Source organism: Streptomyces sp. NBC_00094, from assembly GCF_026343125.1.
In the GTDB taxonomy this organism is placed as follows: Bacteria; Actinomycetota; Actinomycetes; order Streptomycetales; family Streptomycetaceae; genus Streptomyces.
Window position 1 is genome coordinate 3899348 of the sequence record NZ_JAPEMB010000001.1, and the last position, 55836, is coordinate 3955183.

Sequence of the window (55836 nt, forward strand, 5' to 3'; positions counted from 1 at the left end):
GGCCAGCAGTGGGGGCTCGACGCACTGAAGATGCAGGACGCGTGGTCCGTCTCCAAGGGCGAGGACACCGTCATCGCCGTCGTCGACACCGGCGTGGACCTCGACCACCCGGACCTCAAGGGGCGGCTCGTCGACGGCTACGACTTCGTCGACAACGACGACGAGCCCAAGGACCTCAACGGCCACGGCACCCATGTCTCCGGCATCGCCGCCGCCCACACCGACAACGGCATCGGAGTCGCGGGCGGCGCCCCCGGCCCCAAGATCATGCCGGTCCGGGTCCTCGGCGCCGACGGCAGCGGCGCCGACGCGAACATCGCCAAGGGCATCGTCTGGGCAGCCGACCACGGCGCCCACGTCATCAACCTCTCCCTCGGCGAGTCCGGCCTGATGGCCCGCCTGCTCAAGGGCGGCATCCTCAACCAGGCCATCACCCACGCCAACGGCAAGGGCGCGGTCGTGGTGGCCGCCGCGGGCAACGACTCCACGGCGCTCCAGCCGTACAAGATCGACACCCCGGTCCTCGTCGTCAACGCGGCCGACCGGACCGGACTGCCCGCCTCCTTCACGAACTTCGGCGCCCAGAACGCGGTGACGGCCCCCGGCGTCGACATCCTCTCCACCCTCCCCACGTACACGACGAAGGAGACCCTGAAGAACCTCTCGGGGTACGGGAAGCTCTCCGGCACGTCGATGGCCTCGCCGTACGTCTCCGCCGTGGCCGCCCTCCTGCACCACCAGGGCCTGGACCCGGCCGCGATCATGCAGACCATCCGCGACACGGCGGCCAACCCGCAGCAGATCGTCAAGCTGGGTCTCGGGAACGTCGACGCGGCGGCGGCCGTGAAGGTCGCGAAGGACAAGTAGGCCCCCGTGACGGCGACCATTCCCTGTGGGACGGTGAAGACATGCCCGTACCCGTGATCCTCGACTGCGATCCCGGTCACGACGACGCCTTCGCCATCCTGCTGGCCGCCGCCCACCCCTCCGTCGACCTGCTCGCGATCACCACCGTCGCGGGCAACCAGTCGGTGGAGAAGACCACCCTGAACGCCCGCCGCGTGTGCGAGGCCGCCGGAATCCGGGGCGTGCCGATCGCGGCGGGCGCGGCGGGCCCGCTGCACGGCCGGCCGGAGGGCGTACAGCTGCTCGCCGAGAACATCCACGGCGGCTCCGGGCTCGACGGCCCCGACTGGAGGCCCACCTTCGGCGCGGGCGAACCGGCCGTGCCGCAGGACCCGCGCGACGCGCTCGCGCTCCTCGTGGACACCCTGACCGGTCACCCGGCTCCCGTGACGCTCGTCCCGACGGGCCCGCTGACCAACATCGCGACGCTGCTCCTCGCGTACCCCCGGCTGACCGCCCGGATCGAGCGGATCGTCCTGATGGGCGGGTCCGCCGAGCGCGGAAACACCACCCCCGCCGCCGAGTTCAACATCCTCTGCGACCCGGAGGCGGCGGACATCGTCTTCGGCTGCGGGGTGCCGGTGACGATGTTCGGCCTCAACGCCACCCACCAGGTGCGGGCCACCCCGGAGGTCGTCGCGCGGCTCGCGGCGCTCGGCACCCCGCTGAGCCGGCTCTGCGTCGAGCTGCTCACCTACTTCGCGTCGACCTACCGCGAGGTGTACGGCTTCGACGCGCCCCCGCTGCACGACCCGCTGACGGTGGCCCACCTCATCGACCCGTCGCTCGTCAGCCTGGTCCGGGCGGCGGTGCGGGTGGAGCTGACGGGGACGTGGACGCGCGGCGCGACCGTCGTCGACCTGGACGGGGTGACGGGCCTCGCTCCCAACGCGGAGATCGGGATGGAGGTCGACGCGGGCGGTTTCTGGGACCTGATCGTCGAGGCGGTACGGGTGCTGGGCGGCGCCCCGGAGAGGACGTGAGTCGCCCTCGCCGTGAGCCATGAGCCGCTAGCCGTCAGCCCCTAGCACCCTCGGCCCTCGGCCCTCAGCCCTCGGCCCTCAGCCCTCGGCCCTCAGCCCTCAGCCCTCAGCCCTCAGCCCTCAGCCCTCAGCCGCAGTCGTGGTCGGCCGGGTCCACGACCACGCGGTCCAACAGGCCGCGCAGGAGCGTCTGTTCGGCCTCGGTCAGGTCGCCGAAGAGCTCGCGCTCGGCCGCGCTCACGGCCGTGTCGACCCGCTGGAGCACCTCCGCGCCCGCCGCCGTGATCTCCACGATGTGCCGCCGCCTGTCGGCCGGGTCCCGTCGCCTTTCGGCGAGCCCGTCGGACTCCAACTCATTCAGGATCGCGACCAGTTGGCTGGGGTCGACCTCCATCGCTGCAGCCAGCTCGCGCTGGCTCATCGCGCCCGGGGCGAGCCGCATCAGCGTCATCGCGTTCCGCGGGTGCAGCCCCACGACCCCCAGGGCAGCACGGATCCGCGCGCCGGTGAGCTCCCCCCGGAAGGAGAGGAGGAAGCCGAGGCGGTCGGTCGGGAGAGCTGCCATGACACCCACCGTAACAGCGGCCCTATTGTGGAGCGAGATAAATCGTTGATACCGTTCAACGATTGTCATCGCCATACCGTTGGAGCCCACCCATGTTCATCGCCTACACCGTCGTCGCCGCGCTGCTCGCCTTCGCGCTCTCCGCCTCCGCCTTCCTGACCGTCACCCGCCATCCGCAGATCGCCGCCACCATGGTCAAACTGAGCGTCCCCGACTCCTGGATGCCATGGCTCGCGACCGCGAAGGCGGCGGGCGCGATCGGCCTGCTCGCGGGCCTCGCCGTCCCCCTGCTCGGCGAGGCGGCGGCGATCGGCGTGGTCCTCTTCTTCGCCGGCGCGGCCGTCGTCCATCTGCGAGCCAAGGACCGCGACGTGGCGCCGGTCGTCCTCCTCGGCCTGCTCGCGGCGGCCGCGCTGGTCCTGCGCATAGCCTCGAACTAACGCGACGAGACGTCTCGTCTTGCCAAGCTCCCTCCCGTGCCGTACTGTCGATGAAACGAGACGGACCGTCTCGCGTAATCGACAGAGGAGAGTGCCCTTGTTCCGTGCCCGACTCACCGAGGTCAGCAAGCGCTACGACGACCGGTACGTCCACCACCGCACCGTCCTCGACCGCGTCTCCCTCACCGTCCGCCCCGGTGAGCGGCTCGGCGTCGTCGGCGACAACGGCTCCGGAAAATCGACCCTCCTCCGGCTCCTCGCCGGCCTGGAGACCCCTGACAACGGCACCGTCGAGGTCGACGCCCCCGGCGGCCTCGGCCACCTCGCCCAGACCCTGGACCTCCCCGCGACCGCCACCGTCGGCGACGCCGTCGACCACGCGCTCGCCGAGGTACGGGAGCTGGAGCGGGCGATCCGTACGGCCGAGGCGACCCTCGCCGACACCGGCGACCTCGCCGGGTACGCGGAGCTGCTCACCGCCTACGAGGCCCGCGGCGGCGCCGGGGCCGACCGGCGCGTCGAGACCACCCTGCGCCGGCTCGGCGAGCCCGGTCCGCTCGACCGCGCCCGCACCCTCGGCACCCTCTCCGGCGGGCAGCGCTCCCGGCTCGCCCTCGCGGCCGTCCTCGCCGCCGAGCCCGAGCTGCTCCTGCTCGACGAGCCGACGAACGACCTCGACGACGAGGCCGTCGCCTGGCTGGAGGAGTGGCTGCGCGCCCACCGGGGGACGATCGTCGCCGTCTCCCACGACCGGGTCTTCCTCGACCGGGTCGCCACCGCCGTCCTGGAGGTCGACGAGGACCGCCACACCGTCCGGCGGTACGGCGACGGCTACTCCGGCTACCTCGTCGGACGCGCCGCCGAACGGGCCCGCAGGCACCGGGAGTACGAGGAGTGGAAGGAGGAGCTCGCCCGCTATCGGGTCCTCGCGGACACCGCCGTCGACCGGTTCTCCGCGATCCCCCGCAAGGCCCCGGCGGCGTTCAGCGGGGCGGGCGCCTTCCGCGCCCGGTCACGGGCGCACGGCGCGATGAGCCGCATCCGGGCCGCCCGCGAGAAGCTCGCCCGGCTCACGGCCCATCCGGTCCCGGCGCCCCCGGAACCGCTCCGGTTCCGCGCCGACCTCGTGGGCGAGGGCGCGCGCGTCGACCTCACCGGCGTACGCGTCGACGGCCGGCTCCACCTGGACGCCCTGCACCTGGAACCGGGCGAGCGGCTCCTGGTCACCGGTCCGAACGGCGCCGGGAAGTCGACCCTGCTGAAGGTCCTCGCGGGCGAACTCGCCCCGGACGCGGGCGCGGTACGGGCTCCGGCCCGGGTCGGGCTGCTCCGCCAGGAGACGGCCCCGCCCACCGACCCCCGTACGGTGAGCGAGGCCTTCGGAGAAGACCGCGCGGACGAACTGCTCGCCCTCGGGCTCTTCTCCGCCCCGGACCTGACCACCCCCGTCCGATATCTGTCGACCGGACAGCGGCGGAAGCTGGAACTGGCGCGGCTCGTGACCGGCCCCGCCGACCTGCTCCTCCTCGACGAGCCGACGAACCATCTGGCTCCCGGACTGGTGGAGGAGATCGAGGCCGCGCTCGCGGAGTACCGGGGCACGCTGATCGTGGTCAGCCACGACCGGCGCCTCCGGGCGGGCTTCCGGGGCCGGCGCCTCGAACTGGCCCCGGCCCGGAAGCCGGTGCCGAGCCGGGACCTGTTCGTCGGGTCCCGGGGCCAGGCGCCGCACCCCGGGCGGGACTTCGACGACAGGCCCTAGGGGCGCGTCTTGCCGATCAGACCGGGCTCGCCTGATCGACAAGACACCCCTAGCCCTCGTCGCCCTCGTCGTCCGAGGAGCCTTCGAGGTCGCCCTCCGTCTCCAGGAACACCTGACGCAGGGCGGCCAGGGTCTCCGGGTCCGGCTTCTCCCACATGCCCCGCGACTCGGCTTCGAGGAGCCGCTCCGCGATGCCGTGCAGGGCCCACGGGTTGGCCTCCTTCAGGAAGGCCTGGTTCTCCGCGTCGAGCACGTACTCCTGGGTCAGCTTGTCGTACATCCAGTCGGCCACGACGCCCGTGGTGGCGTCGTACCCGAAGAGGTAGTCGACCGTCGCCGCCAGCTCGAACGCGCCCTTGTAGCCGTGGCGGCGCATCGCCTCGATCCAGCGCGGGTTGACCACGCGGGCCCGGAAGACCCGGGAGGTCTCCTCGACCAGCGTGCGGGTGCGGACCGTCTCCGGGCGGGTCGAGTCGCCGATGTACGCCTCGGGGGCCGTGCCCTTCAGCGCGCGGACGGTCGCCACCATGCCGCCGTGGTACTGGAAGTAGTCGTCGGAGTCCGCGATGTCGTGCTCACGGGTGTCCGTGTTCTTCGCGGCGACGGCGATGCGCTTGTACGCGGTCTCCATCTCCTCGCGCGCCGGACGGCCTTCGAGCCCGCGCCCGTACGCGTACCCGCCCCACACCGTGTACACCTCGGCGAGGTCCGCGTCCGTACGCCAGTCGCGGGAGTCGATCAGCTGGAGGATGCCCGCGCCGTACGTCCCCGGCCGCGAGCCGAAGATGCGGGTCGTCGCGCGCCGCTCGTCGCCGTGCTCGGCCAGGTCGGCCTGGGTGTGCGCCCGGACGTAGTTCTCCGAGGCGGGCTCGTCGAGCCCGGCCACCAGGCGTACGGCGTCGTCGAGGAGGCCGATGACGTGCGGGAACGCGTCCCGGAAGAAGCCGGAGATGCGGAGGGTCACGTCCACGCGGGGACGGCCGAGCTCCGCCAGCGGGATCGGCTCCAGGCCGTTCACCCGGCGGGAGGCGTCGTCCCAGAGCGGGCGGACGCCGAGCAGGGCCAGCGCCTCGGCCACGTCGTCGCCGGCGGTCCGCATCGCGCTCGTCCCCCACAGGGAGAGGCCCACGGAGGTCGGCCACTCGCCGTTGTCGGTGCGGTAGCGCTCCAGGAGCGAGTCGGCGAGCGCCTGGCCCGTCTCCCAGGCGAGCCGGGACGGCACGGCCTTCGGGTCGACCGAGTAGAAGTTCCGGCCCGTCGGAAGGACGTTGACCAGGCCGCGGAGCGGGGAGCCGGACGGGCCCGCCGGGACGAAGCCGCCGTTCAGGGCGTGCACGGCGTGGGTCAGCTCGTCGGTGGTGCCGGCGAGCCGCGGCACGACCTGCTCGCAGGCGAAGCGGAGGACCGTCTTCACGGACTCCAGCTGGATCCCGTACGCCGTGCCGCCCATCGGCGGGGCGCCCAGGCCCAGTACGGCGGCGTCCGTGATCGCGTCCACGGACCAGCCGACGGCCTCCATGGCCTCGACCACCCGGCGGGCGCGCTCCTCGATGTCGTCGGTCCTGGCCCGGTCCATGGCCGACTCGTCCAGGCCCAGCGCCTCGCGCAGGCCCGGCAGCGCCTGCGTACCGCCCCAGATCTGCCGGGCGCGCAGGATGGAGAGGACCAGGTTGACCCGGGCCTCGCCCTCCGGCGCCCCGCCGAGGACGTGCAGGCCGTCCCTGATCTGCGCGTCCTTGATCTCGCACAGCCAGCCGTCGACGTGCAGCAGGAAGTCGTCGAAGCCGTCGTCCTCCGGACGGTCCTCGAGTCCCAGGTCGTGGTCGAGCTTGGCGGCCTGGATCAGCGTCCAGATCTGGGCACGGATCGCGGGCAGCTTGCCCGGGTCCATGGACGAGATCTGCGCGTACTCGTCGAGGAGCTGCTCCAGGCGCGCGATGTCGCCGTACGACTCGGCGCGCGCCATCGGCGGCACCAGGTGGTCGACGAGGGTCGCGTGGACGCGCCGCTTGGCCTGCGTGCCCTCGCCCGGGTCGTTGACGAGGAAGGGGTAGATCAGGGGGATGTCACCGAGGGCCGCGTCCGGGCCGCAGGCCGCGGACAGACCGGCGTTCTTGCCGGGCAGCCACTCCAGGTTGCCGTGCTTGCCCAGGTGGACCATGGCGTCGGCGCCGAAGCCGCCGTCCTCGGAGCGGGCGGCGATCCAGCGGTAGGCGGCCAGGTAGTGGTGGGACGGCGGCAGATCGGGGTCGTGGTAGATCGCGATCGGGTTCTCGCCGAAGCCGCGCGGCGGCTGGATGAGGACCAACAGGTTCCCGCGGCGCAGGGCGGCGAGCACGATGTCGCCCTCCGGGTTGCGCGACCGGTCCAGGAACATCTCGCCGGGCGCCGGGCCCCAGTGCTCCTCGACGGACTCACGCAGCTCGGCGGGGAGTTCGGCGTACCAGCGCTTGTAGTCGGCGGCCGGGATGCGGACCGGGTTGCGGGCCAGCTGCTCCTCGGTCAGCCAGTCCTGGTCGTGGCCGCCGGCCTCGATGAGGGCGTAGATCAGCTCGTCGCCGTCGCCGGAGACCAGACCGGGCAGCTCCTCGGCGGGACCGAAGTCGTATCCCTCCGCGATCAGTCGCCGCAGGAGGGAGACGGCGGAGGCGGGCGTGTCCAGACCGACGGCGTTGCCGATGCGGGAGTGCTTCGTCGGGTACGCGGAGAGGACGAGCGCCAGCTTCTTCTCGGCGTTCGGGATGTGACGCAGGCGCGCGTGGCGCACGGCGATCCCGGCGACGCGGGCCGCGCGCTCGGCGTCCGCGACGTACGCGGGCAGGCCGTCCGCGTCGATCTCCTTGAAGGAGAAGGGGACGGTGATGAGCCGGCCGTCGAACTCGGGCACGGCGACCTGGCTCGCCGCGTCCAGCGGCGACAGGCCCTCGTCGTTCTCCTCCCAGTTCGCGCGCGAACCGGTCAGGCACAGCGCCTGCAGGATCGGCACGTCGAGCCCGGCGAGCGCGCCCGCGTCCCAGGCCTCCTCGTCGCCGCCGGCCTGCGCCTCGGCGGGCTTGGTGCCGCCCGCGGCGAGGACGGTCGTGACGATCGCGTCGGCGGTACGGAGCCGGTCGAGCAGCTCGGGCTCGGGGGCCCGCAGGGACGCCACGTACAGCGGGAGCGCCTGCGCGCCGGCGTTCTCGATCGCCGCGCAGAGGGTGTCCACGAAGGCGGTGTTCCCGCTCATGTGGTGGGCGCGGTAGTAGAGCACCGCGATGGTCGGGCCGTCCGTGCGTCCCGGGGTGCGCTCCAGCGGGCCCCAGGTGGGGGCGGCGGCCGGGGCCTCGAAGCCGTGGCCGGTGAGGAGGACCGTGTCGGAGAGGAAGCGGGCCAGCTGCGCCAGGTTGGCGGGGCCGCCGTGCGCGAGGTAGGCGTGCGCCTCGGTGGCGACGCCGACGGGGACGGTCGAGGTCTCCATCAGCTGGGCGTCGGGGGCCTGTTCGCCGCTGAGCACGACGACCGGCTTCCCGGCGGCGCGGATCGCGTCCAGGCCCTCCTCCCAGGAGCGGAGGCCGCCGAGGAGGCGGACGACGACGAGCTCGACGCCGTCGAGGAGGCCGGGCAGTTCGGCGAGGGGCAGCCGGGAGGGGTTGGCGAAGCGGTACTCGACCGGTCCGCCGGCCGAGGCGGCGTTCGCCGCACGGGCGCTGAGCAGGTCGGTGTCGGAGTGCGACAGCAGCAGAAGCATGGCGTGCGCAGGCCCTTCCTCGGGGTTGTCCGCGCCCCGGGTGGTCGTGTGGGTTGGGGCCTCCCCTGCTCGAGCGAAGCCGAGAGCTTGGGGAAGGGAGTTCCTGACTCACCGGTCCCGGGATCGTGCTTGCGCACAGCCCGGGGCGGCTCACAGTGGCGGGACCGCGCCGGATTCTCACCGGGCTTCCTCCCCGGGGTCCTGGGACCCCATGCCGATCTGCATCCTAGATCGTGCCGTCGCGGGGCGGGGCGGGCCGTCGAGTCGGCCGGATCACACCCGGTGGTGGGCCGGTTCCCCGTGGGTATGCTCGCCGCCATGCCGCCCACCCCACCCACGACGCCCGAACGGGACGAAGCTCGCATTCGGGACCGTGGCGACGCCTGCCCCGGGGCGCTGCGCCTGCACGCCGCCGACGACGGCCGACTGGCCCGACTCCGGCTGCCCGCAGGGCGCCTGACGGCTCGCCAGGTCGAGACGCTGGCGTACGCGGCGGAGTCCCTCGGCGACGGGCGGATCAGCCTCACCTCCCGGGGGAACGCCGAGCTGCGCGGCCTCACCGAGGGCTGCGGCACGGAGCTCGCCGCGCTCCTCACGGAAGCGGGCCTGCTGCCCTCCCCCACGCACGAACGCGTCCGCAACATCGTGGTCTCGCCCGCCGCCGGCCTCGACGGACTCGGCGGCCCCGAGGTCCAGTTGTGGGCCCGTGACCTGGACGGCCTGCTGTGCGCCGAGCCCTGGGCGGCGGCGCTTTCCGGCCGATTCCTCTTCGTCCTCGACGACGGGCGCGGAGACGTGGCGGGACTCGGCGGAGATGTGACCTTGGTCGCAGTGGAGCCGGGTTCCGCGCTCCTGCACGTCGGCGGGCAGGCCTTCCGGGTCGGCGGGGACGACGCGCCCCCGGCCGCGCTCGCCGCCGCCGGAGCCTTCCTGGCCGCCGCCGGCGAGGCCGGGAACGGGGCCTGGCGGATGCGGGAACTGCCGGAGGGGTGCGCCCCGGACGTGGCGGGCGCGCTCGCCCGCGCGGGGATCGCGGCGGAGCCCGTACCGGACCGGGAACTTCCCGAGGGCACGCCCCTCACTCCCGGGCCCCTCGCCCCCGGGCCCCTCACTCCCACGCCCCCCGGCCCGATCGGCCCCGCCTCCCTCACCCCCGGCCCGATCGGCCCCGCCTCCCTCTACGTTCTGGCCCCCCTCGGCCGTCTCACCGCCGCCCAACTGCGCGCGCTGCTGCCCGCCGAGGAGGTACGGCTCACGCCGTGGCGCGGAGCGGTGGTCGTCGGGGCGACGGGCGAGGACCGGCTCGCCGCCCTCGCCTCGTACGGGCTGATCACCCGCCCCGACTCCCCCTGGGCGGGCGTCAGCGCCTGCACGGGGCGGCCCGGCTGCGCCAAGTCCCTCGCGGACGTCCGCGCCGACGCGACCCCGGGGCGGCCCGGCCCCACCGGGCACCCCGCCGCCCCCGCGCACCCCGCCCCCGCAGGCCTCCCCGTCCACTACTCCGGGTGCGAACGCCGCTGCGGCCATCCGCACGGCACCTGGGTCGACGTCGTCGCCACCGCCGACGACGCCTACCTGGTGGACGGCGCCCCCACCCCCCGTACCGCCCTGCCCGACGCAGTGACCACGGCCCGCACCACGACGACGAGATGAGCGAGAGCACCAGGATGTTCGACTACGAGAAGGACGGGGCGGAGATCTACCGCCGGTCCTTTGCCACGATCCGCGCCGAGGCGGAGCTCGCGGGCCTGCCCGCCGACGTCGCCCAGGTGGCGGTCCGGATGATCCACGCCTGCGGCATGACCGACCTCGTCCAGGACATCGCGTACTCCCCCCAGGTCGTCGCGAAAGCCCGCGAGGCCCTGAACGCCGGAGCCCCGATCCTCTGCGACGCCCAGATGGTCGCCAGCGGCGTCACCCGCAAGCGGCTGCCCGCCGACAACGAGGTGATCTGCATGCTCTCCGACCCGGCCGTGCCGGGCCTCGCCGCCGAGCTGGGCACCACCCGCTCCGCCGCCGCGCTCGAACTGTGGCGGGACCGCCTCGAAGGCTCCGTCGTCGCCATCGGCAACGCGCCCACCGCCCTCTTCCACCTCCTGGAGATGATCGCGAAGGGCGCTCCCCGACCGGCCGCCGTCCTCGGCATCCCCGTCGGCTTCATCGGCGCCGCCGAGTCCAAGGACGCGCTCGCCGAGCAGACGCTCGGCCTCGACTACCTCGTCGTACGGGGCCGTCGCGGCGGCAGCGCGATGACCGCCGCCGCGATCAACGCCCTCGCCCACGAAGCGGAGATCCAGCAGTGACCGGAAAGCTGTACGGGGTCGGCCTCGGCCCCGGAGACCCGAACCTCATGACGGTCGCGGCCGTGAAGGCCATCGCCGGCGCCGACGTCATCGCCTACCACTCGGCCCGCCACGGCCGCTCGATAGCGCGCTCCATCGCGGCCGAGCACATCCGCGAGGACCACGTCGAGGAGCGGCTCATGTACCCGCTCACCGTCGAGACCACGGACCACCCCGGCGGCTACCGCGGCGCCCTGAACGACTTCTACGAGGAGGCCGCGGCCCGCCTCGCCGCCCACCTCGACGCCGGCCGCACGGTCGCCGTCCTCGCCGAGGGCGACCCGCTCTTCTACGGCTCGTACCAGCACATGCACAAGCGGCTCGCGGACCGCTACGACACGACCGTCATCCCCGGCGTCACCTCGGTGAGCGCCGCCGCCGCCCGGCTCGGCGAGCCGCTGTGCGAGGCGGAGGAGGTCCTCACGATCATCCCCGGCACGCTGCCGGAGGACGAGCTGACGGCCCGCCTCGCGGGCACCGACTCGGCGGTCGTGATGAAGCTCGGCCGCACCTTCCCCACCGTGAAGCGGGCCCTGGAGCGGGCCGGTCGCCTCGACGACGCCCGGTACGTGGAGCGCGCGTTCATGGCGGGCGAGCGGACCGGCGCCCTCGCCGACATCGACCCGGAGACCGTCCCCTACTTCTCGGTCGCCGTCCTCCCCTCCCGCGTCGACCAGGAACTTCCCGTACGGGAACAGGGCGAGGTCGTCGTCGTCGGCACCGGCCCGGCCGGCGCGCCCTGGCTGACGCCCGAGTCGCGCGGCGCGCTCGTCAACGCCGACGTCCTCGTCGGCTACACCACCTACCTGGACCGGGTGCCGGTGCTGCGCCCCGGCCAGATCCGGCACGGCTCCGACAACAAGGTCGAGTCGGAGCGGGCCGAGTTCGCGCTCGACCTGGCCCGGCGCGGTCACAAGGTCGCGGTCGTCTCCGGCGGCGACCCGGGCGTCTTCGCGATGGCCACCGCCGTCCTGGAGGTCGCCTGCGAACCGGCGTACACGGACGTCCCCGTACGGGTCCTCCCCGGCGTGACCGCAGCCAACGCGGCCGCCGCGGCGGCGGGCGCCCCGCTCGGCCACGACTACGCCACGATCTCGCTCTCCGACCGGCTCAAGCCCTGGGACGTCATCGAGGCCCGGCTGCGTGCCGCCGCCGGCGCCGACCTGGTCATCGCCCTCTACAACCCGGGCTCCAGGTCCCGTACCCACCAGGTGGCGGCGGCCCGCGACCTCCTCCTGGAGCTCCGTTCCCCGGAGACCCCGGTGGTCGTCGCCCGCGATGTCGGCGGCCCGGAGCAGTCGGTCCGCGTCCTCACCCTGAAGACCCTGGACCCGTCCGAGGTCGACATGCGGACGCTGCTCCTCGTCGGCTCCTCGCAGACCCGCGCGGTCGAACGCGCCGACGGCCGGACGATCACCTGGACGCCGCGCCGGTACGGCTGACCGGCTCGCTACGAGCCGGTCCGCGTGAAGGTGCCGAGACCTTCCTGGTCCAGGTACTCGACGCGGACGGTCTTCCCGTCCGGGGAGAACGTGACGCCGGTCGGGCCGACGGCGTTCTCCCCGCGCGTCGCGAAGCTGAACGTGTCGCCGTCGTAGTGCGTGAGGCGGTACGTCTGGGGCTCCGGCCCCAGCTTCAGCACCAGGCCGCCGCCCTCCTCGGTCACCGTCAGCCTGCCGAAGTAGTCGTTGGCGTACGTGCCGGCGTAGGCGTCGGCGGCCTTCGCGGGGGTGGCGTCGGCGGGCACCTTCGCGTAGTCCGTCTCCGAACGGCCCGCGTCCTCCTGCTGCTGGTAGAGGCCGTCGACCAGCGGCAGCCAGTCCCGGCTCGGCTCGCCGTCCTGCGCGGTGTCGAAGAAGTCGAGGGCGACGGTGTCCGCGACGCCGGCCGGCGCCCCGTTGGTGAGGACGACGATCCCGAGCTGCTCGCCCGGCAGCATCGTGACGTTGGTGTGCGCGCCGAGCGCGAACGCGCCGGTGTGCGAGAGACGCAGCCGGCCCTCGTCGTCGTACGACACGTTCCAGCCGAGGCCGTAGAAGCCGGTCCGGCCGGCCGGTGCGCGGGGCGGCGAGGCGACGGCCTCGGGGTGGTGGGTGAGGGTCAGGGCGTCCTCGTCGACGATCCGGCGGCCGTCGAGCTCGCCGTTCGCCAGCTGGAGCCGCAGCCAGGTCGCCATGTCGCCGGCCGAGGAGCTGACGCCGCCGGCCGGTGACTGGGCGTCCGGGTCCCGCACGTACCGCGGCTTCCAGCTGCCGTCGGACTCCTGGACGTGGCCGACGGCCCGGTCGGGGTTGGTGGCGAAGTCCTCGAAGCGGGAGCTGGTGTCGTCCATCCCGGCGGGCTTGTACAGCGTGTCCTCGGCGAGCTTCTCCCACGGCACGCCCTCCCGCCCGGCGACGGCCTCGGCCGCCGCCGTGAGGCCGAAGTTGGTGTACGCGTAGCTCGCGCGGAACGGCGCCAGCGGCTCGTACCGCAGGTGGGACAGGATGTACGCCTGGTCGTAGCCGAGGTCCTCCAGGAGGTCTCCGGCGTGGTCGGGCAGGCCGCTGCGGTGCGAGAACAGGTCGGCGACCGTCACATGGGAGCTCACCCACGGGTCCTTCAGCCGGAACTCCGGCAGGTCGGGGGCGACGGGCCGCTGCCAGCCCTCGACGCCGACGGCCCCGGCGACGACGGTCGACGCGATCGGCTTCGACACCGAGGCCAGCTGGAAGACGGTGTCGGCGTCGACCTTGGCCGCCTTGCCCACCTCACGGACCCCGTACCCCTTCACGACGAGGACCCGGTCCTCGTACACGACGGCGACGGAGACGCCGGGGACGCCGGTGCGCTTCATCAGCTCCGTGACCGTGGCGTCGAGCCGGCCGACCGCCCGGTCCACGTCCGCCCGGTCGAGCACGGGAGGCGGCTGCGGCGGGGGCGGATCCGGGGTGGGCGAGGGGCTCGGCGCGGCACCCAACAGCGCCACGAGCCCCGCCGTGACCAACCAGCGGACGGTACTCACCCCTCCATTGAACGCCGGGAGGAATCCCCTGTCGCGCCAAGGCTTCTAGGACAGCGCCCAGGCGGCGGCCTCCTCCGGGGTCGCCGCCACCGGAACGCCCTCCGGGACCGGGGGGCGGCGGACGACCACGACCGGGACGCCCGCCTCCCGGGCCGCGGTCAGTTTCGGGGCGGTCGCCGCGCCGCCGCTGTCCTTCGTCACCAGGACGTCGACGCGGTGGCGGTGCAGCAGCTCCCGTTCTCCTTCGAGCGTGAAGGGGCCGCGGTCGAGGAGGACTTCGGTGCGGGCCGGCATCGGGGCGTCCGGGGCGTCGACCGAGCGGACCAGGAACCACTCGGGGCGGTCCGCGAAGGCCGCGAGGCCCAGGCGGCCCGTCGTCAGGAACACCCGGTCACCGAGGCCGTCCAGAGCCCCGGCGGCCTCCTGCAGGGAGGCCACGGAACGCCAGTCGTCGCCCGCTACCGGGACCCAGCCGGGACGGCGGAGCGCCAGCAGGGGAACATGGGCGGTGGCGGCCGCCCGGGCCGCGTTGAAGCTGATCCGCTCCGCGAAGGGATGGGTGGCGTCGATGACCGCGTCCACGCCGTGCTCGCGCACCCAGTCGACGAGCCCGTCGACACCGCCGAAGCCACCGATCCGCACCCCGCCCTCGGGCAGCCGCGGCGAGGCCACCCGCCCGGCGAGCGAACTCGTCACCCGCACGTCGGTGCCCGTGTGGAGCAGGCCGGCGAGGGTGCGGGCCTCGGTGGTCCCCCCGAGAATGAGTACGTGCACAGGAGCCTCTTCGTGATGTCGGGCGGCGGGCGCGAGGCCCAACTCAAGCACACCGGTCTGCGCCCCGGATGGACGACCGGTGCCTGTGCGACGGCGGCGACGACCGCCGCGTACACGGCCCTGCTCACCGGCGAGTTCCCGGACCCGGTGACGGTCACGCTGCCGAAGGGGCAGACGCCGGCGTTCGCGCTCACCGCCGAGTCCCTCGGCTCCGGTACGGCCATGGCGGCCGTCGTGAAGGACGCGGGCGACGACCCCGACGTGACGCACGGCGCGGTGATCCGCTCGACCGTACGGCTCCTGCCGGCCGGCTCCGGCGTCGTCTTCCGGGCGGGCGAGGGCGTCGGCACGGTCACCCTGCCCGGCCTCCCCCTGGACGTCGGCGAACCGGCGATCAACCCGGTGCCCCGGCAGCTGATGCGCGAGCACGTCGCCGCGGTCGCGGCCCGGCACGAGGCGCCGGGCGACGTGGAGATCACCGTCTCCATCGACAACGGCGCCGAGATCGCCCGCTCCACCTGGAACCCGCGCATCGGCATCCTCGGCGGTCTGTCGGTCCTCGGCACGACCGGCGTCGTCGTCCCGTACTCCTGCTCCGCCTGGATCGAATCCATCCGCCGGGGCGTGGACGTGGCCCGCGCGGGCGACCTCACGCACGTCGCGGGCTGCACCGGCTCGACCTCCGAGCGCACGGTCACCGAGCTCTACGACCTGCCGGAGATCGCCCTCCTCGACATGGGCGACTTCGCGGGCGCGGTCCTCAAGTACATCCGCCGCCACCCCGTGGACCGCCTCACCGTCTGCGGCGGCTTCGCCAAGCTCTCCAAGCTGGCCGCCGGACATCTGGACCTCCACTCGGCCCGCTCCCAGGTCGACAAGGCCTTCCTCGCCGACCTGGCCCGCACCGGCGGCGCCTCCGAGGCCCTCGCCGCCGAGATCGCCGACGCCAACACGGGCCTCGCCGCGCTCCGCCTCTGCGAGGCCGCCGGCGTCCCCCTCGGCGACCTCGTCGCCGCCCGCGCCCGCGACGAGTCCCTCGCGGTCCTGCGCGGCGCGCCGGTCGCGGTGGACGTGATCTGCATCGACCGCGCGGGCATCGTCGTGGGCCGTTCGACGGTACGGGGCCCGGGCGGCGCGTAAATCGCCGCGACAGCGCGCGGCCCCGCCATCGAGAATCCGACCATGACCGACTTCTCGCACAAGCCCACGCTCACCGGTGGCCTGGTGGTCCTCCGCCCCGTCACGGAGGACGACGTCCCCGCGCTGCTGCCGCTGTTCGAGGACGCGGAGGTGACCAGGCTGACCGGCTGCCACACGCGCTTCGACGAGCCGGCACTGCGGAAGTGGTACGCCTCCCGGGGCGCACAGGACGACCGCCTCGACCTCGCCGTCGTGGAGCGCGCGACGGGCCGGGTCGTCGGCGAGGCCGTCCTCAACGAATGGGACGAGGACAACGAGAGCTGTTCCTTCCGCATCGGCTTCGTCCCGGACGCGGTCGGGCGGGGCCTCGGCACGGAGGCGACCCGGCTGATCGTCGGCCACGGCTTCGAGGCCCTCGGCCTCTACCGCATCCATCTGGAGGTCTACGCCTTCAACCCCCGCGCCCGCCGCGCCTACGAGAAGGCGGGCTTCCGGGCGGAGGGCGTGCTGCGGGGCGCGCTGCTGTGGGAGGGCGAACGGGTCGACGCGACGGTGATGTCGATCCTGGCGCCGGAGTACCGGGCGGGCCGGACCCGGCGGGAATTGTCGGACACCCCCTAGCGGACCCGCCCGCCGCCCCACCCGCTCAGGCGGCCGGGTAGCCGATCTCCCGTACGTCCTCCGCGAGGCCGTCGAGGTCCGTCTCCGGGTCGAGGGCCGGGTTGAGGGCCGCCACGATCTCCGGGGTCAGGGGGCGCAGGGCGAGGACGTGCCGTACGGCTTCGAGACCGACGGGGCGTTCGTAGTAGTCCGAGGCCCACTCCGCGTACGCCTCCGCCGAGCGGTCCGTGAGCAGGTGGAGGAGGCGGCCGGAGCCGTCCGGGTCCGGGTGACCGTCGAGGTCCGGGAAGGCGACCGGTCCCGTCCGCCAGGCCGTGTCCGCGGTCTCCCGCCAGAGGCAGGCGGTGGTCACGTGCACCCCGTCCTCGTCCGTGAACGCGGGCTCCGTCAGGTACTCCCGGAAGGCCTCCGGGACACCGTCGAGGACCCCGGGCCAGGTCCGGCCGTCCGCGAGCGGCCCGAAGGGGCTCAGCGGCGACTCGTGGTCGAAGACGCGCGCGTACGCCCCCGCCGGAGAGAGCACGATCGTGTACTCGCCGCCGGAGCCGTCCCGCATCGACGCCAGCTGCTCGGTCTCCGACCAGTGCGCGTCGAAGGAGTAGTACCGGCCCTCCCAGTCCGGGCTGAGGACGGCGTCCAGCATCGCGAGCCCCCGGGAGTGGTCGCGCAGTTCCTCGATACCCGGCAGCGCCCGGGCCACGTCGTCAACGGTCATAGGTCCATGACACCGCACGGTGCCGACAGCCGACATGCGGCCCCCCTGCCGCGAATCTACGCTTACCGGGACATACCCCACGAGCGAGAGGGAGTCCCATGGCGAAGCGAGGCAACAAGCGTCGGGCCCGCAAGAAGAAGAACGCGAACCACGGCAAGCGGCCGAACGCCTGAGGCGGGACCACGCGCCGGGGCCCCGGGGATCGGACTCCCCGGGGCCCCGGCGCGTGGTCCCGGGTTCCGGGCCCGGGGTTCAGAGGGAGTCGAGGTCGACGGCCTCCGCCATCGCCCGGTAGCCGGCCGCGTTCGGGTGGAGACCGTCGCCGCTGTCGTACTCCGGACGCAGATGGTCGCCGTCCGCGACGGCGCGGTCGAAGTCGGCGACCGCGTCGTACTCGCCGCTCGTGCGGATCCAGTGGTTGACCTCGTCCCGGACCCGTTCGGGGTCGTACGTCCCCACGACGAAGGGCGGCGAGGGGAAGGGCGGGATCGTGGCGCCGACGATCCGCAGCCCGGCCCCGTGCGCCGTGCGGATCAGGATCCGGTACCCCTCGATGAGTTCGGCGGCCGTGACCCGCCGGTTCGGCCGGGTGCAGCGGGTCTCCTGGGTGGTGCCCATCAGGATGTCGTTGGTGCCTTCGAGGACGATGACCGTGCCGGCCCGGGGCTGGCCGAGGACGTCGCGCGCGAACCGGTCGACGGCCTTCTCCCCGTAGCAGGCGGAGTCGCTCAGGACCCGGTTGCCGCCGATGCCGAGGTTGAGGACCGGGCGGGGGTCGCCGGACGCGGCGAGGCGGTCGGCGAGCCGGTCGGGGTAGCGGTCGTCGGCCCCGGGCGTGGCCCCGAAGCCGTCCGTGAGGGAGTCGCCGAACGTGACGACCCCCCTGGGTCCGGGCCGCGCGGCCACCTCGACGCCCTCCAGGACGTACCAGGGCGGAGTCCGCTCCGTGTACGCGCCGGGGTCCTCGTCGGCGCGGTGGTCGCCGCTCGCGCGGTACGAGTCGCCGAGCGCGTACTGGTGGAAGGTGACCGGGCCCGTGGGGCCCTCGAAGTACAGGGTGACGGCGACCCGCCGCTGGATCCGCACGGCCATCGGGACCGGGTCGCTGACGACCTTCCCGCCGGCCGGGACGGTGACCGAGCGGGCACCGCCGAAGGTCACGTGGCGGACCGTGCCGGGCACGAGCGCGGCACCGTCGCCGGCGCGGGCGACGGTGGCGCCGGTGAGCCGCAGCGGCGTGCTCCCGTACGCGTGGGAGAGCCGGATCCGCAGCTCGGGGCCGGTGGCGGTGACCCGGACGACCTGGCGCACGGAGTGGCCGTCGAAGCCCTTCTCCGACCAGGTCGGATAGAACTTCGAGGTGGGCCGCTGGACGGCGGCCGTCCACGCGCCGGTCCAGGGACCGCCGACCGGCCCGGCGTCCCCGACGGCGGAGGCGGGGACGGCCAGCAGGACGAGGGCGAGGGCGGCGACCGGGAGCCTGCGCGAGGACGGCATGCGGATCATTCTCGGCGGCTCGTCAGCAGACGTGCCGGTCCCGCGCCGGGTCGTAGAGGTGGCTGTCGCGGAACTCCGAGGCCGCGAGGGTGCGGCCGACCAGGATCACCGCCGTCTTGGTGATGCCGGCCGTCTTCATCTGGTCCGCGATGTCCTCCAGCGTGCCCCGCAGGACGATCTCGTCGGGGCGGCTGGCCATCGCCACGACGGCGGCCGGGCAGTCGACGCCGTAGTGCGGGACGAGCTCGCCGACGACCCGGTCGACGTACCGGGCGGCGAGGTGGAGGACGAGCAGGGCGCCGCTGCGGCCGAGCGTCGCGAGGTCCTCGCCCTCGGGCATCGGGGTGGCCTGCTGGGCGATCCGGGTGAGGATCACCGTCTGGCCGACGGTGGGAACGGTCAGCTCCCGCTTGAGCGCGGCCGCCGCAGCCGCGAACGCGGGGACGCCCGGCACGACCTCGTACGGGATCTCCAGGGCGTCGAGCCGCCGCATCTGCTCCGCCACCGCGCTGAAGACCGACGGGTCCCCGGAGTGCAGCCGCGCCACGTCGTGGCCGGCCTCGTGCGCGCGGGCGATCTCGTCGACGATCCGGTCCAGGTCGAGCTGGGCGGTGTCGACGAGCGTGGCGTCCGGCGGGCACTCGGCGAGCAGCTCGGTGGGGACGAGGGAGCCGGCGTAGAGGCAGACCCCGCACTTCGCGAGGGTCCGCGCGCCGCGCACGGTGATGAGGTCGGCCGCGCCGGGGCCCGCGCCGATGAAGTAGACGGTCATGCGGATCGATCTCCTGGATCTGCTGTTTTCGTTACGGACCACTGCGTGACCGGCATCGCCTGGCGCCAGCCCGTGAACCCGCCCACCGGGACGGCCGCGGCGACGGCGAGCCGGACGAGTTCGCCGCCGTGCCGGCGGTAGCGGTCGGCGAGCAGCGCCTCGGACTCCAGCGTCACGGTGTTGGCGACGAGCCGGCCGCCGGCCGGGAGCGCGTCCCAGCAGGCGTCGAGCAGGCCGGGGACGGTGAGCCCGCCGCCGATGAAGACGGCGTCGGGGGTGGGGAGGCCGGTGAGCGCCGCGGGGGCCGGTCCGGTGACGACGCGCAGGGCGGGGACGCCGAGGGTGTCCGCGTTGCGGGTGATGCGCGCGGCCCTCTCCGGGGACTTCTCCACCGCGATCGCCCGGCACGCGCGGTGGGTCCGCATCCATTCGATGCCGATGGAGCCGGAGCCGCCGCCGATGTCCCAGAGCAGTTCGCCGGGGGCGGGCGCCAGCGCGGCGAGCGTGGCGGCGCGGACGTACCGCTTCGTGAGCTGCCCGTCGTGCTCGTACGCCTCGTCGGGCAGTCCGGGCGTGGCACCGAGCCGGAGCGTGCCCGGGTCGCGTACGCAGTCGAGCGCGAGGACGTGGAGGGCGTCGGTCCGCTCGTACGGCCAGTCCGCGGCGGTGGCGTCGAGGAGCCGTTCGCCGGGGCCGCCCAGCTGTTCCAGGACCCGGACGCGGGTGGCGCCCCAGCCGGTGCGGCGCAGCAGCGCGGCGACCTCGGCGGAGGTGTCGGGGCCTTCGCCGAGGACGAGGAGCCGGCGCCCGGGGTGGAGGGCGGCGGAGAGCGCGGCGAGCGGCCTGGCGACGAGGGAGACGGTCTCGACGGCCTCCAGGGGCCAGCCGAGGCGGGCGCAGGCGTACGAGACGGAGGACGGGTGCGGGTGGATCCGGAGGCGGTCGGCGCCGACGGCCTCGGCGAGGGTGCGGCCGATCCCGTAGAAGGAGGGGTCCCCGCTGGCGAGGACGGCGACCGCGCGGCCCTCGTGGGCGGCGAGCAGTCCGGGGACGGCGGGCCGGAGGGGGGAGGGCCAGGCGATCCGCTCGCCGGGGCACTCTCCGGCGGGGACGAGGTCGAGCTGGCGGGGGGCGCCGATGAGGACCTCGGCGGCGTGCAGCACGCGGCGGGAGCTCTCGGGGAGCCCGTCCCAGCCGTCCGCGCCGATTCCGACGACCGATATCGCAGCGTTCACGTCGGGGACTCTACGTGAGCCCTCCGCGCGCCCTACTTCTGGGCGTTCTGCCCCACGTAGAAGAGGATCCAGACGAAGCCCGCGAAGGCGTGCGTCGCGAAGACGTACACGAAGACGCGGAGCATGACGCCGCGCTCTTTCCAGCGTTCGTTGTCGTACGTCTTCTCGGCCATGCGATCCAGGGTACGGGCCGGGAATACGTCGTGCGGGCGCGCCGTTGGACGTGTTAGTTTAAGCTTCAACAATTACTGAGGAACGCGAGAGGTGAGCACGATGCAGTTCGGGATCTTCACCGTCGGCGACGTGACGACCGACCCCACCACCGGCCGTACCCCCACCGAGCACGAGCGGATCAAGAACACCGTCGCCATCGCGCTCAAGGCCGAGGAGGTCGGGCTCGACGTCTTCGCCACCGGCGAGCACCACAACCCGCCGTTCGTGCCCTCCTCCCCCACCACCCTCCTCGGCCACATCGCCGCCCGCACCGAGAACCTGATCCTCTCCACCTCCACGACCCTCATCACCACCAACGACCCGGTGAAGATCGCCGAGGACTACGCGACCCTCCAGCACCTCGCCGACGGCCGCGTGGACCTGATGATGGGCCGCGGCAACACCGGGCCGGTCTACCCGTGGTTCGGGCAGGACATCCGCCAGGGCATCCCGCTCGCCATCGAGCACTACGCGCTCCTCCACAAGCTGTGGAGGGAGGACGTGGTCGACTGGGAGGGCAAGTTCCGCAGCGCCCTCCAGGGCTTCACGTCCACCCCGCGCCCGCTCGACGACGTCCCGCCGTTCGTCTGGCACGGCTCCATCCGCTCGCCCGAGATCGCCGAGCAGGCCGCCTACTACGGCGACGGCTTCTTCGCGAACCACATCTTCTGGCCCAAGCACCACACCGAGAAGATGGTCCGGCTCTACCGGCAGCGGTACGCGCACTACGGCCACGGCACCCCCGAGCAGGCGATCGTCGGCCTCGGCGGCCAGGTCTTCATGCGGAAGAACTCCCAGGACGCGGTACGCGACTTCCGCCCGTACTTCGACAACGCGCCCGTCTACGGCCACGGCCCGACCCTGGAGGAGTTCTCCCGGGAGACCCCGCTGACCGTCGGCTCGCCGCAGGAGGTCATCGAGCGCACCCTGTCCTTCCGCGACTACGTGGGCGACTACCAGCGCCAGCTGTTCCTGGTCGACCACGCGGGACTGCCCCTCAAGACGGTCCTGGAGCAGCTCGACATCCTCGGCGAGGAGGTCGTCCCGGTGCTGCGCAAGGAGTTCGAGAACCTGCGCCCCGTCGGCGTCCCCACCACCGCCCCGCTCCACCCCGCCGTCCAGGCCACGAAGGAGGCGTAACCATGCAGACCCTGAAGCTGGTCGCGGTGTCCGCCGGACTCGGCGCACCCTCCTCCACCCGACTGCTCGCCGACCGGCTGCTCCAGGCGACCCGGTACCGGCTGGCCGAGCAGGAGTACGCCGTCGACGTCCAGGTCGTCGAACTGCGCGACCTGGCCCTCGACATAGCGAAGAACTTCGTCACCGGCTTCCCCTCGGAGAAGCTCCAGGACGCGATCGACGCGGTGACCGGCGCGGACGGGGTCATCGCGGTGACCCCGGTCTTCACGGCCTCGTACAGCGGTCTGTTCAAGTCGTTCTTCGACCTGATCGACCCGGTCGCCCTGACCGGCACCCCGGTCCTCATCGGGGCGACCGGCGGCACCGCCCGCCACTCGCTCGTCCTGGACCACGCCCTGCGCCCGCTCTTCGCCTACCTGCGGGCCCACACGATCCCGACCGCCGTCTACGCGGCCTCGGAGGACTGGGGCTCCGGCGGCGACGAGTGGACGGACGGACTGCCGTCCCGGATCACCCGGGCGGGCCGTGAACTGGCGGACACGGTCGCCGCCCGGCCGTCCCGGCGGGCCGACGAGGACGACATCGTCCCCTTCGAGAAGCAGCTGGCCGACCTGCGCCTGGATTGAGCCCTTTGTACGGTTGTGGGGGAACAGCCCCGACAACGTAACGGAGGTCGGCGATGGCCGGCGGCAGGATCGTGGTGGGTGTGGACGGATCGGCGGCTTCTCTGAGGGCGCTGAAGTGGGCGGCCGCGCAGGCCGCCCTCACCGGGGGCTCCCTCCAGGCGGTGATCAGCTGGGAGTACCCGGCTTCCTGGGCGACGCTGATGCCGGGCGTACCGCCGGAGTTCGACCCCGAGCGGCTCGCCAAGCAGATCCTGGACGAGTCCCTGGACAAGGCGCTCGACCCGAAGGCCGCCGCCGCGGCCACCCGTACGGTGGTCGGCGGCAACGCCCCGCAGGCCCTGCTCGACGCGGCGAAGGGCGCGGCCCTCCTGGTCGTCGGCGACCGCGGCCACAGCGGCTTCAAGGCGGCGGTCCTGGGCTCGGTCTCGGCCCACGTCACCCAGCACTCGCCCTGCCCCGTCGTCGTCGTCCGCGGAGAGTGAACACCATGGACATCAAGCTGGAGCTGATCGGCGTCCCCGTCACCGACATCGACCGGGCCAAGACCTTCTACGAGCGGGTGGGGTTCCACGCCGACCACGACATCCCGGTCGGCGACGACATCCGCTTCGTCCAGATGACCCCGCCCGGCTCGGCCTGCTCGATCGCCTTCGGCAAGGGCATCACCGCGATGGCCCCGGGCTCCCTCGACAACATGCAGGTCGTCGTCACGGACATCGAGGAGGCCCACGCCGACCTCACCGCCCGCGGGATCGAGGTCAGCGGGATCGACGACCAGCCCTGGGGCTCCTTCGTCTACTTCGCCGACCCCGACGGCAACCGCTGGGCGGTCCAGCAGACCACCCCGCGCACGGCCTCCTGAAAGGGTCCCCCTCCGGGGGAGGCAGACGGTTGCACAGCCGCATGTACGCGCGGCTGTGCAACCCCGCGTCTACTTCCGGTTGTACAGCCGCATCGTGACCCAGCCGAAGACCAGCACGAACACCGCCGACCAGCCCAGCGTCCACGCGATGTCCGCGCCCGGCCACCGGCCCGCCATCAACTCGCGTACCGCCGTCGCCAGATGGGTCACCGGGTTGTTGTTCACGAAGGCCTGGAGCCAGCCCGGCATCGTCCGCGGGTCGACGAAGACGTTGGAGAGGAAGGTCAGCGGGAAGATCACCATCATCGAGACGCCCATGACGGACTTCTCGCTGCGCAGCAGCAGGCCGAACATCGTCCAGATCCACGAGAACGCGAACGAGAACACCAGCAGCAGCGCGACGCCGAGCAGGATGCCGACGATCCCGCCGTCCGGCCGGTAGCCGATGATCACGCCGACCGTGAGCATGACCGCCGAGGCGATCAGATAGCGGACGACGTCGCCGAGGAGATAGCCGACCATCGGCGCGGGCCGCCAGATCGGCAGGGTCCGGAAGCGGTCGAAGACGCCCTTCTCGATGTCGGTGTTGACCGAGACGCCCGTGTACATCGTGATCATCACGACGCTCATCACGAGGATGCCCGGCAGCAGGAACTGGATGTACTCGTCGACCGAGCCGGCCAGCGCGCCCCCGAAGAGGTACGTGTACATCAGCACCATCATGATCGGGAACGCCGTCACGTCGAACAGCTGCTCCGGCACGTGCTTGATCTTCAGCATGGCCCGCCAGCCGAAGGTCAGCGAAGCGGAGAGCGCGCTGGGGCGCGGCGGGCGGGACCGGCCCACGAAGAGCGCCGCGAGGTCGTCCGCCTTCGGCGCGACGAAGTCGAGGGCCTCGGTCGACTGCGGGTCCTTTCCGGTGGTGACGGTGGTCATGCCGTCGTTCCCTTCCGGTCGGTGAGGGCGAGGAAGACCTCGTCGAGGCTGGGCTGCCCGAGCGCGAAGTTGTCGACCGTGATCCCGGACCTGGCGAGCTCGGCGAGGGCGCGCGCGGCCTGTTCGGAGGCGCCCAGGTCCGTCCCGTGGCCGTTGACGGTGGCGGTGAGCGCGACCGGGTCGGGGTCGAGCTGGACGGTGGCGTTCAGGGCGCCCCGGAGGACGCGCTCGGCCTCCGGGCGCTGCTCGGGGTCCCGGAGGCGTACGTGCACCGAGCCCGAGCCGACGGAGGCCTTCAGCTCGCCCTTCGTACCCTCCGCGATGACCTTGCCGTGGTCGATGACGGCGATACGGGACGCGAGCTGGTCGGCCTCGTCGAGGTACTGGGTGGTGAGGAGCACGGTGGTGCCCTGGGAGACGACCGCGCGGACGATGTCCCAGACCTGGTTGCGGCTGCGCGGGTCGAGGCCGGTCGTCGGTTCGTCGAGGAAGAGCAGGTCGGGGGTGTTGAGGATGGACGCGGCGATGTCGATACGGCGCCGCATACCGCCCGAGTAGTTCTTGACCTGCTTGTCGGCGGCCTCCGCGAGCCCGAACGCGGCGAGCAGCTGCGCGGAGCGTTCGCGGGCGGCGGGGCGGGTGTGGCCGAGCAGCCGGCCGAGCAGGACCAGGTTCTCGGTGCCGGTCAGGTCCTCGTCGACGGAGGCGTACTGGCCGGTGAGGCTGACCCGGCCCCGTACGGCGTCGGCGTCCTTGACGACGTCCTTGCCGAAGACGCTGGCCCGGCCGCCGTCGGGGCGGAGGAGGGTCGCGAGCAGTTTGACGGCGGTGGTCTTGCCGGCGCCGTTGGGTCCGAGGACGCCGTAGACGGTGCCGGCGGGGACGCGCAGGTCGATGCCGTCGACGGCGCGGTTCGTCCCGAAGACCTTGACCAGGCCCTCGGTCTCGATGGCGAGGTCGGTCATGCCGTTCCTCCGGGCTATCGGAAAGAGAGCGCTTCTCCCAGTCTCCGTCGGCCCGCTGCTTCTCGCCACGGCGGACGAGTCCGGACCGACGGCCGTGCGGACGAGCGCCGCTCCCCCGCACGGCGGAGGCGGACCCTTCCCCGGGGCGACGCCGGGCCCCCGGGCCCGGCGGGACGCTGGACGCATGATGAAGATCAAGGCCCTGCCGGACGTGCCCCGTTGGGCCGTCCTCGCCGCCCACGCCGTCCCTCTCGTCACCCTCCCGTCCGGACTGTGGCGCCTCGCACTCGTCGCCGGGCTCCCGGTCACGCAGGACGCCGAGCTCGGGACGATGGGCTTCGGAGTGTCCGTGTACGTCGTCTCGCTCAGCGTCGTCTCCGAGCTGCTCGCCTTCCTCACCCTGGGGCTCGTCCGCTCCTGGGGCGAGGTCTTCCCCCGGTGGATGCCCTTCCTGGGCGGGCGCCGGGTGAACCCGACCGCCGCGACGGGCGCCGCCTTCGCCGGGGTGGCGGGGCTGTGCGCGATCGCCGGGTGGGGCGTGTACGCCTCGGTCGCGGACCTCGGACCCGGCATCCCCGCCTCCCCGGCGCAGAACGCCCTGCTGATCGCCTGCTACGCGCCCCTGGTGGCCTGGCCGGTGCTCGTCGCCGCCGTGGCGGCCTCGTACCACCGGCGCAGGACCGGGACCCGACGCTCGGGGCGTCAGTACGGCGCGGGGCGGCCCGCGGCGTCCTCGTGGGTGTAGTAGAGGTAGAACGCGCCGGCGGTGACGCTCCCCCCGACGATCAGGCCGAGGACCGTCGCCGACAGGATGCTCACGTCGGACAGGCTGTAGAGGAAGCCGACCGCGATGCCCGCGAGGCCGCCCCAGGCCGCGGCGTGGAGCTCGCGCGGCAGGGCGCGGCGGACGCGGTGGAGCCCGTACACGGCCCCGGCGAGCACGATCGCCGAGATCAGTCCGAGCCAGAACAGTCCCCAGGTGACGGGGGCGCCGGACTTCTCGATGAACGCCGCGTAGAAGCCGTAGATCACACCGAGCGTGGCCGGGAGTGCCCAGCCGAGGGTGCTGCTGCCGGTCGCCCGGCGCGAGGCCGGTACCGCTGCGTGTGCGGCCATGGCTGGAGCTCCTTCGTCTCTCGCCCCCCTGGTTCCCGCACCCTCCAGGGCACACCCGCGCCCGGCGCCCCGCAAGTGGATCAGACGCCCTCGGGCACCGCGGGCCGTACGGCGACGGCGACGGCGACGATCTCGAAGAGCAGGCCCGGCAGGGCGAGCGCGGCGACCCCGCCGGGGTCCGCGCGGGCAGCACGCGCACGGCGGACCCCCGCGCGCGTGCGTCAGGCCCTTTCGGCGGCGAGCGCCGCGAGGCGGGCGAGCGCCGCGTCGAGCACCGCCCTGGGCGGCGAGGCGAGGCCCACCCGGATCGCGTCCGGGGCCGTGCCCGGCCCCACCGCGAAGGCGCTGCCGGGGGTGACGGCCACACCCGCGCGTTCGGCGGCGGCCGCCGCGAAGGTCTCCGCCCGCCAGGGCGCGGGCAGCTCCCACCAGCAGTAGTAGGCGTGCGGGGACGTCCGGACCGCGCCCCAGGGCCCGCCGCCGGACCCGCCCCCCGCCTCGCCCCCCGCCTCGTGCCCCGCCTCGTGCCCGGCCTCGTGCCCGCCGAGGTGGAGCCGGACCAGGGCGTGCCGGGCCACCGTGTCGGCGCGCTTGGCCGCGACGACCTCGGCGACGGTGCCGTCCCCGGCCCACCGCGTGGCCGCGGCGAGCGCGAGCCCGCCCGCCGTCCAGGCCCCGGAGCGCAGCGCCTCCGCCACGGCCGTACGCAGCCGCCCGGGCACGACGAGATAGCCGACGGTCAGCCCGGGGGCGAGCCGCTTGGAGAGGCTGTCCACGAGCAGGACCCGCTCGGGGGCGTACGCGGCGAGCGGCGCGGGCACGGCGAGCGGCCCCGCCGGCGGTACCGCAAGCGGCACGGCACCCGGCCCGACGCCCGGCATGGCACCCCGCCCAGCGCCCGCCACGGCGCCCGGCCCGGCATCCGGCCCCCGCCCCTCCCCCACGAGGAACGCCCAGGTCGTGTCCTCCACCGCCATCAGGTCCAGGCCGCGCAGCAGCTCGGCCAGTTCGGCCCGTCGCGCCGCTCCCATGGTCGTGGAGAGCGGGTTGTGCAGGGTCGGCTGGAGGTAGACCGCGGCCAGCGGCGTCGCCCGGTGGGCCGCCGCGAGGGCCTCCGGACGGACCCCCTCCGCGTCGAGGGCGAGCGGCACCAGCCGGATGCCGAGCCGCTCGGCGACCGCCTTGACCAGCGGATACGTGAGCGCCTCGACGCCCAGCCGGCCGCCGGGCGGCACCAGCGCGGAGAGCGCGGCGGCGATGGCCTGGCGGCCGTTCCCCGCGAAGAGGACGCTCGAAGGGTCCGGTGCCCAGCCGGGCCTGGCGAGCACGGACACCGCCGCGTCACGGGCCTGCGGGGTGCCCGTCGCGGCGGCCGGGCCCGAGACCGCCTCGGCCAGCACGTCGGGCCGGGCGAGCGCCGCGAGCGCGCGGGCCATCAGCTCCGACTGTCCCTCCACGACCGGGTAGTTGAGCTGGAGGTCGACGGGCGCGTCCCCGGTGGGCTCGGCGAGCGCGGACCCGGGCAGCGGCGGCGCGGCCCGGACGAAGGTGCCGCGCCCGACCTCCCCGACGACCAGGCCGCGCCGGGCGAGCTCCCCGTAGACGCGGATGGCCGTCGAGTTCGCGATCCGGTGGCGGCGGGCGAAGACCCGCTGCGGCGGCAGCCGGTCACCGGGCCGCAGCCGCCCGTCGCGGACGGCCGCCTCGACCCGGTCCGCGATCCTCCGGTACTCCTCCACGGCGACCCCTCCCCCTTATTGCACCGAGAGCAAAGATCTCATTGCACCGAGCAGTTGGCCACACCTAGCCTCCGACCATGGACTTCGCAGAGATGACCGATGGCGTCCCGCTCGCCTACGAGGACCGGGGCTCCGGCCCCGTGCTCCTCCTCGTCCACGGCCACCCCTTCGACCACACCATGTGGCGGCCGCAGATCGACCGCTTCTCGCTCACGCACCGGGTGATCGCCCCCGACCTGCGCGGTTACGGCATCACCCCGCTCGGTCCGCGCCCCGACGTCACCGGCCTCGGCGACTTCGCCGAGGACCTCGTCGGCCTCCTCGACGGCCTGAGGATCCGGGAGTGCGTCGTCGCCGGCCTCTCCATGGGCGGCCAGATCGCCATGGAGCTGCACCGCCGCCACCCGGAGCGCGTCCGGGGCCTCGTCCTCGCCGACACCTTCCCCGCCGCCGAGACCGAGGAGGGCAAGGCCGCGCGGAACGCCATGGCCGACCGGCTGCTCGACGAGGGGATGCGCGGGTACGCCGACGAGGTCCTGGACCGGATGGTCGCCCCGTACAACACCCATGCCGCGCCGCACGTCCACCGCATGATGTGCGCGACCGACCCGGCCGGTGCCGCCGCCGCTCTGCGCGGCCGGGCCGAGCGGCCGGACTACCGCGCGTCGCTCACCACCGTCGCCGTGCCCGCGCTCGTCGTGGTCGGCCGGGACGACACGTACACGCCGGTCAGGGACGCGGAGGAGATGCACGCGCTGCTCCCCCACTCCATGCTCGCCGTGATCGAGCGGGCCGCGCACCTGCCCAACCTCGAACGGCCCGAGGAGTTCGACTCCGTACTGGACTCGTACCTCCGGCTCCTGCCTCGCTCACTCGTTCGGCCCAGCTGAAAGTTCGGAATCGTACGAACACTCCGACGATGGGGTCATGAGCCAGAACACCGCACCCCGCAAGTCCAGCACCTCCGGAGCCTGGGCCACCGGCGGCACCCTCTTCGCCGGTGTCCTGATGCTGGTCACCGGATTCATGGACGTCTTCCAGGGCATCGCCGGCATCGCCGAGGACGACGTCTACTCCCGGGTCGGCGACTACGTCTTCAAGTTCGACCTCACCACCTGGGGCTGGATCCACCTGATCCTCGGCGTCATCCTCGCCGTCGCCGGCTTCGGCATCCTCAAGGGCGCCGAGTGGGGTCGGGTCGCCGGCATCGCGCTGGCCTCCCTCAACGTCCTCTTCCAGTTCCTCTTCCTGCCCTACCAGCCGTGGTGGGCGCTGTTCTCCATGGCCATCTCGATCTTCGTGATCTGGGCGCTGGCCACGGACGACGCCTACGGTCCCAGCGAGAAGTACTGAGGCGGCCGCCCATGAGAGCGCACCTGCGACGACGCACCACGGGAATCGCCCTCGCCGCCTCCGTCCTCCTCACCGTCACCGTCACCGGCTGCGACGCGGCGAAGGAAGCGGCCGGCGACATCGTCTCCTCCGCCACGGCCGCCGCCGCGTCGGCCGCCGAGGAGAAGATGAACGAGGTCAAGGACGGGGTGAACGCCACCGGCGACGTGAACGCCGGCGCGACGAGCACCGACGGGGACCGCACGGTCGCCGAGATCACCGCGACCAACCCGCTGGACAAGACCGCCGACTACACGGTGATGGTCACCTTCAAAGACGCGGACGGGAACTTCCTCGACTCGGTCGTCCTGAACATCGACGGCGTCGAGGCGGGGAAGTCCAAGTCCGGTACGGCCCGCAGCAACCGGACGCTTTCCGGCGACACCAAGGCGGAGATCGCGCAGGCCCTGCGACACTGAGGGGCGTGGACCGAGCCCTCACCGTCGAGCCCGTGACGAACGACTCCCCGACGGCCCCCGAGCCGCCACCCCTCCGGCCCAGGCACCGCCTCACCGCCTGGGCCGCAGGGCTGCTCCTGGTCGTGCCGGCCCTGCTCGCCGGCTGCCGGACGCTCGACACGGACGGGGTCACGCCCGTACCGCAGCTGCTCTCCCTCCTGCCCTGGTTCACCGTGCCGGCCGGGCTCGCGGTGCTCCTCGCCGCCGTCGCCCGCCGCCGCGCCCTCACCTTCACGGCCGTCGTCGTCCTGGCCGCCGTCGGCTGGAGCTCCCTGCCCTACATGCCGCAGCTCGTCACCGCCTACGGCCTGCCCCTCACCCAGGTGCGGGTGCTCGCCGCCAACGTCGAGTTCGGCCAGGCCACCGGGGCGTTGACCGAGGCGATCCGGCGCGAGCGCCCCCAGCTGGTCTTCGTCTCCGAGTGCGACCGCGCCTGCGGACACGCCCTCACCACCGCGTTCGCCGCCGAACTCCCCCACCACGCCTCGGTCGACGCCGACGGCTCCGTCGGCTCCGTCCTGCTCAGCGCGTACCCGCTGACCGACGAGCGGGTGATCCCGGCGGTCATGGGCATGCCGGGCGCCACCGCCGAGATCGCCGGAGTTCCCGTACGCCTCCAACTCGCCCACCCGCTGCCGCCGATGCCGGACCAGGTGGACCTGTGGAAGCGGGAGCTCGGCCGGATCGCGAACGCCGCCCGGCACCGCACCGGCCCCCTCCTGGTCGCCGGAGACTTCAACGCCTCCCAGGACCACGCCGCCTTCCGCTCGATCCTGGACTCCGGGAACCTCCAGGACGCCGCCCGCCTCGCGGACGTGAGCCGGACCCCCACCTGGCCCATGGAAGGCCCCCTGCCGCCGTTCGTCCAGATCGACCACGTCCTGGTCACCGAGGACTTCAGCGTCCGGGGCATCCGCTTCCTCGACCTCGCGGGCTCCGACCACCGGGCCGTCCTCACCGATCTCGACCTGCGCGGCGGGCGCTGATCGGCCACGCTTGAAAGCATGGACAACGAGGAGATCCTGGACGACATCGGCGCCCTCGTCGAGGAGGAACGCGCCCTGAGGCAGCGCACGGGCGGCCTCCTCCCGGAGGAACGCGCCCGGCTCGCCGACCTCGAGGTACGCCTCGACCAGTGCTGGGACCTGCTGCGCCAGCGCCGGGCGAAGACCGAATTCGGCGAGGACCCGGACACGGCCACCCTCCGCCCGGCCTCCGAGGTCGAGTCCTACCGCAACTGACCCCCGGACCACGACCAAGGCGCCACGACGCGGCCACGGCCCGCACCAGGGGCGACGTAAGTTGGACGCATGCCACGCCCCGCCCGGCCCGCACGCCCTGTACGCCCCGTACGGCTCGCCCCGCCCAGCTGGCTCACCGCCGGGCTGCGGCCCGAGCCCACCCCCATCCCCTGGGCCGCCGTCGTCCGCGCCTCCGTCGCGCTCTCCGCGCCGCTCGCCGTCGGACTCGCCACCGGACAGGCCGCCTACGGGGCCCTCGTCTCCATGGGCGCGCTCTCCGCTGTCATCGGCGACACCGCCGACGCCTACCGGATGCGGGTCTTCAACATCGCCGTGCCGCAGCTCTTCGGCGCCCTCGGCGTCACCCTCGGCACCCTCGTCTTCGGGCACGGCTGGTACGCCGTCGCCGCGCTGACCCTCGTCGCGCTCGTCTCCGGGATGATCTCGTCGATCGGTGCCGTCGCCTCCGTGTCGGGGCTCCTGCTGCTCCTCAACTGCGTGGTCGGCGCGGGCCTCCCCATGCCGGGGCCCTGGTGGAAGGCGCCCCTGCTCCTCACCCTCGGCGGGCTCTTCGTCCTCGTCCTCACGCTCCTCGGCTGGCCCCTGCGCCGTGCCGCCCCCGAACGCGCCTCCGTCGCCGCCACCTACCGGGCGCTCGCCGACCTGTACGAGGCCACCGGCACGCCCGCGTACGACGAACAGCGGCAGGCCGTCACCGCCTCCCTGAACCAGTCCTACGACCTGGTCCTCTCCCGCCGCACCCGCCGGCACGGCCGTGCGCCCCACCTCGTCCGGCTGCTCTCCCAGCTCAACGTCCTCATCCCGCTCCTCGAAGCCGCGCCCGCCGCCCACCTCCGCGCCCGGCTCGTCGGCCCGCTGCCCGCCGCGATCCCGGCGGCCGTACGGGAGCTCGCCGACGCCGTCGAGGAGGGCCGCACCGGCACCCCCGTCCTGGACCTGCCCGCTCCCGAACGGCCCGCGGAGAGGGCCGTCGACCACGCCCTGCGCCACGCGGCGGCCGTCGTCCACAAGACCGACCCCGACCCTTACAACGTCGACGACCGGCTCGGCCGCCCCGCCGCGCTCCGCGTCCGGGCCCGCAGGGCCTCCCGCGCCGTCCTGCTCTCCGAGGCGTCCTGGCGGTACGGGCTGCGGCTCGCGCTCTGCATCGGCCTCGCCCAGGCCCTCGTCTCACTGATCGCCGTTCCCCGCTCGTACTGGGTCGCGCTCACCGTCACCTTCGTCATGAAGCCCGACTTCGGTTCGGTCTTCTCCCGGGCCGTGCTCCGCGCCCTCGGCACCGCCGCCGGACTCGTCCTCGCCGCCCTCGTCCTCGCCGAGGTCCCGCGCGGCTGGTGGGACGTGCCCGTGATGATGGTGCTCGCGGCCCTCATCCCGGCCTTCTCGGCGAAGGGGTACGCCTTCCAGACGGCGGCCATCACCCCGGTCATCCTGCTGCTCTCCGACACCCTCAACCAGCAGGGCTTCGACCTCGTCATGCCCCGCCTCTACGACTCGCTCATCGGCTGCGCGATCGCCCTGATCGCCGGCTACCTCCTCTGGCCGGAGTCCTGGCACACCCGCATCGGGGACCGGCTCGCGGACGCGGTCGCCGACACCGCCGCGTACGTGCGAAGCGCCTTCGCCCCCGGGACGGAGGACGGGCCGGCCGTCCGCCACCGGGCCCGCCGGAAGCTCTACCGGGACCTGTCGGCCGTCCGCTCCGAGTTCCAGCGCGCGCTGACCGAACCGCCGCCCACCGGCCCCCGCGCCGCCGCCTGGTGGCCGCTCGTCGTCGCCGTCGAGCGGATCGTCGACGCGACGACCGCGGCCCGGATCCGCGTCGCCCACGGCGCCCCGGACCCCGACCCGGCCGAGGTCGCGGCCGTCGAGCGGGAGTTGCGCGAACTCGCCGACGGACTGCGCTCCTCCGAGACCCTCGTGGAGGTCCGCGCGGAGCTCCCCGGCGACGAGAACGGAGTCCTCGCACCACTCCGCCAGGAGGTCCGCGCCGCCCGCGCCATCGCCGGTCCCGACCTGCGATAAACCTTCCGCGGGGGGCGTACGGGAGGACTTACCGGCGGTCACGGAACGGAACCTTCCCCACCGCCGTTACCGGAGGCCATCCGGGCGACTACGATGCGCTCGATCTCACCGTGATCCACCGTGATCCGCGCCCGCCGACGTCCCCACAACCAGACGGGCATACGGGCCACTTCGCCCTGCCTCACCCCCCGCGCCCCGAGGACTCCACCATGCGCACCACCCACAGCAGAGGGCTCCAGCCCAATGTCCTCGGCACCTTCGACACGATCGTGATGGCCGTCGCCGGCAGCGCGCCCGCCTACTCGCTCGCCGCGACCACCGCCGTCCTCTTCGGTGCCGTCGGCTACGCCGGACCCGCCGCCCTGCTCTACTGCGCGATACCCATGCTCGGCATCGTCCTCGCCTACGCCCGCCTCGGCCGGATCGACGTCAACGCCGGCGCCGGCTACTCCTGGGTGGGCCGCACCCTCCACCCCTTCCTCGGCTTCCTCTCCGGCTGGGCCCTCGTCTTCGCCGCCACCGTCTTCATGGTGGCCGGCTCGCTGCCCGCCGGTTCCCTCACGCTCTCCCTGATCGACCCGGACCTCGCCGACAACGCCCCGCTCGCCGCGACCGTCGGCGCCGGCTGGTTCCTGATGATGCTGCTCGTCGTCCTGGGCGGCGCCCGGCTCACCGTACGGGCGCAACTCGTCATGTCGGGCGTCGAGATGCTGATCCTCGTCGGCTTCGTCCTCGCCGCCGTCGCGCACCGCGGCCGCGCCACCGCCTTCGACTGGTCCTGGTTCGCCCTCGACCGGTTCGAAGGCCCCCAGGGCTTCGCCGCCGGCGCCCTCATCGCCGCCTTCTACTACTGGGGCTGGGACGTCACCAGCAACCTCAGCGAGGAGACCCGGAACAGCCGCCGCACGGCGGGGCTCGCCGCGCTCATCGGCGTCGGCTTCGTCTTCGTCCTCTTCGAGGCCTTCACCGTCGCCGTGAACGTCCTGCTCACCGCCGAGGAGATCCGCACCGCCGGACCCAACGTCCTCGCCGTCCTCGGCCAGGAGATCTGGCCCGGCGTCGGCGGCAAGCTCCTCGTCGTGGCCGTCGTCCTGTCCACCGTCGCCACCCTGGAGACCACCCTCCTCCAGGTCACCCGCTCGCTCTTCGCGATGGGCCGCGACCGGACCCTGCCCGCCGCGCTCGGCACCGTGCACCGCCGCTGGAACACCCCCTGGGTCGCCATCGCCACCGTCGGCGGCGCCGCCGCCCTCATGTTCGCCGCCGCCGCGGCCGCCCAGTCCGTGCAGCGGATCCTCAGCGACGCCGTCGCCGCCATCGGCCTCCAGATCGCCTTCTACTACGGCCTCGCCGGCATCGCCGCCGTCGTCGCGTACAAGTCGCTCCTGCTGCGCTCCGTACGCAACTTCGTCCTCGGCGGACTGTGGCCGCTGCTCGGCTCCGGGTTCATGCTCTGGTGCTTCGTCGAGTCCCTCGGCGAACTCTCCACGACCGCCCTCGCCATCGGCCTCGGCGGACTGCTCCTCGGCGTCGTCCCGCTGCTCGTGTACTGGCGCAAGGGCAGCGACTACTACCGCCCGGCCCGCCTCGACGCCGTCCGCGCGCTCGCCGCCGCCGAGGACTCCGGCCGGGCGACACCGCGCGCCCGCACGGGCAACCACGACAAGAGCTACGCCACCGACTTCTGACGGCAGCCGAACCGAAGGAGGCCCCCATGGCCGTACGCCGCCGCTCCGCGCGCCCGGCGCGAGCCGAGCGCTTCGCGCCCGACTTCGACCCGGACTTCGGCGACCGCGCCCTGACCGAGGCGCGCCACGACATCGTCATCGGCCGCTGGCAGGGCGTCCGGAACCTGATCGCCACCACCGGCGACGACTGGGCGCGCCGCACCCACCGGCTGCGGCTCCTCTCGCACGCCGCCGCCGGCAGCTCCACCGTCGAGACCTGGCGGGCCGCCGAGCCCGGCAACCCCGACGCCGCCGTCCTGCGGGCCGCGACCGAGGTCGTACGGGTCTTCGACGCGGCCATCGCGGCCGGCCGGGGCGCCACCGTCGAACGCGGCCGGATCGACGCCGCCGTCGACGCCTGCCGGGGCGCGGCCGAGGCGGCGCCCGACGACCCCATGCCGTGGGTGTCCCTGCTCTCGGTGGCCCGGCTGTACGAGGGCGGGGTGGCGCGCCGCGAACTGCGCCACTGGTTCGACGAGTTGCGGCGCCGCGACCCGTACAACACGGAGGGCCACATCCAGGTGCTGCGCTACTGGTCGGCGCGGTGGCACGGCACGCACGGCAGCATGTACGACTTCGCCCGCGACGCGGCGGGCGTGGCCCCGCCCGGCTCGGCGCTGCCGGTCCTGGTGCAGGTGGCCCGGGTCGAGGAGTACCGGTACATCGCGGACGGGGCGCTCGGCCGCGGTCCGGTGCGGGGCTTCGACCAGCACTGGAAGCACGAGCTGGCGGTGACGGAGCTGCGCCGCACCCACGCGCGGTGGATCGGCGGCCGGGACCCGGGCAGCCCGGTGGCGCCGGAGGAGGTCGGAGACCTCAACTTCCTGGCACACGCGGCCTGTTACGCGGGCCAGGTCGACATCGCCCGGGAGCTGCTCGGGATGCTCGGCGCGCGGGCCGCGTGGGTGCCGTGGGCGTACACGGGGGACCCGGAGGAGCAGTTCGTGCGGTTCAGGGAGGGCCTGGGGGTGGAGTAGGGCCACCCCACCCCCAGGCCCGCCCCGGCGTCATCAGACGCCGATGTCGCGGCCGTCCGTACGCCAGACGGAGACGACCGACGGGCGGACGATCTTTCCGGGTCCGTCGGGCCACTCCGACTTCGGGTTCTCGACGGAGGCGCCGTCGAGCTCGCCCGGGTGCTGCACGGCGACGACGACGCGCCGGTCCTGGATGATCGGGCCGCAGGTCTCGGCGCCCTTGGGCACGGTCAGGAACTGCTTCAGCTCACCGCGCCGCTCGCCCTGCGTGGCGACACCGAACAGACCGTCGTGCGAGCCGAGCTGGTTGCCGTCCGTGGAGATCCACAGGTTGCCGTGCGGGTCGAAGGCCACGTTGTCCGGGCAGGAGATCGGGGAGACCTTCTCCTTGGGGAAGCCGGCGAAGTAGGTCGCCGGGTCGTTCGGGTCGCCGGCGACGAGGAAGAGACGCCAGGCGAAGCCGTCGGCGGCCGGGTCGTCCCAGTGCTCGGCGAGCTCCAGGATCTGCCCGTGCTTGTTGAGGTTGCGCGGGTTGGCCTCGTCGGCGGGCGCGTAACCGGTCTTGCCGCGGTTGGAGTTGTTGGTGAGGGCGACGTAGACCCGGCCGCTGCGCGGCGACGGCTCGACGTCCTCGGGGCGGTCCATCTTCGTCGCGCCGACCTTGTCACCGGCGAGGCGGGTGAAGACGTACACCTCCTCGGCGGTCATGCCGGGGACGTGCGAGACGTCGCCGGTCGCGAGCGGGATCCACTGGCCGGAGCCGTCGAACTCGCCGTCGTTCGGGAGCTTGCCGGTGCCGTCGATCTCGGCGGCCGGGGAGTCGCCGGTCAGCTTGGCGACGTACAGCGTGCCCTCGTCGAGGAGCGTCAGGTTGTGCTCACGGGCGGCCCGCGAGCCCCCCTTCTTCATCCGCTTGCTCGACACGAACTTGTAGAAGTAGTCGAAGCGCTCGTCGTCGCCCATGTAGACGACCGGGCGGCCGTCCTCGGTGAGACGGGGCTGCGCGGCCTCGTGCTTGAAGCGGCCGAGCGCGGTGCGCTTGCGGGGCGTGGACTCCGGGTCGTACGGGTCGAGCTCGACGACCCAGCCCTGGCGGTGCACCTCGTTGGGCTCCTGGCGGAGGTCGAAGCGCGTGTCGAACCGCTCCCACTTGCGCTCGGAGGCCCCGGTCCCGACCCCGTACCGCTTGTCGGTCGGCGACGACCCGTACGCGAAGTACTGGTTGAAGTTCTCCTCGCCGTGGAGGGTGGTGCCCCACGGGGTGGTGCCGCCGGCGCAGTTGTTGAGCGTGCCGAGGACGGTACGGCCCTCGGGGTCGGCGCTCGTCCGCAGCAGGGCGCCGCCGGCGGCGGGGCCGGTCAGCTCGAACTCGCTCGTCGTGTGCAGACGTCGGTTGAGGTGGTGGCGGGTGACCGGCGTGAGCTTGCCGGAGCGGTGCTCCTCCTGGACGACGACGACCGACAGGCCGTGCGCGGCCCAGGCGATCTCGACCTGCTCGCGGGTCGGGTTCTCGGAGTCGTAGCCGCGGAACATCAGGACTTCGTCGGTGTACTCGTGGTTCGCGACGAGGACCTGGCGGTGGTGCTCCCCGCGCAGCGGCAGCAGGGAGAGGAAGTCGTTGTTGTAACCGAACTGGCCGGCCTGGGCCTTGGCGGTCTGCTTCTCCGCGTCGAAGGCGGGGGTGCCGCGGAGGATCGGCTCGCCCCAGCGGATGACGACGTTCTGCGCGTAGCCGGCGGGGACGGTGACCTGGTCGGCGGTGTTGGGCGCGACCGGGGCGAAGCGGAGCCCGCGGGCCCCGTCGGCCTTGCCGGCGGTACCGGCGCCGGGCTTCTGCGTGTGGGCGACGGCCTCCGGGGCGCCACCGAGGACGACGGCACCACCGGCGGCGGAGGCGACCGTCACGACGGCGGCGGCGCGCAGGGCGGAACGGCGGGAGAGCACGCCGGCTATGACGTCGCCGACGTACTCGTTGTCGCTGGTGTTGGGCACCTCGTGGAAGCAGGCGTCACCACACCGGAAGCGACAGGTGAGAGCGGAACGGCCGCCTCCGTGGGGGTTCATGCTCAGCAGCGGCAGCAGTTTGCGCACTTCGTCCTCCTCCGGCGCACACTGCGCCGACATGGTGTCGGGTCGTCCTTCGGCGGCGACGCTATGTGCGTAGATCTGCACAGGAGCGGCGCCGGAGTGAACGCCGAATGAATGCACGGCAACCGGAGGCGACCGGGTCACCGAGGAGGGAGGGGGTGGCCGCTAACCTTACGTGTCTGCCCTGGCCAGGGATGAACGTCCCGAAACGCCCAGTACGGACATTCACACTGCACCCCCACTCATGCGAAAGGGTTCGCCCATGGGTATTCGGAGCATGCTGCGCAAGGTATTCGGCCGGGACCGCGAGGACACCCCGTCGACCTCCGTCCCGCCCCAGACGCGTGAGATCACGTCGGCGTCGACGTCCACGGACACCCCGGAGCCCCCGGAGACGGCGGCCCGCCGCGCGGCGGACGACCTGGTGGCGGCGTCGTTCGACAACCCGCAGGTCCCGAAGGCACGGAGCGCGGAGACGGAGACGGAGACGCCGGAGACGGCTGAGGTGACTACTGCTGCCGAGGTTGTCGAGGCGCCGGAGGCTGCTGCCGCTGCGGAGGTTGCTGAGGCGCCGGAGGCCGCTGCCGCTGCAGAGGTTGCTGAGGCGCCGGAGGCCACTGAGGCCGAGGCGCCGGAGGCTGCGGCTGCGGAGGCCGAAGCGCCGGAGGCGGAGACGCCTGCCGCGGCGGAGGCCGAGGCGCCGGAGGCCGCCGCTGTCGCGGAGGCCGAGTCCGCGCCGACGGAGGCGGAGCCGGAAGCGGAAGCGGAGCCGGAAGCGACCACCGTCGTGGAGGACGCCCCCGCGTCCGAAACCGCCCCGCAGGAGCAGGACGTGGAGCCCGTGGCGGCCGCCGCCACGGACGCTCCGGAGGAGCAGGAGGTCACGGCGGAGGCCGAGACCGAGGCCCCCGAGACGGTCACCGCCCCGGCGGAGCCGGAGGCGGCCACCGTCGCGGCTGCCGAGCCGGAGGGCCAGGCCGACGAGGTCCCGGCCGACGAGGACGCCACCCCGGCCGAGGTCGAGGCCGTCGCCGAGGCCGAGGTAGAGGCCGAGGTCGAGGCCGAGGTAGAGGCCGAGGTCGTCGCCGCCGAAGCGGACAGCCCCGCCACCACCACCGAGGCGGACGCCACCACGGAGGCGGACATCGCCACCGAGGCGGACCCCGCCGACCACGCGGACACCGCCACCGACGCGGACACCCCCGCCGAAGGCTCCCCCGCCCTCCCCCTCGCCAAGGTGAAGGCCCTCGCCCCGCACCTCGCCGACGCCTACAAGGCCGCCGGCGCCGCGCTCAAGAAGCAGGGGCTCACCGGAGCGCGGGCCGCCGTGTACCTCGTCGTGGACCGGTCCGGTTCGATGCGCGGGTACTTCAAGGACGGTTCCGTGCAGCGCCTCGCCGAGCAGACCGTCGCGCTCGCCGCGCACCTCGACGAGACCGCCACCGTCACGACCGTGTTCTTCTCCACGGACATCGACGGCACCGTCGACCTCGCGCCCGCCGACCTCACGCCCACCCGCGTCGAGGAGATCAACGGCACCCTGGGCCGGCTGGGCCGTACCAACTACCACCGCGCGGTGGAGGAGGTCCTCGCCCACCACGAGAAGGCCGACCCGACGCGGCCCGCCCTGGTCGTCTTCCAGACGGACGGCGCGCCCGAGTCGAAGACGGCCGCCACGCAGGCGCTGGCCGAGGCGGCGGACCGCCCGCTGCACTGGCGCTTCGTGGCCTGGGGCGAGGAGGACAACAAGGCCTTCGACTTCCTCCGGAAGCTCGACGGCACGCCCCGTACCGCCGCGTACTTCCCCGGCCCGGCCCCGGTCGAGTCGGCGCACCCGGCGTTCTACCGCGGTCTCCTCGCCGACCTGGAGTTCTGAGAGGTAGCGGGGGTGACGGCGACCGCCGGTGTCACCGTCACCCCCGCCCCGCCGCCCGACCGTGGCCCCCGGTTTAACGATGTGAGTGGATCTTCGTACGACCGTTAGGATTTCGACCATGGCGGCCACTGGATCCGAGAAGCAGGGGGCGAAGGCGTTCTACGTCACGACCCCCATTTACTACGTCAACGACGCTCCTCACCTGGGCCACGCCTATACGACCGTCGCAGGCGACGTGCTCACGCGCTGGCACCGTCAGCGCGGCGAGAAGGTGTGGTACCTCACCGGCACGGACGAGCACGGTCAGAAGATCATGCGCACGGCCGAGGCGAACGACGTCACGCCCCAGGCCTGGTGCGACAAGCTCGTCGAGGAGGCCTGGAAGCCCCTCTGGGAGCACCTGAACATCGCGAACGACGACTTCATCCGCACCACGCAGAAGCGTCACACCGACCGCGTCCAGGAGTTCGTGCAGGACCTGTTCGACAAGGACGAGATCTACAAGGGCGGGTACGAAGGCCCGTACTGCGTGGGCTGTGAGGAGTACAAGCTCCCCGGGGACCTCATCGAGGCCGAGGACGGCACGAAGCTGTGCGCCGTCCACAAGAAGCCGGTGGAGATCCTCAAGGAGGAGAACTACTTCTTCAAGCTGAGCGAGTACGGCCCGAAGCTCCTGGAGTTCTACGAGGCGAACCCGGGCTTCATCCAGCCGGAGTCGGCCCGCAACGAGGTCGTGAACTTCGTCAAGCAGGGCCTGGAGGACCTCTCCATCTCGCGCTCGACGTTCGACTGGGGCGTCCCGGTGCCGTGGGACGACAAGCACGTCATCTACGTGTGGATCGACGCGCTCCTGAACTACGCGACGGCCGTCGGCTACAACGAGAACCCGGCGAAGTTCGACGAGACCTTCCCGGCGAACGTGCACCTCATCGGCAAGGACATCCTGCGCTTCCACGCGGTGATCTGGCCCGCGATGCTGATGGCGCAGGGCCTGCCGGTACCGGGGCGCGTGGCCGCCAACGGCTGGCTGATGGTCGGCGGCGAGAAGATGTCGAAGTCGAACCTGACGGGCATCAAGCCGCAGGACCTGACCTCGCACTTCGGCGTGGACGCGTACCGCTGGTACTTCCTGCGGGCGATCGCGTTCGGCCAGGACGGTTCGTTCTCGTGGGAGGACTTCTCCGCCCGCTACACGAGCGAGCTGGCGAACGACTACGGCAACCTCGCCTCGCGCGTGGCGGCGATGGTCGGCAAGTACTTCGGCGGCGCCCTGCCGGCGTCGGCGGCCGACGGTGACGCGGAGAAGGCGATCCAGGACGGCCTGGCCAAGGCGGTCGCGACCGCCGACCTGAAGATCGGCGAGGAGCTGGACTTCCAGGGCGGCATCCTGGCGATCTTCGACTTCGTGAAGCAGGTCAACGGCTACATCACGGAGCAGGAGCCGTGGAAGGTCGCGAAGGACGAGTCGCCGGAGGGCCAGGCCCGCCTGGCGACGATCCTCTACACGGCCGCCGAGTCGCTCCGCGCGGTCGCGGTGCTGCTCAACTCGGTCATGCCGGAGACCTCGCAGGCCCTCTGGGACTCCCTGGGCGCCGAGGTGTCCCTGGGCGCCCTGGCCGCGCAGCCGGTCCAGGACGCCGCCACGTGGGGACAGCTCCCGGCGGGCGCGACGGTGACGAAGGGCGCGGTGCTGTTCCCGCGCCTGGAGGAGCCGAAGAAGGACTGACACCGGTCCCTCTCCCGTACGCACACGGCCGGTGGCCGCCGTCCCTCCTGGGAGGCGGCCACCGGCCGTTTCGACCCACCACGCCCGGCTGCGAGCTCGTCGGCGTCAGCTGTCGGCGCCCGACAGTTCCGTGGCGGCCGACTGGAGCCAGGCACCGTACGAATGAGGGGCCGGCGGTGCCACCTCCATGCCGAGTTCGGCGGCGGCCAGGGCGTAATCGGACTCGTCGAGAGGGAGGGCGAGGAGTTCGTTCAGCTCGCCGCAGAGCCGGGCGACCAGCTGGGGGTCGGTGGTGGCGCGGTAGTCGGCGAGCGCGGCGGCGTGGTCGGCGAACTCGTCCACGATGTCCTGGGAGAACCAGCCGCCCAGCAGCTGCGCCGTCTCCGGGAAGCGGGCGTGCCACTCCCAGTGGGTCCGCGGGGACGAGGGCGGGGGGACTTCGCCGCCCTCGACGCTCTGCTTGAGGTGGTCGGCGAGGACCAGAAGCCAGTCCTGGATCGCGGACTCCGGTATTCCGGTGTCGGGGACGGCGTAGAACTCGCCCATGCTCAGGCGCAGCCGGCCCGGGGGGTTGCGGCTGTACTCGCGCAACTGGCGCTCCGCCTCGGAGATGGCCCACGAGCGGGTGTGCCAGGTGTGGCGGAGGTAGGCCTCCAGGGCAGCGCTGCGCTTCTCCGGAGTGTCGTCGGCCGGCTGCCCGAGGTACGCGCGCATCACCTGGTCGAGCTCGCCGTAGCGGTGGTCGTGCTCAAGGGGCTTCATGGACACGGTCGTGAGCCTCTACAGAGAGAACGGGAGGGTGGTCTGGACGACGAACCCGTGCGGGCTCGCCGGCTCCCGGCGCAGCACGACGCGGGCCGCCCGGACGTCCACCGGCTGCAGCCCGGCCAGCGCCATCGCTTCCAGGAGCACCCGCCCTACGGGCTCCGCACGGGACGGCCAGGCGGCCTCGATGGTGAGCCGGGCGCGGGTGCCCTGAGCGAGCCAGCGGTGGATGACCTGCTCGTTGGCGGTCACGACCTGCTGGGTGGCCCACTGGGCGGTCTCCCGGTCGGGGTAGGTGGCGGAACGGGTCAGCATGAGGGCATTCTCTCGCGGTCGGTCGGCACGGTCGGTCCGGAGTTCCGTACGGTTCCGTACGGTCAGTAGTCGGCGAAGGTCCAGAACACGCCGACCTCGGCCTCGGAGAGGACCACGAGCCCGATGTCCTCGGAGTACACGGACATCTGCGTCCAGCCCCGGCTGCTGGAGAAGTAGTCAGGGGTCCTGTTGTCACGCGCCTCGGTGACGTTGGTGAGGCAGACGGGCGAGGCGCCGAAGCGGGCGAGCACGGTACGCGCCCGCTCCATGAGCCCGTCGAGACGCTCCGGGCGGTCCTTCAGGACCTTCGGCAGCATGCAGCCGTCGTCAGTCATGGCGACGAGCTGCTGGGCGGCGGACTCCGGGGCGATCTCGTAGAGACGTCCTCCGAGCTTCTCCAGGTCCGGCGGCTGGAACGGGTGGGCCGGCTCGTCCGCCCCGGGCGAGCCCACCCACTCGTCCAGGACCGCCCAGCCCCGGGGATCGGCCACCGACCGGTTCATGACGGCCAGGACGTCGAGGCGCCAGTCCTCGTGGCGGCGCGGGCCGGTGGCCATGTAGGCGAAGGAATCCTCGTGCAGGTACCGGAGGGCACCTTCCCAGTCCGTCTGTTCCACGTGCTCGGGCGTCATGTGCGGGGGCCTTTCTACGGAGCCGGCATGGAGGTGAGGACAGTGAACTCCGGATCAAGACCGGGCGTGTACTTGATCCTGGTCTCGACGAACTTCACCTGCTCCACCGTGGCGTTCATGCCGTTGTTCTGATAACCACGGCCCGGAATGGGCGGCACGTTGTCGTCCTTCTTGGACACGCTCGTCCCGCTGTACCCGTCGTTGGGTGCCTTCGACCGGAAGAGCTCCGTCGCGCCGGGGTCCGGGGGCGGCGGTCCCTTCAGCCACGCCTTGATCGCGGCCGAGTTGTCGTTGATGGTGTGCTGGGTGAGCTCCTGCGCCCGGTCGTACGTCGGGAACGAAGACGACCCGCTGATCCTGGGATTCCCGTAGGGCCAGGTGGGCGTGGTGTGACCGGGATTGTTCTGCTGGTCCCGCAGCCGCTGTTTCAGCTGCTCGTCCGTCTTGCCGACATGCTTGTCGAGCGTGTGACCGTTGTTCAGCCACTCGTTGCTCGCCAGATCCAACGTGTAGTTCCCGTTGGCGTCTTCCTTGATCCAGCGCTGAGGGTCCTTGAACTCGTCGAGCGCCCGCGCGCCGAAACCGTGCGCCCGGGCCACCCCGGCCTCGAACTTCGGTGCGCTGAGGTACGCCTCGTCCAGCGCCGGCATCATCACGTCGAACCGGGCGGTGAGTGCGTTCAGCGTCGACTGGTACTTCCCGACGATGCGGTTGATGTCCGCGGTGTCGAGTTTGAGGACGATCTGGATGTCGAACTCGGCCAGCGCGCCCACACCCTTGGCGGCGCCCTTGCCGATGGTCTTGAAGAAGCCGCCGACGTCCTTCATGCCGACGCCGTCCTTGAGGTTCAGGTCCTTGTCGACGACGTCGAGGACCTCCTTCGCCGACTCCCTGACGGCCTCCACGAACTCGTCCCAGATGTCGCCGTTCAGCTCCACTGCGGCCTCGGCGTACTCCCGCAGGATGTCGCTGATCTTCTTCGCGGTGTCGAAGAGGACCGTCATCACCGGCTGACTGCCGGTCGGCGGCCCGTGCCCGTTGTTGCCGCCCTTCTGTGCCCACTGATAGCCCTCCCGGGAGTGTCCCCAGGCCGTGGCGCCCCACACCGCGCTGCAGAACACCTTCATGGCGTCCTGCCACTCCGTCTGCTGCGGGTTGGTGATGGTGGAGACCTCGCCCGTCAGCGTGCCCGACACCACGCTCAGACAGATCGTCGTGTCCGACCAGCACTGCGAGAGCGAGTTGAGGTAATGCTGCTGCGGGTACGGGTAGACGTCGGCCAGCTTCCCGATCCGGAGTGCCTTCTTGAGGAGCGGTTGCAGGACGGTCCGTACGACCGGGGGTATGAGTTCGAGCAGCCTCCGGATGAAGTCGTCGCCACCGTCGTCGTCGCCCCACTTGAGGTCGGGGATCTGCCCGTAGTCCGGTTGCTTGTCGACGACCGAGGGCACCGGCATCTGCTGGGCGGACTGGCCGGGCTTGGGGTGCGCGGCGGCGTCCGCTTTCGCGTACGCGTTGGCCGTCTCCGTGAAGCCGACGGCGACGCCGCCGACGCTGAGGACGCTCTTCGCCCAGACGTCCAGCCAGCGGTTGCCGACCTTCATGTACGCCTGGGAGAACTCGCGGGCGTCCGTGCCGGCCCCACCGGCGTCCGGGTACTTCCGCAGCCCATCAAGGAGTTTGTTCGCACCGGAGTTCAGCGCCGACTGCTGGCTCGCCACCCGGCCCGAGACCCGCCACAGGTCGCTGGGCTTGACGTCGATGGTGCCGCCGCCGCCCGGCGGCTGCGCGGGGGTCGGCCCGGCCATCAGGCGCCACCCCAGCCCTGAAGCACGGAGCGGTGCGCCGCGTCGTAGTTCAGGTGGCCTTTGACGACCACCTCGTGCAGCCACGCCTGGGCGGCCTTCAGGTCCCGCGCCGAGCGGTCCCACTTGTCGAGCTCGTCGATGAACGCCTCGCGGGCCTCCCCATCCCAGCTCAACACGGCTTTCTCCGTACGGGTGTAAAGGCTGTCGAGCTTCTCGTTCAGGATGCGAAGGACGTCCTCCAGCTCTCCCGACAGTCGTCGGAGCGTGGCGAAGTCGACGGTGATGCGCTCGTCTTCAGACATCGTGCTGCTGCCCCCCGTGGTCAGATGTCCAGAATGCGGCTCTGCGGCCGCGACGGTACCGAATCGGGAACGGGGGCGGGGTCGGGCGATCCCCAGGCCCGGGCCGTCGCCGGCACGTCCGTACCTTCCTGCAGCTTCCTGATCCGGCCAAGAGTGTCCAACTCCTGCTGCGTGAAGCCGTCACGGCTGAGCCGAGTGGCCTCCTCCAGCAGGATCATGACGTTCCGGATCCGCACGGCGTCCTCCGCGACCTCCTGGTGCAGACTGCGGTACGCCTTCGCCGTCGGCCCCTGCCAACCCGCGGCGATGCTGTCCACGATGGCGTCCATCCGCCGTGTCTGCTGCTCCAGGTACCCCTGCATCGCGTCGAGGTCGCCGGCGAGCTTCGTCAGCTCACCCTCCGACACATCGAGATCGGCGTTCTGCATCCCGGACCCCCGCCCGTCGTCACGTACTTCCGTTCACGCGTTCACTCGAGCGTACTCACGAACTCCGGTGCCCTCGCCGGGAGGACGGCTCAGCGGCCCGTCGCACACCTCACGAAGCCCGCCCGCGCGGCGGGTGAGCGCGAGCGCGGGCCCGCGCGGTCTCCTCCGCGAGGAGATCCGCCTTGCCGACGGAGTGGACGTCCGGCGGCGCCCTGCCGGCGTCGGCGGCCGACGGTGACGCGGAGAAGGCGATCCAGGACGGCCTGGCCAAGGCGGTCGCGACCGCCGACCTGAAGATCGGCGAGGAGCTGGACTTCCAGGGCGGCATCCTGGCGATCTTCGACTTCGTGAAGCAGGTCAACGGCTACATCACGGAGCAGGAGCCGTGGAAGGTCGCGAAGGGCGAGTCCGAGGAGGGCAAGGCCCGCCTCGCGACCATCCTCTACACAGCCGCCGAGTCGCTCCGCGCGGTCGCCGTCCTCCTCAACCCGATCATGCCCGAGACCTCGCAGGCCCTCTGGGACTCCCTGGGCGCCGAGGCGTCCCTGGGCGCCCTGGCCGCGCAGCCGGTCCAGGACGCCGCCACGTGGGGACAGCTCCCCGCGGGCGCGACGGTGACGAAGGGCGCGGTGCTGTTCCCGCGCCTGGAGGAGCCGAAGAAGGACTGACGTCCCCTGTCGTACGGCGAAGGCCGCCACCCCTGATCACGGGGGTGGCGGCCTTTTCCTTGCGGGTCACCAGGTCAGAGCGAGGGCGGCGACGGCGGGGGCCATGTAGACGAGCGGGAAGGGCACGTGGGCGTACGAGCGGGCCCGCACGATGGTGATCACGGCGCCGGCGAAGTACAGGATCAGCCCGATCGCGGCCAGCGTCCCGATCACCGGCACGAAGAACCCGACGACGAGCCCGACGGCCCCGGCGGCCTTGGCGGCCCCGAGCCAGTTCCACCACGACCGCGGCACGCCGTACGCGGCGAGGGGCTCGACGACGAACGCGGCCTTGAAGAAGATCGCCGCGGCGGAGAACCCGGCCATGAAGGCGGCGACGGCGGTGACGACGACTGCGGTGGTGGACATCTCGGTGAACATCGCGACGGCTCCTTCAGCCTCTCCTGTGTCCGCCTCGACCGAGCCGGACACAGCACTGACGGAGCCCGAACGGGATGTGTGACGGCCCGCGCGAAGAACTTCAGTGGACCCAGTTCTTCAAGGGTTCCGTGTCGAGCTCCATCCCCACCGGCTCCGGCAGGGTGACCGTCTTGCCGAAGGGCACCGTCACGACCATCTCGTACCGCTCTCCGTCCGGCTGGGAGTGGACCTTCACCTCGCCTGCGGTCCTGTCGATCAACAGGTAGACGGGAATCCCCGTCTCGGCATAGGCATGCGGCTTCTCCACCCGGTCACGCTGCCCGGTGTCCGAGTCGCCGGACGTCACCTCGACGGTCATGAGGACCCCGTCGGGACTGGCCCACTCCCCCTGACCGACGAAGGTGTCGCTCGGCGCGAGGCAACCGTCGGGACGGGCATTGCCCTTGCGGTACTTCTCGACCCTCAGCCCTTGATCGGGATAGAGCCACCAGCCGGCGTCGACCTGAAGGCACAGGCGCGTGAGCCACTCGATGATCCGCCCGTGATCGCCGTCCGGCAACGCCTTCTCCCCGATCTTCCCGTGGATGAATTCAAGGCGCAGGGATTCGTCCACGCGTTCGCCGAGACGGGCGAGTTCCTCGAACCCCTCCTGAGTCAGGACGCTCACGGCAGACTCCTCCTGGATCGGTGGTGCCTTCCACGGTACGTGTTCCCCGACCCGCGGGGCCGGGTTCGTCGCTGTCGCCATGACGGGCACGTTGGCATATGCCAACGACCTGGGATCCGGGAATCCGTAGCCTTCACCCCTGTGGGTGACACAGCCGACCCACAGGCCGACCCGAGGAAACGCCCAGGTCCGGTGCCTAGCGTGCGCGGCATGGTCGTGACGCGTGAGGACGAGGTGCTGGCCCGGGCCGCTGTGGAAGGTCTGCTGGCGGGGGTGGAGTTGACGCCCAAGCCGGGGCTGCCGGACGTGGACCTCGCGGCACTGAGGTGGTCCGCGCGGGCCTTGGAACCGGGACTCGTGGCGATGGCGGCGGTCGCGCGGCGCATCGGGGAGCCCTCGGCGGGGCTGCGAGGTGAGCTCGGTGCCATCGGCCGGTCCACGGAGCGGGACATGGCGCGGGCCGACGGGGGTGCGGCGCTGCACCACGGGGCCGTGTGGCCGCTGGGGCTGCTCGTGGCGGGGGCCGCGCTCGCGCCGGATGGGGCAGTGGAGGAGATCACCGCGCTCGCGGGGCGAATCGCCGCCTACCCGGACCGGGGGGCACCGCGCACGCCCTCCCCCGGCTCGGCCGTCTCCGTCCGGTACGGCGCCGCCGGCGCGAAGGGCGAGGCGCGGGCCGGGTTCCCGCACGTGCGGCGGGCGTTGGCGACGCTGCGTACGGCGCGGGACGCCGGAGCCCGGGAGCCCGAGGCCCGCCTGAACGCCCTGCTCACGGTGATGACCACGCTCCAGGACACCGGCCTGCTCCACGCGGCCGGCCCGCACGGCCTGCGGGAGGTCCAGGACGGGGCCCGGGAGGTCGTCGAGGGGCACCTGGCCGTCGACGACCTCGACCGGCGACTGCGGGAGCGCGGCCTCCGGCCCCGGGGCAGCGGCCATCTGCTGGCCGCCGCCCTGTTCCTGGACGGCCTCCGTTAGGCGGAGGTCCCCGTGTGGGTCTCGTCCGGGTCGACGCCCATCGTGAGGGTGGCGAGGACGCCCTTCTCGATCTTCTTCGCCTTGTACTTGAGCGTGAGCAGGCCGCCCTCGGCTCCGTTGCCGGGGTAGATGGTGTCGGTGTCGAGCGTCGTGCGCTCCGTCGTGCTCGTGGAGTACGGAGCGACCTTCGCGGAGTCCAGGACCGCGCTCTCGGCGAAGAAGAGCTGGCCGGTGTGGCAGGTGTGACCGCCCTCGTACCCGGTCGCCGTCATCTTCCCGCCGACGTGCACCTTGGTGTGGACGTGGACGCAGCGGCCCCGGTACCAGCCGGGGAAGACCGTCGTGAACTCCACGTAACCGTGCTTGTCGGTGAGCTGGGTGCCGCGCAGGTACCGCTTGTCGTCGGTGGGCTCCTCGTGCCCGCCACCGCCACCACCACCGCCCGGTCCGCCGGTCGGGGGCGTGCCCGTGGGCGGGGTGCCGGTGGGCGCGTCGGTGGGCGGGGTGCCCGTGGGCGGCGTACCGGTCGGAGGCGTACCGCCCCCGGGGGCACCACCCCCACCACCCGTGCTCAGGCTCTCGTACCCGGAGTAGATCCCGAGCGCGTCGCAGTGCCAGATGTCGACGGCGGCGCCCGCCAGCGGCTTGCAGGTGTCGGAGTCGATCACCTTGAGGCGGACGGTCATCGGGATGCCCTCGCGGTCCTCCGTGATGTCCTTCCGGATCTTGTCCGCGTCGATGTAGTACGGCCCTTCGGTCGTCTCCGACGTCAGCCGATAACAGGCCTCGCCCGCCGTGGCCTTCGCGGACGCCTTCTTCCCGGCCGCTCCGTCCGCCGAGGCGGTGGAGACGACCCCGGCGCCGATCCCCGCCGCGACCACGACCCCACCACCGGCGACGAGTGCCCGCCGCCGGGTCATGTCCCGCCTGTGCTTCTGGTTTTCGCTCATGGGCGAGGACCCTAGGAACCGGGCCTGTCAGGAACGTGGGAGCGGGCTGTGGGTTCCTGTGTACGTCAGTTACGGACGGCGTACGAGACGAATCCCGCCCAGGCGGTCGGCGTCAGCGCGAGCTGGGGACCGCCGAGGTTCTTGGAGTCACGGACGTGGACGGTGGCGGGGGTGGTGGCGATCTCGATGCAGGAGTCGCCCTCGTTGCCGTCGCTGTAGCTGCTCTTGCGCCAGGCGACCTCAATGCAGGAGTCGCCCTCGCTGCCGCTGCTGTAGCTGCTCTTGAACCACGCCAGTTCGGAGGAGTCCCCGGCCGAGGTGTTGCGGATCATGTCTCTCCCAGCAGTTGCTCGATGAGGGCGGTCGACTCACGCGGAGCGAGGGCCTGAGCCCGGATGATGCCATAGCGCAACTCCAGGATATGGAGCTGTTTCCGCTCGGTCACGGGTCGCCCGTTGGCCACTACCGGAGAGCGTCCCACCACCGATCCGTCCCCGAACTTCAGTACCTCGATGCCTCCGTCCACACCGGCGTGCTCCTCGCGGTCCATCGGCATCACCTGAAGCTCGACGTTCCGCAACCGTCCCACCTCTAGCAAGCGCTCCAGTTGGGGGCGCCGCAGACTCCGCCCGCCCAACGGGCGGCGCAGCGTCCACTCCTCCAGGACGAAGCTGAGCTCAGGGGCAGGATCCCGCTGGAAGATGCTCTGCCGGGCCATGCGACCAGCCGCCATCCGCTCCACCTCGTCCTCCGTGTACGCCGGCCGCCGCATCAACAGCAGCCCGCGCGCGTACTCCGGCGTCTGCAAGAGGCCGTGGATGTTGAGCGGGTCGTAGAGCTGGATCTCGACTGCCCGCTCCTCCATCTTCGCCAAGGCCCGCACCTTCTTCGGGTACCGAACCTTCGCCACGTCCTCCTTCATCGCCGAGATCAGCCCGTCCGCTCCCAGGGCCTCGTCCGCCTTGTCCAGGAACTCAGGACGGGGGATCCGCTTCCCGGCCTCGATCTTGTAGATCATGTCCTCGCCGTAACCGGTGGCCTCACCGAGCTCGGCGGCGCGCATCCCCACCGCCTCCCTCCGCAGCCTCAACTGCCGCCCCACGGTGGCGACTACGGCCACACCCCAGTCATCGTCGGGATCGACCTCCCACCCCGGCTCGTCCGCCTCGCTCTTGAGCCGCTGCGCCCCACCGTCCACCGACATACCGCACCCTTCCCTCGCCCCTTCGTGGCGCGACACCTACCCCCGGGAGGGATCCGGACAGCCCGGACAGCAGTGGACAAGCTCCGGACAGTCACCCTACGCATCGGCGTCGTCACTGTTCACGGTAGGCGGGGACGGCCACGCTCGGTGACGTGAATCCGCAGAACACCACCCAAGTCCTTTCGCCCGCACGCCACTTCACCGTTCTCCTGTCTCCCACGCCACGCGGGGCCCGGCTCGCACGCCTGCTCGCCGTCGCGTGGATGCGGGATCACGAGGTGCCGTACGGCGTGACGGAGACCGCCACCCAGGTCGTCGCCGAACTCGCCACGAACGCCGCGACGCACGGCCGGGTCGCCGGCCGGAGCTTCCGGCTCGCGCTCCTGTCGCAGCGGGATGTCCTCCGTATCGAAGTGACGGACACCCGGAGCGAGAACCTCCCGCACCTCCAACCACCCCACCCCGAGGGCGACTCCGGACGCGGGCTGCTCCTCGTCGAGGCGCTGGCCGACCGGTGGGGCGTCGGGCTCGGTCCCGTACCCAGGAAGACCGTATGGGCCGAACTCGACCTGTCACGCCCCTGACCTGCGAAGACGACTCAGCCATCGACCCCCAGAAATGCGGGCTTCGGTGGGGCGGACGGTCTCCCAAAGGACGACCACGGAGAAGGAACCCCAACCAAGCCCCACCCCTCCGCCCCGCTCAGGCCGGACTCACTCGCTTGAGCAACGAACACCAAATCGGCTGGCTTTGGGGAAGGTCGGATGATCTACCCTCAGCACGACACCACATCACCGCTGGCATGCGTCGACCTCCGCCGGGACTGCGAATCCCAACGCGAGGGCCTGACCAAGAGGAAGACAACACCTTCCCCATGGATACCCAGAACACTAAGACTTGATCCGTAATTCACCAGAGGGTGAGCTGTGGATTGCGGCCGGGGCGGTGTCCGGGCTTTCCGGCGTGGTCACGCACGAGGCGTGTCTCATCCGGGGTCGCTCGGGACCGCCGTCCGGCGGTTCGGGGAGCAGAGGTCTCACATTGCCGTGGAACTGCCGCATGACCAGCACCGCGAACGGTGATCTGGCTCGGTGCGGTTGACTCCCGCAGGGCTTCTTCCAGCCCTTGTGCGAAAACGATCTGTGCGTGCCTGGACGCGGCGGTGTCCAGGTACGCGGTCTTGGGGTCGTCCACGTCGGTGAAGCGGACGAAGGCGGCCAGGGCGGCGGAGACAAGGTCGCGCTTCCCGGTGAGGCCGCAGGCAGTGCACTTGTGCTCGCGGTCGCGGAGCGTCTTTTTCACGCGCTCGCCGCACAAGCAGTGCTGGGACAGGGCCGTGGACCAGGTGGAGGCCCGTACGAGCCGCCCGCCCGCAGCCTGACACTCACGCTCAAGAGTCGAGATCAGCAGGCCGGGGGTGGTCTGCGAGAGGCGCTTGCCCCATAGCCGGTACCAGGTGCGGATGTCGCAGTCCTCCACCACCAGCGTGGGGCCGTGGGCGGCGATGATCTGTCGGGCGACGGGGCGGGCGCGGTGGCGTCGGTGCTCGGCGGCCGATGCTGCGGCTTCGGCCTGACGGGCGCGCAGCTCCCGGTAGCCGTACGAGATTCGGTCACGCCGGAACGCCTGCTTCGGTACCCCGTCGACACGGGTAGCGCGGGCGCCGCCGGGCACGGCGACCGCCTTGACCTTGAGGCCCTTGGCGGCCCGGTCCTCGGCGCGCCTGGTCTGCTTCTTCGACAGCCCGTACTGCGCGGTGTTGGTGGCCCGGCGGGAGCGTTCCAGCGCCCGTGCACGGCCCCGCCGCTTCTTCGCCTGCTGTTCCAACAGGGCCCGTTCCTGCGGGCTGAGGGTGATCTCGGTGGACTGCGGTTTGCCGTCGGCAGGGTCCAGGGTGGCGGGCAGGGAGACGATCGAGACGTTGGAGACGTTGCCGTCCACGCCGCCGATCCTGTCCATCTCGGCGGCCTGCTGGCGCATCTGCCTGACGGCGGGGGCGGTGTAGCCGGGGCCGAGGTTCAGCAGGTGTGCCTCGTACACCCAGCCGCCCGGTGCGGACGCCTTACGGCGGCGGACGAGATCGACCTTGTGCCAGCGGCCGGGGTTGGCGAGGAAGTGTTCGACGCGGGCCCACTGGCCGGGCTGCTGCGGGATACGCACCGGGAGTACGAGGTCGCCCCGGTTCCCGTCCGGGCCGCCCGCGAACACCACGGCGAGCGGGCCGGCGTGGTCCCACCACGTGGCCTTCCTGGTACCCGGCTTTCCCGACACCGTGGCGTTGCCTGTGGGGGCAACGCCGGACGGCGCCGCCGGCACTCGCATCCTGCGAGGCTGGGCGAAGGTGTGCTGACCGCTGTCGGTGTAGGCCATGAGGTGGCCGTGGAGCGAGCCGACGAGACGGAAGGTCTCCCACTTGCGTTCAATGGTGTGGGAGCGGGCCCGGCCGGGGATACGGGTGAAGTGGTACCAGCGGCCCGTCTTCGGGCGGCCGTGCCGCTTGCCGGTGGCGTCGGCGAACAGGTGGCGCTGCACGCCGTTCCACACCTCGTCGGCCATGTGCATGGCCAGGGCCTTCGAGACGTGGTGCTTGAGATGCCCGGCGTCTTCGAGATGCTTGTACGCGCACCGCTCCAGCGCCTCACGGGACAGACCGAGGCGCTGCCGTACGGCTTTCGCCCCGCGCTCCTCACGCTCGTGGAACGCGGTCCAGTAGGCATCGACCCTGGCACGGGCGTCCCGCTTGACTGCCCGCTTGATGTTCCACATCGCGCCGAACAACTTGCCGAGCCGGGCGAGGTCGGCGGGGTCGGTGACGGCCAGCGGCAACACCATCACCGACACCATCCCGTCGTCGGGCTTCTTCCACTTCGGGGCCCTGTTCCTGCCCCGGAACCTCCGCTGCGTCTGGGCAGCCCGCATGACCATCACCCCCTCGGCATCGCCCCGGCCTCAGACCCAACGCTAGAGACCATCCCCGCACGCACGGGCGAATCACGCACACATTCACCAGCACTCGCGACACATCGCACATCTGTACGGCCAGTAGGTGGCGACGCGGCTCAAGGTCACCGTCCAGCACGTCGACAACCTCGACTGCAGCCGCACCGACTCCCCGCCCCCGCCTACACCGACCGCACCCCCTGTGGCCCGTGGACCGCCTCGCCGCCTGGCGCAGCGGCACCCGAAGCGCAGAGGTCACGTGCGGCGACGGCGCCTACCCCAGCGCCCCCGAGGTCATCACCAACAAGACCAAGAGCGAGCCGTCCGCCAAGCACCGGGCACGCGCCGAACACGGCATCAACCGACTCAAGGACTACCGCGAGCTGCGACACAATCAACTCCACCACCCGCGCCGTCGCCGTCCTCCACAACCTCAAGATCGACTGGGCGTAACTACGGAACACCTCTTAGCCCGCACGCCCAGTCCCGTAACGACGGGAAAAACCACTCCTCCCGGAGTACCCGCAGGCGCTACGGCGGCGTCGTCCACGACAACGCCCGCCACACCACCCGCTTCACGGTGGTCGGCAACCATCTCGCCCAGCACGAGAACCTGTCTCTCGTCGCCATCGGCCTGGCCGTCCACATCCAGTCCCTGCCGACCGGCGCCCAGGTCGACATCGACACCCTCTCCGAGCGCTTCCCCGAGGGAAGGACCCGGATCGCCAACGCCCTGCGCGAGCTGGAGGCCCACGGCTATCTGCGGCGCACCCGCGTACGCACCGAAGGGGGCCGCATCGTCACCCGTACGGTCTCCTGCAACCATCCGGGCAGGACAGGCGGCGGGGACGAGCCGAGCCCCCGGCCCCCGTCCCCGCCCCGGCGGGCCGCCGAGAAACCACCGCGCCGCCGAGCGCTCCCCGCCGTACCGCAGCCCGTGTATCCCACCCCGGATCTCCTCCAGACCTCCCTCGGCGTCCTCTCCGGACTCCGCCGCGAGGACGATCGCCTGCTGATCTCCGCAACGGACGCCGAACACCTGGTCCCGGGCGTCGCCGCCTGGCTGGAGCGCGATCTCACCCCGGAGGCCGTCCACCGCGCCCTGACCGCCCGCCTCCCCGAGGAACCCCTGCACCGCCCGGCCGCGTTCCTGGCCCACCGCCTCGCGGCCCAGCTCCCACCCCTGCCGCCGTTCCGCGCGCCCGAGAACCCGAATGCCGGGTACCCCCTCCAGAACTGCGACTCCTGCGACCGCGCCTACCGCGCCCCCGAACCGGGCACCTGCGGCGGCTGCCGCAGCTGACCAGCCCCTCGTTCCCACACCCTGAGGAACCTCGTGGTCAACCCACCTCATGAAGCGATGCACCACATCTTCCGGCACGACCTCCACCTCTTCAGCCGCCTGAAGGACGTGCTGGATCTTCCCCTCCCGGCCGTCGTCGACGCGGTCGTCCTGCCCAACGACCTCACCGAGACGAGGCCCGTCGAGCGCCGCGTGGACACCCTCCTGCGGCTCGACAGCACCAAGGACGGCTCCCTCCTCCTCGCCATCGAGGCGCAGGGCAAGAAGGACCCGTCCAAGCCGGCGAGCTGGGCGTACTACGTCTCGTACCTGTGGACGAAGTACGCGCTGCCGACGGCGCTGCTGGTCGTCTGCCAGGACCGCGCCACGGCGGAATGGGCCGCCCGGCCGGTTGCCAGCGGCCCCGGCTACATGCCCACCCTCAGCATCCAGCCGATCGTCGTGGGCCCGCACAACATGCCCGTCATCACCGACCCGGCCAAGGCCGCCGAGGACCTGGCACTCGCCGCTCTGTCAGCCATCACGCACGCGGGCGATCCGGACATCGGTGCCATACTGAAAGCACTGTCCGGCGCGCTGGCAGGCGTTCCCGAGAACGTCGCCGACCCGATCATCGAATTCACCGCACAGGGGCTGAGCAAGCGCCCGGCCCAAGACCTCTGGAGGACCCTGGTGGCCGTGGACCTCTCCTTCTACAAGTCGTACCTCTCCGAAGAACTCCGGGAGGAAGGCCGAACCGAAGGCAAGGCCGAAGGCAAGGCCGAGGGCAAGGCCGAAGGCCGCGCCGAGGCCAGCGCCGCCGCCATACTGCTGGTCCTGGAACAGCGCGGCCTCGACGTGCCCGA

General features: G+C 72.4%; 54 protein-coding genes, 1 pseudogene and 1 riboswitch (2 of these 56 only partly in view). Of the genes and pseudogenes, 29 read left to right on the forward strand and 26 right to left on the reverse strand.

Annotated elements, in window-relative coordinates:
• Positions 1-867, forward strand: partial view of a S8 family peptidase gene (locus OG580_RS17090; RefSeq protein ID WP_267044542.1) — the 3' portion only. Its footprint begins 114 nt before the window's first position; the window shows 867 of its 981 coding nt (coding positions 115-981); its start codon lies beyond the left edge, outside the window; the stop codon is at positions 865-867.
• 41 nt (positions 868-908) lie between these two features.
• A complete protein-coding gene (locus tag OG580_RS17095; RefSeq protein WP_267044543.1) occupies positions 909-1889 on the forward strand; it encodes a nucleoside hydrolase in 981 nt (326 codons plus the stop codon).
• Positions 1890-2016: 127 nt separating this feature from the next.
• Here OG580_RS17095 and OG580_RS17100 read toward each other — a convergent pair whose 3' ends face one another.
• On the reverse strand, positions 2017-2454 hold the full coding sequence (locus tag OG580_RS17100; protein WP_267044544.1) for a MarR family winged helix-turn-helix transcriptional regulator: 438 nt from the start codon (positions 2452-2454) through the stop codon (positions 2017-2019).
• Between the two features lie 92 nt (positions 2455-2546).
• On the opposite strand from OG580_RS17100, the gene OG580_RS17105 reads away from it, so the two are divergent.
• On the forward strand, positions 2547-2894 hold the full coding sequence (locus OG580_RS17105) for a DoxX family protein (protein WP_267044545.1): 348 nt from the start codon (positions 2547-2549) through the stop codon (positions 2892-2894).
• A 97-nt stretch (positions 2895-2991) separates the two neighbouring features.
• On the forward strand, positions 2992-4656 hold the full coding sequence (abc-f, locus tag OG580_RS17110; RefSeq protein ID WP_267044546.1) for a ribosomal protection-like ABC-F family protein: 1665 nt from the start codon (positions 2992-2994) through the stop codon (positions 4654-4656).
• Between the two features lie 49 nt (positions 4657-4705).
• Here abc-f and cobN read toward each other — a convergent pair whose 3' ends face one another.
• Complete coding sequence (gene cobN, locus OG580_RS17115; RefSeq protein ID WP_267044547.1) at positions 4706-8383, reverse strand: cobaltochelatase subunit CobN; 3678 nt, start codon at positions 8381-8383, stop codon at positions 4706-4708.
• Between the two features lie 78 nt (positions 8384-8461).
• A riboswitch (cobalamin riboswitch) is annotated at positions 8462-8611 on the reverse strand.
• Between the two features lie 78 nt (positions 8612-8689).
• On the opposite strand from cobN, the gene OG580_RS17120 reads away from it, so the two are divergent.
• From OG580_RS17120 to cobJ, 3 genes are read left to right on the forward strand one after another with little or no spacing between them, the layout of a single operon-like run.
• The gene (locus OG580_RS17120) at positions 8690-10036 is read left to right on the forward strand and encodes a cobalamin biosynthesis protein CobG (RefSeq protein WP_267048032.1); all 1347 of its coding nucleotides are present in this window, start codon (positions 8690-8692) and stop codon (positions 10034-10036) included.
• Complete coding sequence (locus OG580_RS17125; RefSeq protein ID WP_267044548.1) at positions 10033-10686, forward strand: precorrin-8X methylmutase; 654 nt, start codon at positions 10033-10035, stop codon at positions 10684-10686. Before OG580_RS17120 ends, OG580_RS17125 begins: the two co-directional genes overlap by 4 nt.
• The gene (cobJ, locus tag OG580_RS17130; RefSeq protein WP_267044549.1) at positions 10683-12167 is read left to right on the forward strand and encodes a precorrin-3B C(17)-methyltransferase; all 1485 of its coding nucleotides are present in this window, start codon (positions 10683-10685) and stop codon (positions 12165-12167) included. The genes OG580_RS17125 and cobJ overlap by 4 nt, the downstream gene beginning before the upstream one ends.
• 8 nt (positions 12168-12175) lie before the next feature.
• Here cobJ and OG580_RS17135 read toward each other — a convergent pair whose 3' ends face one another.
• Both OG580_RS17135 and OG580_RS17140 read right to left on the reverse strand, forming a co-directional pair.
• Positions 12176-13729, reverse strand: coding sequence for a serine hydrolase (locus tag OG580_RS17135; RefSeq protein ID WP_267044550.1), 1554 nt, complete (start codon positions 13727-13729; stop codon positions 12176-12178).
• Positions 13730-13774: 45 nt separating this feature from the next.
• On the reverse strand, positions 13775-14503 hold the full coding sequence (locus OG580_RS17140; RefSeq protein WP_267044551.1) for a cobalt-precorrin-6A reductase: 729 nt from the start codon (positions 14501-14503) through the stop codon (positions 13775-13777).
• A 15-nt stretch (positions 14504-14518) separates the two neighbouring features.
• Here OG580_RS17140 and OG580_RS17145 point away from each other — a divergent pair, with 15 nt between their 5' ends.
• Positions 14519-15643 (forward strand): cobalt-precorrin-5B (C(1))-methyltransferase, encoded by a 1125-nt coding sequence (locus OG580_RS17145; RefSeq protein ID WP_267048033.1) that lies wholly within the window; start codon positions 14519-14521, stop codon positions 15641-15643.
• 42 nt (positions 15644-15685) lie between these two features.
• Complete coding sequence (locus tag OG580_RS17150) at positions 15686-16264, forward strand: GNAT family N-acetyltransferase (protein WP_267044552.1); 579 nt, start codon at positions 15686-15688, stop codon at positions 16262-16264.
• A gap of 25 nt (positions 16265-16289) precedes the next feature.
• On the opposite strand, the gene OG580_RS17155 is transcribed toward OG580_RS17150, so the two are convergent.
• The 5 genes from OG580_RS17155 to OG580_RS17175 form a co-directional block, all read right to left on the reverse strand.
• A complete protein-coding gene (locus OG580_RS17155; protein WP_267044553.1) occupies positions 16290-16979 on the reverse strand; it encodes a hypothetical protein in 690 nt (229 codons plus the stop codon).
• 252 nt (positions 16980-17231) lie between these two features.
• Positions 17232-18476, reverse strand: coding sequence for an SGNH/GDSL hydrolase family protein (locus OG580_RS17160; RefSeq protein WP_267044554.1), 1245 nt, complete (start codon positions 18474-18476; stop codon positions 17232-17234).
• Positions 18477-18498: 22 nt separating this feature from the next.
• Positions 18499-19248, reverse strand: a complete 750-nt coding sequence (gene cobM, locus OG580_RS17165; RefSeq protein ID WP_267044555.1) for a precorrin-4 C(11)-methyltransferase — start codon at positions 19246-19248, stop codon at positions 18499-18501.
• Positions 19245-20483: a precorrin-6y C5,15-methyltransferase (decarboxylating) subunit CbiE gene (cbiE, locus tag OG580_RS17170; protein WP_267044556.1), complete on the reverse strand. Its 1239-nt coding sequence runs from the start codon at positions 20481-20483 to the stop codon at positions 19245-19247. Before cbiE ends, cobM begins: the two co-directional genes overlap by 4 nt.
• Positions 20484-20515: 32 nt before the next feature.
• Entirely contained in the window at positions 20516-20656 is a 141-nt protein-coding gene (locus OG580_RS17175; protein ID WP_267044557.1) for a DUF6126 family protein, read from the reverse strand.
• A gap of 100 nt (positions 20657-20756) precedes the next feature.
• Here OG580_RS17175 and OG580_RS17180 point away from each other — a divergent pair, with 100 nt between their 5' ends.
• The 4 genes from OG580_RS17180 to OG580_RS17195 are packed head-to-tail and all read left to right on the forward strand — an operon-like array spanning position 20757 to position 23324.
• Positions 20757-21836 carry an LLM class flavin-dependent oxidoreductase gene (locus OG580_RS17180; protein WP_267048034.1) on the forward strand — a complete coding sequence of 360 codons (1080 nt, stop codon included), beginning with the start codon at positions 20757-20759 and terminating at the stop codon, positions 21834-21836.
• 2 nt (positions 21837-21838) lie between these two features.
• Positions 21839-22462 carry an FMN reductase gene (locus tag OG580_RS17185; protein ID WP_267044558.1) on the forward strand — a complete coding sequence of 208 codons (624 nt, stop codon included), beginning with the start codon at positions 21839-21841 and terminating at the stop codon, positions 22460-22462.
• A gap of 53 nt (positions 22463-22515) precedes the next feature.
• On the forward strand, positions 22516-22944 hold the full coding sequence (locus tag OG580_RS17190) for a universal stress protein (protein WP_267044559.1): 429 nt from the start codon (positions 22516-22518) through the stop codon (positions 22942-22944).
• Positions 22945-22949: 5 nt separating this feature from the next.
• Positions 22950-23324, forward strand: a complete 375-nt coding sequence (locus OG580_RS17195; RefSeq protein WP_267044560.1) for a VOC family protein — start codon at positions 22950-22952, stop codon at positions 23322-23324.
• 69 nt (positions 23325-23393) lie between these two features.
• On the opposite strand, the gene OG580_RS17200 is transcribed toward OG580_RS17195, so the two are convergent.
• Together OG580_RS17200 and OG580_RS17205 are read right to left on the reverse strand one after the other, a co-directional pair.
• Positions 23394-24260, reverse strand: coding sequence for an ABC transporter permease (locus OG580_RS17200; RefSeq protein ID WP_267044561.1), 867 nt, complete (start codon positions 24258-24260; stop codon positions 23394-23396).
• Positions 24257-25225, reverse strand: coding sequence for an ATP-binding cassette domain-containing protein (locus OG580_RS17205; RefSeq protein WP_267044562.1), 969 nt, complete (start codon positions 25223-25225; stop codon positions 24257-24259). The genes OG580_RS17200 and OG580_RS17205 overlap by 4 nt, the downstream gene beginning before the upstream one ends.
• A 184-nt stretch (positions 25226-25409) precedes the next feature.
• Between OG580_RS17205 and OG580_RS17210 the strand changes: the two genes are divergently transcribed.
• Complete coding sequence (locus OG580_RS17210; RefSeq protein ID WP_267044563.1) at positions 25410-25970, forward strand: hypothetical protein; 561 nt, start codon at positions 25410-25412, stop codon at positions 25968-25970.
• Here OG580_RS17210 and OG580_RS17215 read toward each other — a convergent pair.
• Together OG580_RS17215 and OG580_RS17220 are read right to left on the reverse strand one after the other, a co-directional pair.
• Positions 25928-26341, reverse strand: coding sequence for a hypothetical protein (locus OG580_RS17215; protein ID WP_267044564.1), 414 nt, complete (start codon positions 26339-26341; stop codon positions 25928-25930). The two genes, OG580_RS17210 and OG580_RS17215, sit on opposite strands and share 43 nt — an antisense overlap.
• Before the next feature lie 221 nt (positions 26342-26562).
• The gene (locus OG580_RS17220; protein WP_267044565.1) at positions 26563-28080 is read right to left on the reverse strand and encodes a PLP-dependent aminotransferase family protein; all 1518 of its coding nucleotides are present in this window, start codon (positions 28078-28080) and stop codon (positions 26563-26565) included.
• Positions 28081-28157: 77 nt separating this feature from the next.
• Here OG580_RS17220 and OG580_RS17225 point away from each other — a divergent pair, with 77 nt between their 5' ends.
• From OG580_RS17225 to OG580_RS17260, 8 genes are all read left to right on the forward strand, one after another.
• Positions 28158-28970 carry an alpha/beta fold hydrolase gene (locus OG580_RS17225; protein ID WP_267044566.1) on the forward strand — a complete coding sequence of 271 codons (813 nt, stop codon included), beginning with the start codon at positions 28158-28160 and terminating at the stop codon, positions 28968-28970.
• A gap of 37 nt (positions 28971-29007) precedes the next feature.
• On the forward strand, positions 29008-29433 hold the full coding sequence (locus tag OG580_RS17230; protein ID WP_267044567.1) for a hypothetical protein: 426 nt from the start codon (positions 29008-29010) through the stop codon (positions 29431-29433).
• Positions 29434-29444: 11 nt separating this feature from the next.
• Positions 29445-29891 carry a hypothetical protein gene (locus OG580_RS17235; RefSeq protein ID WP_267044568.1) on the forward strand — a complete coding sequence of 149 codons (447 nt, stop codon included), beginning with the start codon at positions 29445-29447 and terminating at the stop codon, positions 29889-29891.
• Between the two features lie 5 nt (positions 29892-29896).
• Positions 29897-30916: an endonuclease/exonuclease/phosphatase family protein gene (locus OG580_RS17240; protein ID WP_267044569.1), complete on the forward strand. Its 1020-nt coding sequence runs from the start codon at positions 29897-29899 to the stop codon at positions 30914-30916.
• 18 nt (positions 30917-30934) lie between these two features.
• Positions 30935-31171 (forward strand): DUF2630 family protein, encoded by a 237-nt coding sequence (locus OG580_RS17245; protein ID WP_267044570.1) that lies wholly within the window; start codon positions 30935-30937, stop codon positions 31169-31171.
• Positions 31172-31240: 69 nt separating this feature from the next.
• The gene (locus OG580_RS17250; protein WP_267044571.1) at positions 31241-33217 is read left to right on the forward strand and encodes an FUSC family protein; all 1977 of its coding nucleotides are present in this window, start codon (positions 31241-31243) and stop codon (positions 33215-33217) included.
• Between the two features lie 209 nt (positions 33218-33426).
• Positions 33427-34905: an APC family permease gene (locus tag OG580_RS17255; protein WP_267044572.1), complete on the forward strand. Its 1479-nt coding sequence runs from the start codon at positions 33427-33429 to the stop codon at positions 34903-34905.
• A gap of 26 nt (positions 34906-34931) precedes the next feature.
• The gene (locus tag OG580_RS17260) at positions 34932-35921 is read left to right on the forward strand and encodes a hypothetical protein (RefSeq protein ID WP_267044573.1); all 990 of its coding nucleotides are present in this window, start codon (positions 34932-34934) and stop codon (positions 35919-35921) included.
• A 33-nt stretch (positions 35922-35954) separates the two neighbouring features.
• Here the strand turns inward: OG580_RS17260 and OG580_RS17265 are convergent, their stop codons facing one another.
• A complete protein-coding gene (locus tag OG580_RS17265; protein ID WP_267048035.1) occupies positions 35955-38012 on the reverse strand; it encodes a PhoX family phosphatase in 2058 nt (685 codons plus the stop codon).
• A gap of 274 nt (positions 38013-38286) precedes the next feature.
• On the opposite strand from OG580_RS17265, the gene OG580_RS17270 reads away from it, so the two are divergent.
• Together OG580_RS17270 and metG are read left to right on the forward strand one after the other, a co-directional pair.
• Positions 38287-39885, forward strand: coding sequence for a VWA domain-containing protein (locus OG580_RS17270; RefSeq protein ID WP_267044574.1), 1599 nt, complete (start codon positions 38287-38289; stop codon positions 39883-39885).
• Positions 39886-40003: 118 nt separating this feature from the next.
• The gene (gene metG / locus OG580_RS17275; RefSeq protein ID WP_267044575.1) at positions 40004-41611 is read left to right on the forward strand and encodes a methionine--tRNA ligase; all 1608 of its coding nucleotides are present in this window, start codon (positions 40004-40006) and stop codon (positions 41609-41611) included.
• Between the two features lie 105 nt (positions 41612-41716).
• On the opposite strand, the gene OG580_RS17280 is transcribed toward metG, so the two are convergent.
• The 6 genes from OG580_RS17280 to OG580_RS17305 all read right to left on the reverse strand — a co-directional run bounded on the left by OG580_RS17280 (position 41717) and on the right by OG580_RS17305 (position 45861).
• A complete protein-coding gene (locus tag OG580_RS17280; protein WP_267044576.1) occupies positions 41717-42379 on the reverse strand; it encodes a contact-dependent growth inhibition system immunity protein in 663 nt (220 codons plus the stop codon).
• 12 nt (positions 42380-42391) lie between these two features.
• Complete coding sequence (locus OG580_RS17285) at positions 42392-42691, reverse strand: RNase A-like domain-containing protein (protein ID WP_267044577.1); 300 nt, start codon at positions 42689-42691, stop codon at positions 42392-42394.
• A 62-nt stretch (positions 42692-42753) separates the two neighbouring features.
• A complete protein-coding gene (locus tag OG580_RS17290; protein ID WP_267044578.1) occupies positions 42754-43323 on the reverse strand; it encodes a hypothetical protein in 570 nt (189 codons plus the stop codon).
• A gap of 14 nt (positions 43324-43337) precedes the next feature.
• Positions 43338-45131 carry an RNase A-like domain-containing protein gene (locus OG580_RS17295; RefSeq protein WP_267044579.1) on the reverse strand — a complete coding sequence of 598 codons (1794 nt, stop codon included), beginning with the start codon at positions 45129-45131 and terminating at the stop codon, positions 43338-43340.
• The gene (locus tag OG580_RS17300) at positions 45131-45433 is read right to left on the reverse strand and encodes a WXG100 family type VII secretion target (protein WP_267044580.1); all 303 of its coding nucleotides are present in this window, start codon (positions 45431-45433) and stop codon (positions 45131-45133) included. Before OG580_RS17300 ends, OG580_RS17295 begins: the two co-directional genes overlap by 1 nt.
• A 20-nt stretch (positions 45434-45453) precedes the next feature.
• On the reverse strand, positions 45454-45861 hold the full coding sequence (locus OG580_RS17305) for a WXG100 family type VII secretion target (RefSeq protein WP_267044581.1): 408 nt from the start codon (positions 45859-45861) through the stop codon (positions 45454-45456).
• A gap of 203 nt (positions 45862-46064) precedes the next feature.
• Here OG580_RS17305 and OG580_RS17310 point away from each other — a divergent pair.
• Positions 46065-46529, forward strand: a pseudogene (locus tag OG580_RS17310) (class I tRNA ligase family protein); the annotation flags it as partial.
• 66 nt (positions 46530-46595) lie between these two features.
• Here the strand turns inward: OG580_RS17310 and OG580_RS17315 are convergent.
• Together OG580_RS17315 and OG580_RS17320 are read right to left on the reverse strand one after the other, a co-directional pair.
• Positions 46596-46949, reverse strand: a complete 354-nt coding sequence (locus tag OG580_RS17315) for a DoxX family protein (protein ID WP_267044582.1) — start codon at positions 46947-46949, stop codon at positions 46596-46598.
• Positions 46950-47049: 100 nt separating this feature from the next.
• Positions 47050-47616: a Uma2 family endonuclease gene (locus OG580_RS17320; protein ID WP_267044583.1), complete on the reverse strand. Its 567-nt coding sequence runs from the start codon at positions 47614-47616 to the stop codon at positions 47050-47052.
• Positions 47617-47826: 210 nt separating this feature from the next.
• On the opposite strand from OG580_RS17320, the gene OG580_RS17325 reads away from it, so the two are divergent.
• Positions 47827-48594 (forward strand): triphosphoribosyl-dephospho-CoA synthase, encoded by a 768-nt coding sequence (locus OG580_RS17325; RefSeq protein WP_267044584.1) that lies wholly within the window; start codon positions 47827-47829, stop codon positions 48592-48594.
• On the opposite strand, the gene OG580_RS17330 is transcribed toward OG580_RS17325, so the two are convergent.
• From OG580_RS17330 to OG580_RS17340, 3 genes are all read right to left on the reverse strand, one after another.
• Positions 48591-49544, reverse strand: a complete 954-nt coding sequence (locus OG580_RS17330) for an intradiol ring-cleavage dioxygenase (RefSeq protein ID WP_267044585.1) — start codon at positions 49542-49544, stop codon at positions 48591-48593. The genes OG580_RS17325 and OG580_RS17330 overlap by 4 nt on opposite strands.
• A 65-nt stretch (positions 49545-49609) precedes the next feature.
• Entirely contained in the window at positions 49610-49876 is a 267-nt protein-coding gene (locus OG580_RS17335) for a DUF397 domain-containing protein (RefSeq protein ID WP_267044586.1), read from the reverse strand.
• Positions 49873-50748, reverse strand: a complete 876-nt coding sequence (locus tag OG580_RS17340) for a helix-turn-helix transcriptional regulator (RefSeq protein WP_267044587.1) — start codon at positions 50746-50748, stop codon at positions 49873-49875. The genes OG580_RS17335 and OG580_RS17340 overlap by 4 nt, the downstream gene beginning before the upstream one ends.
• A 152-nt stretch (positions 50749-50900) precedes the next feature.
• On the opposite strand from OG580_RS17340, the gene OG580_RS17345 reads away from it, so the two are divergent.
• Complete coding sequence (locus OG580_RS17345; protein WP_267044588.1) at positions 50901-51332, forward strand: ATP-binding protein; 432 nt, start codon at positions 50901-50903, stop codon at positions 51330-51332.
• 325 nt (positions 51333-51657) lie between these two features.
• Here OG580_RS17345 and OG580_RS17350 read toward each other — a convergent pair whose 3' ends face one another.
• On the reverse strand, positions 51658-53667 hold the full coding sequence (locus tag OG580_RS17350; RefSeq protein WP_267044589.1) for a zinc ribbon domain-containing protein: 2010 nt from the start codon (positions 53665-53667) through the stop codon (positions 51658-51660).
• A gap of 601 nt (positions 53668-54268) precedes the next feature.
• Between OG580_RS17350 and OG580_RS17355 the strand changes: the two genes are divergently transcribed.
• Positions 54269-54991, forward strand: coding sequence for a helix-turn-helix domain-containing protein (locus OG580_RS17355; RefSeq protein WP_267044590.1), 723 nt, complete (start codon positions 54269-54271; stop codon positions 54989-54991).
• A gap of 57 nt (positions 54992-55048) precedes the next feature.
• Positions 55049-55836, forward strand: the 5' portion of a protein-coding gene (locus tag OG580_RS17360) for a hypothetical protein (RefSeq protein WP_267044591.1). 112 nt of this gene lie beyond the right edge of the window; 788 of the gene's 900 nt are visible here — the first part of the coding sequence; its start codon is at positions 55049-55051; the stop codon falls past the right edge of the window.

Excerpts from the sequence above, each read along its gene's own strand:
- OG580_RS17235 (WP_267044568.1), top strand. The coding sequence starts at position 29,445 with ATGAGAGCGCACCTGCGACGACGCACCACGGGAATCGCCCTCGCCGCC.
- OG580_RS17230 (WP_267044567.1), top strand. The coding sequence starts at position 29,008 with ATGAGCCAGAACACCGCACCCCGCAAGTCCAGCACCTCCGGAGCCTGG.
- OG580_RS17125 (WP_267044548.1), top strand. The coding sequence starts at position 10,033 with ATGAGCGAGAGCACCAGGATGTTCGACTACGAGAAGGACGGGGCGGAG.
- OG580_RS17350 (WP_267044589.1), bottom strand. The coding sequence starts at position 53,667 with ATGCGGGCTGCCCAGACGCAGCGGAGGTTCCGGGGCAGGAACAGGGCC.
- OG580_RS17260 (WP_267044573.1), top strand. The coding sequence starts at position 34,932 with ATGGCCGTACGCCGCCGCTCCGCGCGCCCGGCGCGAGCCGAGCGCTTC.
- OG580_RS17155 (WP_267044553.1), bottom strand. The coding sequence starts at position 16,979 with ATGACCGTTGACGACGTGGCCCGGGCGCTGCCGGGTATCGAGGAACTG.
- OG580_RS17185 (WP_267044558.1), top strand. The coding sequence starts at position 21,839 with ATGCAGACCCTGAAGCTGGTCGCGGTGTCCGCCGGACTCGGCGCACCC.
- OG580_RS17095 (WP_267044543.1), top strand. The coding sequence starts at position 909 with ATGCCCGTACCCGTGATCCTCGACTGCGATCCCGGTCACGACGACGCC.
- metG (WP_267044575.1), top strand. The coding sequence starts at position 40,004 with ATGGCGGCCACTGGATCCGAGAAGCAGGGGGCGAAGGCGTTCTACGTC.
- cobN (WP_267044547.1), bottom strand. The coding sequence starts at position 8,383 with ATGCTTCTGCTGCTGTCGCACTCCGACACCGACCTGCTCAGCGCCCGT.
- OG580_RS17295 (WP_267044579.1), bottom strand. The coding sequence starts at position 45,131 with ATGGCCGGGCCGACCCCCGCGCAGCCGCCGGGCGGCGGCGGCACCATC.
- OG580_RS17315 (WP_267044582.1), bottom strand. The coding sequence starts at position 46,949 with ATGTTCACCGAGATGTCCACCACCGCAGTCGTCGTCACCGCCGTCGCC.
- OG580_RS17300 (WP_267044580.1), bottom strand. The coding sequence starts at position 45,433 with ATGTCTGAAGACGAGCGCATCACCGTCGACTTCGCCACGCTCCGACGA.
- OG580_RS17335 (WP_267044586.1), bottom strand. The coding sequence starts at position 49,876 with ATGATCCGCAACACCTCGGCCGGGGACTCCTCCGAACTGGCGTGGTTC.
- OG580_RS17200 (WP_267044561.1), bottom strand. The coding sequence starts at position 24,260 with ATGACCACCGTCACCACCGGAAAGGACCCGCAGTCGACCGAGGCCCTC.
- OG580_RS17150 (WP_267044552.1), top strand. The coding sequence starts at position 15,686 with ATGACCGACTTCTCGCACAAGCCCACGCTCACCGGTGGCCTGGTGGTC.
- OG580_RS17285 (WP_267044577.1), bottom strand. The coding sequence starts at position 42,691 with ATGCTGACCCGTTCCGCCACCTACCCCGACCGGGAGACCGCCCAGTGG.
- OG580_RS17225 (WP_267044566.1), top strand. The coding sequence starts at position 28,158 with ATGGACTTCGCAGAGATGACCGATGGCGTCCCGCTCGCCTACGAGGAC.
- OG580_RS17145 (WP_267048033.1), top strand. The coding sequence starts at position 14,519 with ATGTCGGGCGGCGGGCGCGAGGCCCAACTCAAGCACACCGGTCTGCGC.
- OG580_RS17255 (WP_267044572.1), top strand. The coding sequence starts at position 33,427 with ATGCGCACCACCCACAGCAGAGGGCTCCAGCCCAATGTCCTCGGCACC.
- OG580_RS17205 (WP_267044562.1), bottom strand. The coding sequence starts at position 25,225 with ATGACCGACCTCGCCATCGAGACCGAGGGCCTGGTCAAGGTCTTCGGG.
- OG580_RS17180 (WP_267048034.1), top strand. The coding sequence starts at position 20,757 with ATGCAGTTCGGGATCTTCACCGTCGGCGACGTGACGACCGACCCCACC.
- OG580_RS17120 (WP_267048032.1), top strand. The coding sequence starts at position 8,690 with ATGCTCGCCGCCATGCCGCCCACCCCACCCACGACGCCCGAACGGGAC.
- OG580_RS17175 (WP_267044557.1), bottom strand. The coding sequence starts at position 20,656 with ATGGCCGAGAAGACGTACGACAACGAACGCTGGAAAGAGCGCGGCGTC.
- OG580_RS17340 (WP_267044587.1), bottom strand. The coding sequence starts at position 50,748 with ATGTCGGTGGACGGTGGGGCGCAGCGGCTCAAGAGCGAGGCGGACGAG.
- OG580_RS17270 (WP_267044574.1), top strand. The coding sequence starts at position 38,287 with ATGCTGCGCAAGGTATTCGGCCGGGACCGCGAGGACACCCCGTCGACC.
- OG580_RS17105 (WP_267044545.1), top strand. The coding sequence starts at position 2,547 with ATGTTCATCGCCTACACCGTCGTCGCCGCGCTGCTCGCCTTCGCGCTC.
- OG580_RS17250 (WP_267044571.1), top strand. The coding sequence starts at position 31,241 with ATGCCACGCCCCGCCCGGCCCGCACGCCCTGTACGCCCCGTACGGCTC.
- OG580_RS17210 (WP_267044563.1), top strand. The coding sequence starts at position 25,410 with ATGATGAAGATCAAGGCCCTGCCGGACGTGCCCCGTTGGGCCGTCCTC.
- OG580_RS17245 (WP_267044570.1), top strand. The coding sequence starts at position 30,935 with ATGGACAACGAGGAGATCCTGGACGACATCGGCGCCCTCGTCGAGGAG.
- OG580_RS17290 (WP_267044578.1), bottom strand. The coding sequence starts at position 43,323 with ATGACGCCCGAGCACGTGGAACAGACGGACTGGGAAGGTGCCCTCCGG.
- OG580_RS17330 (WP_267044585.1), bottom strand. The coding sequence starts at position 49,544 with ATGAGCGAAAACCAGAAGCACAGGCGGGACATGACCCGGCGGCGGGCA.
- OG580_RS17195 (WP_267044560.1), top strand. The coding sequence starts at position 22,950 with ATGGACATCAAGCTGGAGCTGATCGGCGTCCCCGTCACCGACATCGAC.
- OG580_RS17305 (WP_267044581.1), bottom strand. The coding sequence starts at position 45,861 with ATGCAGAACGCCGATCTCGATGTGTCGGAGGGTGAGCTGACGAAGCTC.
- OG580_RS17215 (WP_267044564.1), bottom strand. The coding sequence starts at position 26,341 with ATGGCCGCACACGCAGCGGTACCGGCCTCGCGCCGGGCGACCGGCAGC.
- OG580_RS17160 (WP_267044554.1), bottom strand. The coding sequence starts at position 18,476 with ATGCCGTCCTCGCGCAGGCTCCCGGTCGCCGCCCTCGCCCTCGTCCTG.
- OG580_RS17190 (WP_267044559.1), top strand. The coding sequence starts at position 22,516 with ATGGCCGGCGGCAGGATCGTGGTGGGTGTGGACGGATCGGCGGCTTCT.
- cobM (WP_267044555.1), bottom strand. The coding sequence starts at position 19,248 with ATGACCGTCTACTTCATCGGCGCGGGCCCCGGCGCGGCCGACCTCATC.
- OG580_RS17325 (WP_267044584.1), top strand. The coding sequence starts at position 47,827 with ATGGTCGTGACGCGTGAGGACGAGGTGCTGGCCCGGGCCGCTGTGGAA.
- OG580_RS17100 (WP_267044544.1), bottom strand. The coding sequence starts at position 2,454 with ATGGCAGCTCTCCCGACCGACCGCCTCGGCTTCCTCCTCTCCTTCCGG.